The 56,387-nt window shown below is 74.7% G+C and carries 51 protein-coding genes (1 of these 51 only partly in view); 35 read left to right on the top strand and 16 right to left on the bottom strand.

All coding sequences use genetic code 11. The annotated features are described in order from the left end of the window. Positions 1-800, bottom strand: partial view of an ABC transporter permease gene (locus ACZ7RU_RS10610; RefSeq protein ID WP_470340505.1) — the start only. The gene continues 2,545 nt to the left of window position 1, outside the view; 800 of the gene's 3,345 nt are visible here — the first part of the coding sequence; it begins with the start codon at positions 798-800; the stop codon falls past the left edge of the window. A 417-nt stretch (positions 801-1,217) separates the two neighbouring features. Between ACZ7RU_RS10610 and ACZ7RU_RS10605 the strand changes: the two genes are divergently transcribed. Beyond that, positions 1,218-1,946: an ABC transporter ATP-binding protein gene (locus tag ACZ7RU_RS10605; protein ID WP_470340504.1), complete on the top strand. Its 729-nt coding sequence runs from the start codon at positions 1,218-1,220 to the stop codon at positions 1,944-1,946. Between the two features lie 328 nt (positions 1,947-2,274). On the opposite strand, the gene ACZ7RU_RS10600 is transcribed toward ACZ7RU_RS10605, so the two are convergent. Then, on the bottom strand, positions 2,275-3,894 hold the full coding sequence (locus ACZ7RU_RS10600) for an alpha/beta hydrolase (RefSeq protein WP_470340503.1): 1,620 nt from the start codon (positions 3,892-3,894) through the stop codon (positions 2,275-2,277). A gap of 245 nt (positions 3,895-4,139) precedes the next feature. Next, the gene (locus ACZ7RU_RS10595) at positions 4,140-4,472 is read right to left on the bottom strand and encodes a hypothetical protein (protein WP_470340502.1); all 333 of its coding nucleotides are present in this window, start codon (positions 4,470-4,472) and stop codon (positions 4,140-4,142) included. Between the two features lie 130 nt (positions 4,473-4,602). Here ACZ7RU_RS10595 and ACZ7RU_RS10590 point away from each other — a divergent pair, with 130 nt between their 5' ends. Beyond that, positions 4,603-5,277 (top strand): TetR/AcrR family transcriptional regulator C-terminal domain-containing protein, encoded by a 675-nt coding sequence (locus ACZ7RU_RS10590; protein ID WP_470340501.1) that lies wholly within the window; start codon positions 4,603-4,605, stop codon positions 5,275-5,277. Positions 5,278-5,334: 57 nt separating this feature from the next. On the opposite strand, the gene ACZ7RU_RS10585 is transcribed toward ACZ7RU_RS10590, so the two are convergent. Next, complete coding sequence (locus tag ACZ7RU_RS10585; RefSeq protein ID WP_470340500.1) at positions 5,335-5,940, bottom strand: TetR/AcrR family transcriptional regulator; 606 nt, start codon at positions 5,938-5,940, stop codon at positions 5,335-5,337. A gap of 236 nt (positions 5,941-6,176) precedes the next feature. Here ACZ7RU_RS10585 and ACZ7RU_RS10580 point away from each other — a divergent pair, with 236 nt between their 5' ends. The 12 genes from ACZ7RU_RS10580 (at position 6,177) to ACZ7RU_RS10525 (ending at position 22,630) form a co-directional block, all read left to right on the top strand. Further along, positions 6,177-7,358 carry an FAD-dependent monooxygenase gene (locus tag ACZ7RU_RS10580; RefSeq protein ID WP_470340499.1) on the top strand — a complete coding sequence of 394 codons (1,182 nt, stop codon included), beginning with the start codon at positions 6,177-6,179 and terminating at the stop codon, positions 7,356-7,358. Between the two features lie 59 nt (positions 7,359-7,417). Next, positions 7,418-7,939, top strand: coding sequence for a MarR family winged helix-turn-helix transcriptional regulator (locus ACZ7RU_RS10575; protein WP_470340498.1), 522 nt, complete (start codon positions 7,418-7,420; stop codon positions 7,937-7,939). A gap of 114 nt (positions 7,940-8,053) precedes the next feature. Then, positions 8,054-8,542 (top strand): hypothetical protein, encoded by a 489-nt coding sequence (locus ACZ7RU_RS10570; protein ID WP_470340497.1) that lies wholly within the window; start codon positions 8,054-8,056, stop codon positions 8,540-8,542. Then, positions 8,539-9,402 (top strand): NmrA family NAD(P)-binding protein, encoded by an 864-nt coding sequence (locus tag ACZ7RU_RS10565; protein ID WP_470340496.1) that lies wholly within the window; start codon positions 8,539-8,541, stop codon positions 9,400-9,402. Before ACZ7RU_RS10570 ends, ACZ7RU_RS10565 begins: the two co-directional genes overlap by 4 nt. 381 nt (positions 9,403-9,783) lie before the next feature. Beyond that, positions 9,784-13,734: a Pls/PosA family non-ribosomal peptide synthetase gene (locus tag ACZ7RU_RS10560; protein ID WP_470340495.1), complete on the top strand. Its 3,951-nt coding sequence runs from the start codon at positions 9,784-9,786 to the stop codon at positions 13,732-13,734. A gap of 59 nt (positions 13,735-13,793) precedes the next feature. Continuing rightward, positions 13,794-15,119: a M1 family metallopeptidase gene (locus ACZ7RU_RS10555; protein WP_470340494.1), complete on the top strand. Its 1,326-nt coding sequence runs from the start codon at positions 13,794-13,796 to the stop codon at positions 15,117-15,119. Positions 15,120-15,199: 80 nt separating this feature from the next. Then, a complete protein-coding gene (locus ACZ7RU_RS10550; protein ID WP_470340493.1) occupies positions 15,200-16,579 on the top strand; it encodes a serine hydrolase domain-containing protein in 1,380 nt (459 codons plus the stop codon). Positions 16,580-16,947: 368 nt separating this feature from the next. Beyond that, positions 16,948-17,787 (top strand): GNAT family N-acetyltransferase, encoded by an 840-nt coding sequence (locus tag ACZ7RU_RS10545; RefSeq protein WP_470340492.1) that lies wholly within the window; start codon positions 16,948-16,950, stop codon positions 17,785-17,787. Next, positions 17,784-18,605: a lysophospholipid acyltransferase family protein gene (locus ACZ7RU_RS10540; RefSeq protein WP_470340491.1), complete on the top strand. Its 822-nt coding sequence runs from the start codon at positions 17,784-17,786 to the stop codon at positions 18,603-18,605. The genes ACZ7RU_RS10545 and ACZ7RU_RS10540 overlap by 4 nt, the downstream gene beginning before the upstream one ends. Before the next feature lie 88 nt (positions 18,606-18,693). Further along, positions 18,694-19,656, top strand: a complete 963-nt coding sequence (gene pip, locus ACZ7RU_RS10535; RefSeq protein ID WP_470340490.1) for a prolyl aminopeptidase — start codon at positions 18,694-18,696, stop codon at positions 19,654-19,656. A gap of 121 nt (positions 19,657-19,777) precedes the next feature. Next, a complete protein-coding gene (locus ACZ7RU_RS10530; protein WP_470340489.1) occupies positions 19,778-20,776 on the top strand; it encodes a YdcF family protein in 999 nt (332 codons plus the stop codon). A 366-nt stretch (positions 20,777-21,142) separates the two neighbouring features. After that, positions 21,143-22,630 (top strand): extracellular catalytic domain type 1 short-chain-length polyhydroxyalkanoate depolymerase, encoded by a 1,488-nt coding sequence (locus ACZ7RU_RS10525; RefSeq protein WP_470340488.1) that lies wholly within the window; start codon positions 21,143-21,145, stop codon positions 22,628-22,630. 68 nt (positions 22,631-22,698) lie between these two features. Here ACZ7RU_RS10525 and mca read toward each other — a convergent pair whose 3' ends face one another. Both mca and ACZ7RU_RS10515 read right to left on the bottom strand, forming a co-directional pair. Continuing rightward, a complete protein-coding gene (gene mca / locus ACZ7RU_RS10520; RefSeq protein WP_470340487.1) occupies positions 22,699-23,628 on the bottom strand; it encodes a mycothiol conjugate amidase Mca in 930 nt (309 codons plus the stop codon). 41 nt (positions 23,629-23,669) lie between these two features. Further along, entirely contained in the window at positions 23,670-25,115 is a 1,446-nt protein-coding gene (locus ACZ7RU_RS10515) for an MDR family MFS transporter (RefSeq protein WP_470340486.1), read from the bottom strand. A gap of 196 nt (positions 25,116-25,311) precedes the next feature. Here ACZ7RU_RS10515 and ACZ7RU_RS10510 point away from each other — a divergent pair, with 196 nt between their 5' ends. Both ACZ7RU_RS10510 and ACZ7RU_RS10505 read left to right on the top strand, forming a co-directional pair. Then, complete coding sequence (locus ACZ7RU_RS10510; protein ID WP_470340485.1) at positions 25,312-25,959, top strand: TetR/AcrR family transcriptional regulator; 648 nt, start codon at positions 25,312-25,314, stop codon at positions 25,957-25,959. Positions 25,960-26,089: 130 nt separating this feature from the next. Further along, a complete protein-coding gene (locus tag ACZ7RU_RS10505) occupies positions 26,090-26,770 on the top strand; it encodes a DUF6445 family protein (RefSeq protein WP_470340484.1) in 681 nt (226 codons plus the stop codon). Positions 26,771-26,869: 99 nt separating this feature from the next. Here the strand turns inward: ACZ7RU_RS10505 and ACZ7RU_RS10500 are convergent, their stop codons facing one another. Then, the gene (locus ACZ7RU_RS10500) at positions 26,870-27,487 is read right to left on the bottom strand and encodes an endonuclease (protein ID WP_470340483.1); all 618 of its coding nucleotides are present in this window, start codon (positions 27,485-27,487) and stop codon (positions 26,870-26,872) included. Positions 27,488-27,647: 160 nt separating this feature from the next. Here ACZ7RU_RS10500 and murQ point away from each other — a divergent pair, with 160 nt between their 5' ends. Then, on the top strand, positions 27,648-28,559 hold the full coding sequence (gene murQ / locus ACZ7RU_RS10495; RefSeq protein ID WP_470340482.1) for an N-acetylmuramic acid 6-phosphate etherase: 912 nt from the start codon (positions 27,648-27,650) through the stop codon (positions 28,557-28,559). Between the two features lie 58 nt (positions 28,560-28,617). Here the strand turns inward: murQ and ACZ7RU_RS10490 are convergent, their stop codons facing one another. Beyond that, a complete protein-coding gene (locus ACZ7RU_RS10490) occupies positions 28,618-29,265 on the bottom strand; it encodes a TetR/AcrR family transcriptional regulator C-terminal domain-containing protein (protein ID WP_470340481.1) in 648 nt (215 codons plus the stop codon). Positions 29,266-29,392: 127 nt separating this feature from the next. Here ACZ7RU_RS10490 and ACZ7RU_RS10485 point away from each other — a divergent pair, with 127 nt between their 5' ends. Then, positions 29,393-30,688 carry an MFS transporter gene (locus ACZ7RU_RS10485; protein ID WP_470340480.1) on the top strand — a complete coding sequence of 432 codons (1,296 nt, stop codon included), beginning with the start codon at positions 29,393-29,395 and terminating at the stop codon, positions 30,686-30,688. A 287-nt stretch (positions 30,689-30,975) separates the two neighbouring features. Further along, positions 30,976-32,472 (top strand): TolB family protein, encoded by a 1,497-nt coding sequence (locus ACZ7RU_RS10480; RefSeq protein WP_470340479.1) that lies wholly within the window; start codon positions 30,976-30,978, stop codon positions 32,470-32,472. A gap of 94 nt (positions 32,473-32,566) precedes the next feature. Here ACZ7RU_RS10480 and ACZ7RU_RS10475 read toward each other — a convergent pair whose 3' ends face one another. Beyond that, positions 32,567-34,132, bottom strand: a complete 1,566-nt coding sequence (locus ACZ7RU_RS10475) for a glutamate synthase subunit beta (RefSeq protein ID WP_470340478.1) — start codon at positions 34,130-34,132, stop codon at positions 32,567-32,569. A gap of 191 nt (positions 34,133-34,323) precedes the next feature. Here ACZ7RU_RS10475 and ACZ7RU_RS10470 point away from each other — a divergent pair, with 191 nt between their 5' ends. Continuing rightward, positions 34,324-35,004, top strand: coding sequence for a response regulator transcription factor (locus ACZ7RU_RS10470; protein WP_470340477.1), 681 nt, complete (start codon positions 34,324-34,326; stop codon positions 35,002-35,004). Then, on the top strand, positions 35,001-36,386 hold the full coding sequence (locus tag ACZ7RU_RS10465) for a sensor histidine kinase (RefSeq protein ID WP_470340476.1): 1,386 nt from the start codon (positions 35,001-35,003) through the stop codon (positions 36,384-36,386). The genes ACZ7RU_RS10470 and ACZ7RU_RS10465 overlap by 4 nt, the downstream gene beginning before the upstream one ends. Positions 36,387-36,471: 85 nt before the next feature. Here ACZ7RU_RS10465 and ACZ7RU_RS10460 read toward each other — a convergent pair whose 3' ends face one another. Continuing rightward, positions 36,472-36,798 (bottom strand): hypothetical protein, encoded by a 327-nt coding sequence (locus ACZ7RU_RS10460; RefSeq protein ID WP_470340475.1) that lies wholly within the window; start codon positions 36,796-36,798, stop codon positions 36,472-36,474. A 408-nt stretch (positions 36,799-37,206) separates the two neighbouring features. On the opposite strand from ACZ7RU_RS10460, the gene qcrB reads away from it, so the two are divergent. Then, positions 37,207-38,829: a cytochrome bc1 complex cytochrome b subunit gene (qcrB, locus tag ACZ7RU_RS10455; RefSeq protein WP_470340592.1), complete on the top strand. Its 1,623-nt coding sequence runs from the start codon at positions 37,207-37,209 to the stop codon at positions 38,827-38,829. A gap of 134 nt (positions 38,830-38,963) precedes the next feature. Here the strand turns inward: qcrB and ACZ7RU_RS10450 are convergent, their stop codons facing one another. Continuing rightward, positions 38,964-39,365, bottom strand: coding sequence for a cytochrome C oxidase subunit I (locus tag ACZ7RU_RS10450; RefSeq protein WP_470340474.1), 402 nt, complete (start codon positions 39,363-39,365; stop codon positions 38,964-38,966). A gap of 203 nt (positions 39,366-39,568) precedes the next feature. Here ACZ7RU_RS10450 and ACZ7RU_RS10445 point away from each other — a divergent pair, with 203 nt between their 5' ends. The 3 genes from ACZ7RU_RS10445 (at position 39,569) to ACZ7RU_RS10435 (ending at position 42,308) form a co-directional block, all read left to right on the top strand. Beyond that, complete coding sequence (locus ACZ7RU_RS10445; protein WP_470340473.1) at positions 39,569-40,183, top strand: acyl-CoA-like ligand-binding transcription factor; 615 nt, start codon at positions 39,569-39,571, stop codon at positions 40,181-40,183. 27 nt (positions 40,184-40,210) lie between these two features. Beyond that, positions 40,211-41,773: an FAD-dependent monooxygenase gene (locus ACZ7RU_RS10440; protein ID WP_470340472.1), complete on the top strand. Its 1,563-nt coding sequence runs from the start codon at positions 40,211-40,213 to the stop codon at positions 41,771-41,773. A 103-nt stretch (positions 41,774-41,876) separates the two neighbouring features. Next, the gene (locus ACZ7RU_RS10435) at positions 41,877-42,308 is read left to right on the top strand and encodes a YchJ family protein (RefSeq protein WP_470340471.1); all 432 of its coding nucleotides are present in this window, start codon (positions 41,877-41,879) and stop codon (positions 42,306-42,308) included. 73 nt (positions 42,309-42,381) lie between these two features. On the opposite strand, the gene ACZ7RU_RS10430 is transcribed toward ACZ7RU_RS10435, so the two are convergent. Next, the gene (locus ACZ7RU_RS10430; RefSeq protein ID WP_470340470.1) at positions 42,382-43,377 is read right to left on the bottom strand and encodes a polysaccharide deacetylase family protein; all 996 of its coding nucleotides are present in this window, start codon (positions 43,375-43,377) and stop codon (positions 42,382-42,384) included. Positions 43,378-43,698: 321 nt separating this feature from the next. Between ACZ7RU_RS10430 and ACZ7RU_RS10425 the strand changes: the two genes are divergently transcribed. Beyond that, positions 43,699-44,238, top strand: coding sequence for a GNAT family N-acetyltransferase (locus ACZ7RU_RS10425; protein ID WP_470340469.1), 540 nt, complete (start codon positions 43,699-43,701; stop codon positions 44,236-44,238). A gap of 7 nt (positions 44,239-44,245) precedes the next feature. Here ACZ7RU_RS10425 and ACZ7RU_RS10420 read toward each other — a convergent pair whose 3' ends face one another. Then, positions 44,246-45,166 (bottom strand): carbohydrate kinase family protein, encoded by a 921-nt coding sequence (locus ACZ7RU_RS10420; RefSeq protein ID WP_470340468.1) that lies wholly within the window; start codon positions 45,164-45,166, stop codon positions 44,246-44,248. A gap of 336 nt (positions 45,167-45,502) precedes the next feature. On the opposite strand from ACZ7RU_RS10420, the gene ACZ7RU_RS10415 reads away from it, so the two are divergent. The 3 genes from ACZ7RU_RS10415 (at position 45,503) to ACZ7RU_RS10405 (ending at position 48,117) form a co-directional block, all read left to right on the top strand. Continuing rightward, positions 45,503-47,047 (top strand): M1 family metallopeptidase, encoded by a 1,545-nt coding sequence (locus ACZ7RU_RS10415; protein ID WP_470340467.1) that lies wholly within the window; start codon positions 45,503-45,505, stop codon positions 47,045-47,047. Positions 47,048-47,328: 281 nt separating this feature from the next. Further along, positions 47,329-47,802, top strand: a complete 474-nt coding sequence (locus ACZ7RU_RS10410; protein WP_470340466.1) for a nuclear transport factor 2 family protein — start codon at positions 47,329-47,331, stop codon at positions 47,800-47,802. A gap of 78 nt (positions 47,803-47,880) precedes the next feature. Further along, the gene (locus tag ACZ7RU_RS10405) at positions 47,881-48,117 is read left to right on the top strand and encodes a hypothetical protein (RefSeq protein WP_470340465.1); all 237 of its coding nucleotides are present in this window, start codon (positions 47,881-47,883) and stop codon (positions 48,115-48,117) included. Positions 48,118-48,196: 79 nt separating this feature from the next. On the opposite strand, the gene ACZ7RU_RS10400 is transcribed toward ACZ7RU_RS10405, so the two are convergent. From ACZ7RU_RS10400 to ACZ7RU_RS10390, 3 genes are all read right to left on the bottom strand, one after another. Next, positions 48,197-49,792 carry a sigma-70 family RNA polymerase sigma factor gene (locus ACZ7RU_RS10400; protein ID WP_470340464.1) on the bottom strand — a complete coding sequence of 532 codons (1,596 nt, stop codon included), beginning with the start codon at positions 49,790-49,792 and terminating at the stop codon, positions 48,197-48,199. 185 nt (positions 49,793-49,977) lie between these two features. Continuing rightward, positions 49,978-50,973: a CAP domain-containing protein gene (locus tag ACZ7RU_RS10395; protein ID WP_470340463.1), complete on the bottom strand. Its 996-nt coding sequence runs from the start codon at positions 50,971-50,973 to the stop codon at positions 49,978-49,980. A 115-nt stretch (positions 50,974-51,088) separates the two neighbouring features. Then, a complete protein-coding gene (locus tag ACZ7RU_RS10390; RefSeq protein ID WP_387755152.1) occupies positions 51,089-51,568 on the bottom strand; it encodes a GNAT family N-acetyltransferase in 480 nt (159 codons plus the stop codon). Between the two features lie 219 nt (positions 51,569-51,787). Between ACZ7RU_RS10390 and ACZ7RU_RS10385 the strand changes: the two genes are divergently transcribed. From ACZ7RU_RS10385 to ACZ7RU_RS10360, 6 genes are all read left to right on the top strand, one after another. Continuing rightward, complete coding sequence (locus tag ACZ7RU_RS10385; RefSeq protein WP_470340462.1) at positions 51,788-52,009, top strand: hypothetical protein; 222 nt, start codon at positions 51,788-51,790, stop codon at positions 52,007-52,009. A gap of 198 nt (positions 52,010-52,207) precedes the next feature. Then, a complete protein-coding gene (locus tag ACZ7RU_RS10380; RefSeq protein WP_470340461.1) occupies positions 52,208-53,752 on the top strand; it encodes an ATP-dependent DNA ligase in 1,545 nt (514 codons plus the stop codon). Positions 53,753-54,013: 261 nt separating this feature from the next. After that, positions 54,014-54,229, top strand: a complete 216-nt coding sequence (locus tag ACZ7RU_RS10375) for a ferredoxin (protein ID WP_470340460.1) — start codon at positions 54,014-54,016, stop codon at positions 54,227-54,229. A gap of 84 nt (positions 54,230-54,313) precedes the next feature. After that, on the top strand, positions 54,314-55,528 hold the full coding sequence (locus tag ACZ7RU_RS10370; protein WP_470340459.1) for a cytochrome P450: 1,215 nt from the start codon (positions 54,314-54,316) through the stop codon (positions 55,526-55,528). Positions 55,529-55,678: 150 nt separating this feature from the next. Beyond that, positions 55,679-55,843, top strand: coding sequence for a hypothetical protein (locus ACZ7RU_RS10365; protein WP_470340458.1), 165 nt, complete (start codon positions 55,679-55,681; stop codon positions 55,841-55,843). A gap of 103 nt (positions 55,844-55,946) precedes the next feature. Continuing rightward, the gene (locus ACZ7RU_RS10360; RefSeq protein ID WP_470340457.1) at positions 55,947-56,285 is read left to right on the top strand and encodes a hypothetical protein; all 339 of its coding nucleotides are present in this window, start codon (positions 55,947-55,949) and stop codon (positions 56,283-56,285) included. Positions 56,286-56,387: the final 102 nt, after the last annotated feature.

Raw genomic sequence — 56,387 nt, 5'->3', positions numbered from 1 at the left:
CTGAGGCCGCTCTGGACCAGGCCGGCCGTGGTGAAGGCGCTCCGGTCGACCATCATCGGGCCGAAGGTGGTGAAGCCGCCGACCTCGATCTCGTGGCCGCCGACCGGGTCGATCCGCCAGTACGGGGCGGTCGGGTCGGTGGCCCGGTAGACGCCGGTGATCCGGACGGTCAGCGGCTTGCCGTCGTTCCGGTCGACGATCCGGACCTCGGCGGGCAGGGCCTGCTCGGTCAGGCCGAGCCGGCGCAGCAGGCTCTGCGGGACGGCGGCCTCCGGGGCGGCGGACTGCACCGGCCCGGTGGCGGCGGACGGCCAGGCGCCGGCCAGCAGTTGGACCCGGCCGCGGTCGAGGTCGGCGAGGACCGTGAGGTCGAGCGGGGCACCGGCGGCCCGGCCCGCGGGGGCGCCGCCTGTCGCGGTGCCGTTGGCGGGTGTGCCGTTCGCGGTGCCGCCGTTGGCGGGTGTGCCGTCCGCGGCGGTGCCGGAGACCGGCAGGCCGTAGGAGCGGCTGCGCGTCAGACTGTCGGTGCGGACGGGCAGGTCGCCGAAGAGCTTCTGCCGGTAGGCGGCGACGGCCGCCTCGTCCTTGGTCCGCTGGTCGAGTCCGTGCTCACCGGTCACCGCCACCGTGGTCCGGGCGTGACCGGACCCTTGGAGCGCCTGTCGCAGGCCGGCCTCGCCGACACCGCTGTTGAAGGCCACCAAGGCGGTCAGCACGGACGTGGTGATCAGCACCGCCGCCAGGACGGCGGCAGCCAGCGGCACTCGCCCGCGCAGTCGGCGCACGACGAAGCCGAGCATCAAGTTCCTCCCCCGGATTTACGGTCCCCGGCTGCATCCCGGGCCCCGCTCGTCGGTCCGATCCGAGGACGACTCGGCCACAGACGGACACATCGCGAGCACACCGGCGCATTGAACACCGGCAATCGGTCGCCGGATAGCGGACGATGCTGTCAGATTCGATCCAGGAACGGAAGGGACTTGCGCGAATCAAGTAAGCAGTGAGCAAATTCCTTTCCTTGGTAGCATCCGGGCCGGGGATGCCCCCGCTTGAATGCCATGAACACCTCACAACTCCGGCTTCAGCGCACCCTTTTGTCCCGGGAACCGCCTTCTCGGATTCCCGCCCGGGAACGTGAACCGCCGGAGCAGTCATATCCGTAGAACGGACGGGACCCGGATGGAACCGGGCCGCCACGCCCTCAGGGGGGACGCCGCATGACGCAGCATCAGGCCGCCACTGTCGACACCACCACCCGGCCGATGGTGGCCGTGACCGACCTCCGCCGGAGCTTCGGCACCGGCGAGCGGGCCGTGCACGCCCTTCGCGGCGTCTCGTTCACCGTCGGTCGCGGCGAACTCGCCGCGCTCAAGGGCCGGTCCGGCTCGGGCAAGACCACCCTGCTCAACCTGGTCGGCGGCCTGGACACACCGACCGGCGGCAGCATCGCGCTGGACGGCGTCGACCTCGCCGGACTGGACGAGGACGGCCGGCTCGCCCTTCGGCGGGAACGGATCGGCTTCGTCTTCCAGTCCTTCGGGCTGATCCCGATGCTCACCGCGGCCGAGAACGTCGGCGTTCCCATGCGGCTGCGCAAGGCCCCGGCCGCCGAGCGCGAGGAGCGCGCCCACGCCCTGCTCGCCCTGGTCGGCCTGGCCGACCACGCCAACCAGCGCCCCGGCGAGCTCTCCGGCGGGCAGCAGCAGCGCGTCGCCATCGCCCGCGCGCTGGCCAACGAGCCCAGCCTGATCATCGCCGACGAGCCGACCGGCCAGCTGGACTCCGAGACCGGCCGCTCGATCATGGAGCTGCTGCGCGCGGTGGTGCGCAGCGAGGGCGTCACGGTGCTGGTCGCCACCCACGACCCGACGCTGATGGGGCTCGCCGACCGGGTGATCGAGGTCCGGGACGGACGGATCCTCGAGGCGGCGGAACAGGCCGCCTAGCGCAGCGGGCAGGCAGGCTTTCCGGGTTCCGGAGAAACCGGCGGCCCGGAATCGGTTGATCAACAGTGTGACATCGCGTCGTTTTCGGTGGATCACCCCGCGGTGAGCTCCGGCGTCGCACCGGGACCCCATTGTCAGCGGCATGGGCTACGGTCGCCGACAACTCGCCGGATTCCACTCCACCGGAGGTTCGACGACGATCCACCGTCGCGTTCTCCGGGCCTTTCCGATCTTCGGGGACCCGCCCGGAAAACACGGTCGTGGTGGCCGGCGGAAGCCGACCACCACGACCGTCATGCCCTCCCCCGGGTCATCGGGGGCCGTTCCGTCAGACCGCCGGGAAGATCTCCGCGTCCGGCTTCAGCAGCTGGCCGGGGGCCGGCGCGGTGCCGTCCACCAGGTAGCGGGTGACCAGCTGGTTCAGCGCCGCGCTGCGGCCCACGGCGCAGTGCTCGATCGAGTCGACGCTGACCAGCACCGCGTTGCCCAGCTGCTGCTGCATCCGCTCGGCGAACTTGTACTGGGTGGCCGGGTCGTAGAGGTTCCCGATCACCATCACGGTGTTGGAGGTCTTCTTGTTCCACGGGCCGGAGAAGCGCTCGGCGTCCCGGGCCGGGGCCGGCCAGCTCGCACACGCGGGCGCGTCGAAGGCCTGGTAGCGGCCGAAGGTCGGCATGTCCTTCTCCCACGCCTTGGCCGCGTTCGCGAACACCCGGTCGTTGGAGGGGTACGGCTTGTCCTGGCAGTTGACGGCCAGGTAGGAGTCGTCCGCGGTGTACTCGGAGTCCACCGGGGCCTCCCGCAGCGCCGCCCGCGGGACGTCCACCGAGAGCAGGTTGGCGTCCTCGTCCGAGACGTTCGCCTGCGGGGCGAGCAGCGCGGTCGCGGCCGGCTTCTGGAACACCTGGTAGGTGGCCTGGAGCGACTTGGCCAGCGGGGCCAGCTTGGCCTGCGAGTACAGGGCGCTGGCGACCTCGCCGGTGAAGCTGCTCAGGGTCACCTTGGAGCCGTTCGGCAGCGTGATCGGGCTGGTCCGCAGGTGGTCGCGGAGCTGGTCGAACTTGGCCCGGGTGTCGCCCTCGCCGAAGGCGCAGCGCGGGGCTCCGGCGGCCTGGCAGCGCTTGAGGAACTCGTCCAGGGCCAGCTCGAAGCCGTTCGCCCGCTGGCGGTCGTACTCCAGGCCGTTGTGCAGGCGCAGGTTCGGGTCGACGTTGCCGTCGACGATGATCGCGCGGACCTTGTTCGGGTACATGTTGGCGTACGTCGAACCGATCAGCGTGCCGTAGGAGAACCCGGCGAAGGAAAGCTGGGAGTCACCGACGGCGCGGCGCATCCGGTCGAGGTCGCGCACCACGTTGATGGTCGACATGTGCTCGATCAGCGGGCCGGCGTTCTTGCTGCACGCGTCGGTGTAGTCCTGGTCGGCGTCCAGCGTCTCGTTGATCTCGGCCTTGGTGACCGGCACGCCGACCATGCGGTTGGTGACCGCGTCGGCGTCCTCCTGGGTCTTGAAGCACTTGAGCGGGTTGCTCCGGGCCACGCCGCGCGGGTCGAAGCCGACCAGGTCGAACTTGGACTGCACCTCCGCGCCGAAGCGGCTGGTCGTCGCCCACAGGTAACCGCTGCCGCCCGGGCCGCCGGGGTTGAGGAACAGCGAGCCGATCCGCTTCGACGGGTCGCTCGCCCGCCGCCGCATCATGGCGATGCCGATCTTCTCACCCGACGGGTTGTCGTAGTCCAGCGGCACGGGGTACACGGCGCAGTCGTAGATACCGGGGTCCGGCTTGGTCGGGTCCGGGTTGCACGGCGTCCAGGCGACGGGGTCGACCTTCGCCTCGAGCAGGCCCGGGGCCTGGTCGACGGGCGCCGCCGACGCGGCGACGGCGGTGCCGGTGACAAGTGCGAGAGCGCAGGTGACCGCTCCGGCCAGCGTGGATATGCGGGACAAGGAACCTCCTCCGTACTGAAAAGGGCGGCCCCAGCCTGTCAGTCGGAGATCTCCGTGGGAAGACCTGGGAGGATCGTAAATCATCCTCCCGACACGGAACCCGTCAGGAAATATTCTGTGAATGAACCAACTTGACGGTTGATTGACCTGATGCCGTGTCATCCCGAATCGCGGATCGGCCGGCGGCCGTCCGGGTCGGCAGGGGGTGCGGAAATCCCCGCGCGTCCGCACCCCGAGGGCGTCCGCTATCGCGCGATCGGCCGCGACAGGTCGTCCTCGGCGACGACCTGGTAGACGGCGTTCAGGGTCGGCGGGCCGACCAGGTCCTTGATCCGCTCGAAGCGGCGCGCCTCGACCGGGGCCACCCGCTCCGTCCAGGCCTCGATGGACTCCGGGCCGTGGTCGCCCTCGATCAGCGCGATGGTGACGATCTCCCGCGAGTCCTCCAGCGCGGTGGCGCTGATCACCCGGGTGCGCGGGTCGTCCGGGAAGACCTCGTCCGGGATCCACGCCTTGCGGAACTCCCCGTACTCCACACCCTCGTTGAGCTTGCGCACCATCACGGCGACGAGCTGCACGACATCCTCCCCAGAGTTTTTCTTGCAGTGCAAGAAGTTGACGACGGGTATTGTTTTCTTGCACTGCAAGACTTGTCAAGGCCCGAGCCGCACAGCCCCGGTGGAGCACACCGGGACGGAGGAGGAACTGATGCCGAACCGGCGCACCCGCCCGCGGACGGGACTGACCCGCGAGAAGGTCATCGACGCCGCGCTCGCCTACGTGGACGAGCACGGGCTCGCCGCGCTCTCCAACCGCAAGCTCGGTGCGGCGCTCGGCGTCGAGGGCATGACGCTCTACTACTACGTCCCCAGCAAGGCCGCCCTGCTGGACGGCATGGTGGAGCGCCTGCTGGAGCTGTCGGCCGGGAGCCTGTTCACCGAACCCGACGGCCCGTGGACGGATGTGGTCGGGGAGTTCGCCGTCGAGCTGCGCCGGCTGCTGCTCGACCACCCCGCCATGCTCACCGTGCTGGCCACCCGCCCGGCCGCCACGCCGGCCTCCCTCGCCCTGCTGGAACGCGGCATCGCGGTGCTCCGCGAGGACGGCGTCCCGCTCGGCGACGCGCTCGACGTGCTCAACTCCGTCGTCCGGTGGACCATCGGCCACACCCTGGGCGAGGTCGGCGAGACGCCCCACCACGAGGGCACCGAGCCCCAACCGGAACAGTTCGCCGCGCTGGACCGGGAGGCCTACCCCCACCTGGCGCGGGCCTTCGCCACCGGCGAGGGCCTCGACTCCGAGCAGTGCTTCCAGCGCACGCTGCGCATCCTGCTGGCCGGCTACGCCGCCGAACTGGAGCACGCACGGCGGCGCGAGGCCTGATCGGACCATTCGGGTCCGGCCGGACGGGCCCCACGAGCCTGTCCGGCCAGGCCCGCATCAGCCCGCGACCGCCTCCCGCAGGGCGGCCGCCACCAGCCCCTGGACCGCGTCGGCCCCGGGCTCGCCGCCGCCCACCAGGTGCTCGAAGACCAGGCCGTCGATGCAGGCCAGCAACGTGGTGGTCCGCCCGTCGGGGTCGGCCACGCCCTGGTCGGCGAGGAACCTGCGGACGGCGGCGCGCCCGGCGTTCTCCCGTGGGACGAGGATCTCGCGCAGCTCGGGGTCGCGTACGCTCTCCACCGCGCAGGCGTACCGGGCGAGCGAGCGCCGCCGCCCGTCGCCGGACAGCCGCCGCCGCATCAACTCGCCGATCCCCTCGGCCAGTTCCGCCGCCGAACGGACCGGCACCCGCTCCCCCATGGCGTGCAGCTCACTCTGGTCCAGCTCCACCAGCCGCCGCACCAGCGCGGTGAGCAGCGCCTGCCTGGTCCGCAGGTAGGCCGAGGTGGTCCCGACCGGCAGCCCGGCCGCCGCGTCGACCGCCCGGTGGGTCAGTCCGCGCACGCCGAGGTCCGCCAGCACCCCGATCGCGGCGTCCGCCAACACCGTCCGCCGGTCCCGCCGTCCCGCATCGTCCCGCTTCTGGTCCTCGTGTCGCCGCATCCCCCCTTTCTACCGGGGCCGGGCCGCCCGTCGCGCATCCCCTCGGGCCGGACCGGCCGCCGAGCGCCGCCGCCATCGACCAACCGGCCGCCGTCCCAGGCCGTCCCAGGCCGCGGCCGGCCGCCGCCGCACCGCTCGGGCGCCCCGCGCCTACCCCCGTCCGCCCGCCGGCAGCCCCGTAGTACGCTCCTTCTACAGCTGTAGAAAGCAGCACGGCGACACGGGAAGGACCGGGCATGAGCGGCAACAGCGCGGTGGTGGTCGGGGGCGGTATCGGCGGACTGGCCGCCGCGATCGGGCTCCGGCTGGCGGGGTGGGACGTGACCGTGGTCGAGCGGGCGGCCGTCCTGGACGATGCGGGTGCCGGCATCTCGCTGGCCGCCAACGGGATGCGCGCGCTCGCCGCCCTGGGGGTCGGCGAGGCCGTCGAGGCGGCCGCCCGCCGCCAGTACACCGGCGGCACCCGGACACCGGACGGCCGCCGGCTCGCCGCGATGGACGGCGCGGCCCTGGAACGCGAGCTGGGCGCCCCGATCGTCGGCATCCCCCGCGCGGCCCTGCACCGCATCCTGCGCGAGGCGCTGCCCGCCGAGTCCCTCGTCATCGGCACCGAGGTGGCCGAGGTGGACACCACCCACCCGTTCCGGGTCCGGGTCGGCGCCGGCGGCACCACCCTGGAGGCCGACCTCCTGGTGGCGGCCGACGGCATCAACAGCCGTCTGCGGCGCCGCCTCTTCCCCGACCACCCCGGGCCGGTGTACAGCGGCTCGACGGTGCTGCGGGCGATCACCGAGCGCCCCATCGACGGACTGAAGGCCGACTTCGAGCTGACCTGGGGCCACGGCGCGGAGTTCGGCCACATCGCCTTCCCGGACGGCACCGCCGAGTGGCACGCGGTCCTGAACGCCCCGGCCGGCGTCCGCTACCGGGACCCGCTGACCGAGATCCGCCGCCGCTTCGGGCGCTGGCACGAGCCGATCCCCTCGCTGCTGGCCGCGACCCGGCCGGAGGCGGTGCTGCACCACGACGTCAACGCGCTGGCCACCCCGCTGCCGTCCTACGTCTCGGGCCGGATCGCCCTGCTCGGCGACGCGGCGCACGCCATGACGCCGCACCTCGGCCAGGGCGCCTGCCAGGCCCTGGAGGACGCGGTGACCCTGGCCGCGGCGCTCGCCGACGCCCGGACGGTCGAGGGCGGGCTCGCCCACTACGACGCGGCCCGCCGCCCGCGCAGCCAGACCGTGGCCCGCGACGCCCGCCGGGCCGGCCGGATGGGCCAGCAGCTCGCCCACCCGCTCGCGGTCGGCCTGCGCAACGCCGCGATCCGGCTCACCCCGCCCGGCGCGATGGTCCGGTCCGTGCTGCGGCACGCCGACTGGACGCCGCCCCGGATCGCCCCGCACACCACCCCGGCCTGAGGGTGTGCGGCCGCGGCCCCACTTGACCGGGAATCAGGTTAGGCACCATATTACTTCTCGTGACCCAGCAGCCCGAGAGCGGCCCCGCCGCCCCCAGCCTCGACCAGGCCCGCCGCCAGATCGCCCGCTACGGCCTCACGGCCGATCCGCAGGCGATCCTGGTCGCGACCCGGCTGATGGCGGCGGGCGCCCGGATCGGCCAGGCCGGCGAGGTGCACTTCGGCCGCTTCGGCCTCTCCACCGGCCGCTACCGGCTGCTGGCGGACCTGGAGGACCACGGCGGCGAGAAGTCGCCCTCCCAGCTCGCGGCGAGCCTCGGCGTCTCCCGGGCGACGGTGACCGGCCTGGTCGACGGCCTGGAACGGGAGGGCCTGGTGGCCCGCCGGCCGTCCACCGAGGACGGCCGCGGCAACGTGGTGATCCTCACCGCCCGGGGCGCCGACAGGCTCCGGGAGCTGGCACCCGAGCACTTCGCCCGGATGCAGGCGCTGGTCGGCGGCCTCTCCGTCGAGGAGCGCGCCACCTTCCTGGAGCTGCTGGCCCGGGTGGTCGCGGGCATGGACGCGCTCACCGAGGACTGATCCACACCCGGGGCGGGCCGCCGGACGGCGACCCGCCTCCCTTCAGCCCTAATAGTTAGGTACCTAAGCATAAATGCTTAGGCGCCTTACCACCTACGAGAGGAAGTCCGACCGATGAGCAAGAAGGCCCCCGGCGCTCCCCCGCCCTTCGTCCTGTGGCGCGAGGTCCTGGTCGCCTACGTCATGCCCGCCGCCACCGCCGGGACCGGCGGAGCCCTCAGCGGCCAGCCGCAGCTGGTGACCGCCGCACTCACCACCATCGGCGGCACCTCCGCCCTGGTGGCCGCCGCACTGGGCGCCGTGCTGCGCCGCCGACCCGTCCGCACCCGGCCCGCCCGGACCCCGCGCGCACTCGCGGCCGCCGCCCTCGGCCTGTTCGCGGCGGCACTCGCCCTGGCCGTCGGCCTCGCCGCCGCCCGCTGGCTGCCGCAGCTCCCGGCCCTCGCCGACAGCCCGTGGCCGCGCCGGCTCCCGCTCGACCTGGCGGTCTCCTCGGCGATCGCCGCCACCATCACCACCTGGCGCTGGCGCGGCAGCCGCTCCGCCCGTACGGCGCAGCACCGACTCCCCGCCGCCTCCCGACCCGAAAGGCAGACGTCATGATCGTCATCATGGGCGCCGGTGGCGCCACCGGCGGCGCCACCCTGCGCACCCTCGCCGCCCTCGGCGTGCCGACCCGCGCCCTCAGCCGTGACCCGGCCCGACTGGCCGCCGCACTGGACGGACGCACGCTCGCCCGGACCACCACCGCCCCGGCCCACGCCGCCGACCCGGCCTCCCTGCGCACGGCGTTCCGCGGCGCGCACCAACTCCTCCTCACCATGGCCAACGGCCCGCAACAGGTCCGGTACGAGCTGAACGCGATCGAGGCGGCGGTCGACTGCGGCGTGCGGCACATCGTCAAGGTCTCCGCGCCCGCCGCAGAGCCGGACTCCCCCGTGGCCGTCTCCCGCGGCCACCACCTGATCGAGGAGCGGCTGCGGTCCTCCGGGGTCACCGCCACCGTCCTGCGGCCGTACGCGTTCATGCAGAAGCTGCTGCTCCTGGCCCCCGGTATCGCCGCCGGGGTGGTGCACGGCGCGCTGGGGCAGGCGCGGTGCAACTACGTGGACGTCCGGGACATCGGGGACGCCGCGGCCGAGGTGCTCACCCGCCCCGAACTGGCCGGTGGCAGCTACCCGCTCACCGGCGGACGGGCCTACAGCCACCCCGAGCTCACCGCGCTGCTGGGCGAGCTGCTCGGCCGGCCGGTCCGCTACCTCGACCTGAGCCCGTCCGAGCTGCACGCCCACCTGGTCGGCCGGGCCGGGATGCCGGCCTGGCTGGCCACCCATGTGGTGGAGATCCAGCGGCTCGCGGTGGTCCGCGAGGAGACGCCGGACGACACCTTCCACCGCCTCACCGGACGCGCCCCGCGCACCCTGGAGGCCTTCCTCCGCGAGAACCTGCACCGCTTCAGCTGACCGCCGGGCAGCACGGCGGGCCGGGCCCGGACCGGACGGTCCGGGCCCGGGAAGCCCGGCCCGCCACCCGAAGGGAGCAGCATTCCCTGTGGCGTGGATCACGGCCGAGAAATCGACCTGACGGACCGTCAATTCCACTGACGCCTCGTCACATCGACGAAACCGAGCCCCAGTTGTTGACTGACACATCGTCAGATTCGGCCATTCCGAAGCCAGTTGGGCCGAGCGTCCGTTCCTGCCGGGCCGCCGGCCCGGGGCTACCATCGGTCGGGTTGTCCGCTCCGGCCCCGGAGTGGGGGCACCCGACCAGGCGGTGCTCCCACCGCCCCAGGGGCCGGGCATCGGTCGGAACGGGGCGAGGACGAGGAGCGCACGGCTGCCATGACAGCTGAACCGAGCCACCCGGAGCAGTACGCCGCGCCACCGCAGGAGCCGACGCCGCAGCAGCCGACGCCGCAGGCCGCGCCGAAGCAGCCGGAGCAGCGGCAGCCGCCGGAGCAGGCACTCGCCCTGTTCCCCGGCCGCCCCGCCGCCGCCCCGCGCACCCTGGTCGACGTCCTGGACGCCACCGTGCGCGCCCACCCCGAAGAGCCCGCCCTGGACGACGGCCGCACCGTGCTCAGCTACCGCGCGCTGGCCGCCGAGGTCGAGCAGCTGCGCCGCCGGCTGGCCGCCGCCGGGATCGGCCCGGGCGACCGGGTCGGCGTCCGCGTCCCCTCCGGCACCAACGACCTCTACGTCTCGATCCTCGCGGTGCTCGCCGCCGGGGCCGCCTACGTCCCGGTGGACGCCGAGGACCCGGACGAGCGCGCCGAGCTGGTCTTCGGCGAGGCCGCCGTCGCCGCCGTGCTCGGCGCCGGGCGCGGCCTGGCGACGACGGCCGAGCGCGCGCCCGCCCTGGCGCGCCGCCCCACCCCGGCCGACGACGCCTGGATCATCTTCACCTCCGGATCGACCGGCAGGCCCAAGGGCGTGGCCGTCACCCACCGCAACGCCGCCGCCTTCGTGGACGCCGAGGCCGCGCTCTTCCTCCAGGAGGAGCCGATCGGCCCCGGCGACCGGGTGATGGCCGGCCTCTCGGTGGCCTTCGACGCCTCCTGCGAGGAGATGTGGCTGGCCTGGCGGCACGGCGCCTGCCTGGTGCCGGTCCCCCGCTCCCAGGTGCGCAGCGGCGCCGACCTCGGCCCCTGGCTGGCCGAGCAGGAGATCACCGTGGTCTCCACCGTCCCGACGCTGGCCGCGCTGTGGCCGGCCGAGGCGCTCGACGAGGTGCGGCTGCTGATCTTCGGCGGCGAGGCCTGCCCGCCCGAGCTGGTGCAGCGCCTGGTCACCGAGGGCCGCGAGGTCTGGAACACCTACGGCCCCACCGAGGCCACCGTGGTCGCCTGCGCCGCCCTGCTGACCGGCGACGGCCCGGTGCGGATCGGCCTGCCGCTGGACGGCTGGGACCTCGCCGTGGTGGACGAGGCCGGCCGGCCGGTCGCGCCCGGCGGCACCGGGCAGCTGGTGATCGGCGGGGTCGGCCTGGCCCGCTACCTCGATCCGGAGAAGGACGCCGAGAAGTACGCGCCGCTGCCCTCGCTGGGCTGGGAGCGCGCCTACCGCAGCGGCGACCTGGTCCAGGCCGACCCGGCCGGCCTGCTGTTCCTCGGCCGCACCGACGAGCAGATCAAGCTGGGCGGCCGCCGGATCGAGCTCGGCGAGGTCGACGCGGCCCTCCAGGCCCTGCCCGGGGTGGCGGGCGCGGCCGCCGCGGTACGGACCGCGCGCGGCGGCAACCAGCTGCTGGTCGGCTACCTGGTGGTCCAGGCCGGCTTCGACCGCGAGCGGGCCGTCGAGCGGCTGCGCGCCGAGCTGCCCGCCGCCCTGGTGCCGCTGCTGGCGACCGTCGAGGCCCTGCCCACCCGGACCTCCGGCAAGGTCGACCGCGACGCCCTGCCCTGGCCGCTGCCCGAGCTGGAGACCGCCGGCCCGGGCGAGCAGCTGTACGGCACCGAGGCCTGGCTGGCCGAGCAGTGGTCGGAGATCCTCGGCGTCCGGGTCGGCGGCCCGCGCGACGACTTCTTCGCCATCGGCGGCGGCAGTCTGGCCGCCGCCCGGCTGACCACCCTGCTGCGCACCCGCTACCCGAGCGCGGCCGTGCTGGACGTCTACCAGCACCCGACGCTGCGCAAGCTCGCCCGGCACCTGGAGCGCAGCGCCGGCGAGAGCACCGAGGCCCGCCCCGTCACCCTGGTGCCGACCCGGGCCAAGCTCCTCCAACTGCTCCTGCTGGTCCCGCTGTTCACCGTCGTCGGGCTGCGCTGGACGGTGGCCCTGCTGGCCGCCGGGAACCTGCTCAGCCACCTCGGCGACTACCCGTGGGCGCCCACCGCCTCCTGGTGGTGGGTCGGCGCGGGCGCGCTCGCGCTGTTCACCCCGCCGGGCCGGCTGGCCGTCGCGGCGGGCGGCGCCCGGCTGCTGCTGCGCGGCGTGCGCCCCGGCAGCCACCCGCGCGGCGGCTCCGTCCACCTGCGGCTGTGGACCGCCGAGCGGCTCGCCGAGCTGACCGGCGCGGACTCGCTGTCCGGCGCCTGGCTGGTGCGCTACGCCCGGGCGCTGGGTGCCAAGGTCGCGCCCGAGGTGGACCTTCACTCGCTGCCGCCGGTGACCGGGCTGCTGAAGCTGGGCCGCGGCTGCGCGGTCGAGGCCGAGGTGGACCTGTGCGGCTACTGGCTGGACGGCGACCGGCTTTTGATCGGCCAGGTCAAGATCGGCTCCGGCGCCGTGGTCGGCACCCGCTCGACGCTGCTGCCCGGCGCCCGGGTCGGCAAGCGCGCCCAGGTGGCGGCCGGCTCCAGCGTCACCGGCCAGGTGCCGACCGGCCAGCGCTGGGGCGGCGCGCCCGCCGTCAAGCTGGGCCGCGCCGAGCGCGACTGGCCCGAGGAGCGTCCGGTCCGCCGGGCCCGCTGGGCCTCGCTGTACGGCGCCAGCGGTGCCGTGCTCGGCCTGCTCCCGGTGCCGCCCGCGCTCGCCGCGCTGGCCGTGCTGTCCCGGTTCGTCGACCAGGGCGCGGCCCTCGGCCCGGCGCTCGGCGGCGCGCTGCTCGGCCTGCTGCCCGCGACGTTGGCGTTCGGCGCGGTGTACGCGGCGCAGCTGATGGTACTGGTCCGGCTGCTGAGCATCGGTCTGGTGCCCGGGACACACCCGCTGCACGGCCGGGTGGGCTGGCAGGCGTGGACCGTCACCCAGCTGATGGACCGGGCCCGCGAGGTGCTGTTCCCGCTCTACGCCGGGCTGGTCACACCGCTGTGGCTGCGCGCCCTCGGGATGCGGGTCGGCCGGGGCGCGGAGGTGTCCACGGTGCTGGCGCTGCCCAGCCTGACCACGGTCGGCGACGGCGCGTTCCTGGCCGACGACACCCTGATCGCCCCGTACGAGCTGGGCGGCGGCTGGGTGCGGCTCGGCGAGGCGAAGGTCGGCGAGCGCGCGTTCCTCGGGAACTCGGGGATGACCGCGCCGGGCCGTTCGGTGCCCAAGCGCGGCCTGGTGGGCGTGCTGTCGGCGACCCCGGCGAAGGCGAAGAAGGGCGGCTCGTACCTGGGCATGCCGCCGATGCGGCTACCGCGCTCGGCGGACCGGGCCGACCGGAGCCTGACCTACGAGCCGCCGGCCCGGCTGCTGTGGGCGCGCGGGCTGGTCGAGCTGGGCCGGCTGGTGCCGGTGCTGGCCTCGGGGGCGCTGGGCCTGCTGACCGTGGCGGCGCTGTCCCGGCTGGCGGCCGGCTCGCCGCTGACCGCCGCGCTGCTGTCGGGCCTGGTGCTGCTGGCGGCCGGCGCGGTGGCCTGCCTGGTCGCGGTGGCGGCGAAGTGGCTGCTGGTCGGACGGTTCCGGGCGGTGGAGCACCCGCTGTGGAGCGGCTTCGTGTGGCGCAACGAGCTGGCGGACACCTTCGTGGAGATGCTGGCGGTGCCGTGGCTGGTCGGCGCGGTGCCGGGCACCCCGGTGCTGAACCTGTGGCTGCGCTCGCTCGGCGCGCACGTCGGACACGGCGTCTGGTGCGAGAGCTACTGGCTGCCGGAGGCGGACCTGGTCACCCTCGGCGACGGGGTCACGATCAACCGGGGCTGCGTGGTGCAGACGCACCTCTTCCACGACCGGATCATGCGGATGGATACTGTGGTCCTCCGCGAGGGCGCCACGCTGGGCCCGGGCGGCATCGTGCTGCCCGGCAGCACGGTGGGCGCGCGCAGCACGCTGGGCCCGGCCTCGCTGGTGATGCGCGCCGAGTCCGTCCCCGCCGACACGCGGTGGCTGGGCAACCCGATCGAGGCGTGGCAGACCACGTCGTGACCGCGTCCCCGTCCCGCCGTCCCGTCTCCCGTCCCGGCCCGCAGGAAGCGCACGTCCCCGTGAAGCCCAAGCACGTCCCGGCGGCCGCCGGCGCCCCGGACCCGTACTTCCCGAACAGCGGCGACCACCGCTACCGGGTGCACCGCTACGAGCTGGCGCTGGACTACCGGCCCGGGCCCAACCGGCTGGCCGGCTCGGCCCGGCTGAGCGCGGTGGCGGACGCGGCGCTGGCGGAGTTCGCGCTCGACCTGGCCCAGTTCCGGATCGGACGGGTGCTGGTCGACGGCCGGGCCGCCCGCTACACCCACCGCGCGGGCAAGCTGCGGATCCGCCCGGCCAAGGCGCTCGCGCCGGGCGCGGCGTTCACCGTCGAGGTGCACTACACCGGCAACCCGCGCCCGGTGCGCAGCCCGTGGGGCGGCCTGGGCTGGGAGGAGCTGACCGAGGGCGCGCTGGTGGCGAGCCAGCCGGTCGGCGCGCCGTCCTGGTTCCCGTGCAACGACCGGCCCGCCGACAAGGCCACCTACCAGCTGGCGGTCACCACGCCGTCCCCGTTCACGGTGGTGGCCGGCGGCCGGCTGCTGACCCGCACCACCAGGGCGTCCAGCACCACCTGGGTGTACGAGCAGAGCGCGCCCACCCCGACCTACCTGGTGACGGTGTCGATCGGGAACTACCGGCCGGTGCCGCTGGCGGTGCGCCCGGCGGTGCCGCAGACCGGCTACGTGCCGGAGCGACTGGCCGCCGCGTTCGCCCGGGACTTCGCCCGGCAGCCGGAGATGGCGGCGTACTTCGGCGAGGTCTTCGGCCCGTACCCGTTCGGCGAGTACGCGGTGGTGGTCGCGGACGAGGAGCTGGACGTCCCGGTGGAGGCGCAGGGCGTCGCCACCTTCGGCACCAACCACCTCGGCGGCGGCTGGGAGCGCGAGCGGCTGATCGCCCACGAGCTGGCCCACCAGTGGTTCGGCAACAGCGTCACGATCGCCGACTGGCGCCACATCTGGCTCAACGAGGGCTTCGCCAAGTACGCGGAGTGGCTCTGGTCCGAGCACGCCGGCGGCCCCGGCGCGGCCGTGCACGCCGCCGCCGCGCACCGGCTGCTGGCCGGGCTGCCGCAGGACCTGCGGCTCGGCGACCCGGGCCGGAAGCTGATGTTCGACGACCGGCTGTACCAGCGCGGCGGACTGCTGGTGCACGCGCTGCGGCGGGCGCTCGGCGAGGACGCGTTCTTCGCGATGCTGCGGGACTGGACCGGCGCCAACCGGCACGGCGTGGTCGCCACCGCCGACCTGCGCGCGCACGCCGCCCGGTACACCGCCGCCCCGCTCGGCTCGCTCTTCGAGGCCTGGCTGGAGCGGCCGGAGCTGCCGGCGCTGCCGGACTGAGCGCTCCGCCCTTATTCGGTCGGCCCCGGGGCCGGGCTGGGCTACTGTCCGTGCACATGTCGATGAGTCCAGAAACCCACATGACCGATCTGCCCCGCGAGCTGCTGCCCACCACCCGCCGCGCCCTGCTGCACCGGCTCGCCGTCGCCCAGTCCGAGGGACGCACGCCCTCGATGGTCGCCGGGGTGCTGCGCGACGGGCAGCCGGTGTGGAGCGGCGCCCGCAGCATGATCGACGGGCACGCGCCGACCCCGGACGTCCAGTACCGGATCGGCTCGCTCACCAAGACCTTCGTCGCCGTCCTGGTGCTGCGGCTGCGCGACGAGGGACTGCTCGACCTCGCCGACCCGCTCTCCCGCCACCTGCCCGGCACCCCCGCCGACGACGCGACCGTCGTCCAACTGCTCTCGCACTCCTCCGGCCTGACCGCCGAGACCCCCGGCCCGTGGTGGGAGCGGACCGAGGGCTCGCTGCGGCCCGAGCTCGGTGACGTCCTGGAGGCCGAGCGGCCGCTGAAGCACCCGGCCGGGCGGGTGCACCACTACTCCAACCCGGGCTACGCGCTGCTCGGCGCCCTGGTGGCGAAGCTGCGCGGCGAGCCCTGGGAGGAGGTGCTGCGCCGCGAGGTGCTCGCCCCGCTCGGCATGGACCGCACCACGCCGCTGCCCGAGTACCCGCACGCCGGGGGCTTCGCCGTCCACCCGTGGGCCGACGTCATGCTGCCCGAGCCGCTCACCGACACCGGTCTGATGGGCCCGGCCGGCCAACTCTGGTCCACCGTCGCCGACCTGGCCCGCTGGGCAGCCTTCCTGATGGCGGGCGACGACAAGGTGCTGTCCGCCGACACCCTCGCCGAGATGCGCCGCCCCGCCGTCGCCCCGGACGACACCGAGTGGGCCGGCGGCTACGGCCTCGGCCTGCAACTGCGCCGCCACGAGGGCCGGTTGCTGTACGGGCACACCGGCTCGATGCCCGGCTTCACGGCGGGCCTGTGGATCAGCGAGACCGACGGCCTGGCCGCGTACGCCCTCTCCAACGCCACCAGCGGCGCCAGCGCCGCGTCGCTGGCCGCCCGGTTGATCACGCTCACCGCCGAGCTCGAGCCCCGGCTGCCCGAACCGTGGCGCCCGCTGGCCGAGGTGGACGCGGAGCTACTGGAGCTCACCGGCCCCTGGTACTGGGGCGCCGCGCCGGCCGCCCTGCGGCTGCGGCCCGGGCGGGTACTGGAGCTCACCCCGCTCACCGGCACCGGCCGGGGCTCGCGCTTCCGGCCCGAGCCGGACGGCACCTGGACCGGCGCGGAGAACTACTACGCCGGCGAGACCCTGCGGGTGGTCCGCCACCCCGACGGCACGGTCAGCCACCTCGACGTCGGCTCCTTCGTCTACACCCGCGAACCGTACGGACCGGCGGGCGCCGTCCCCGGCGGGGTCGACCCGGAGGGCTGGCGGGCCTTCTGAGCCGCGCGCCGCGATCGGAAGCCCCCACAGCCGCGTGACGGCAGCGGCGTGACGACGGGGATGTGACCGCGGGGACGTGACGACGGGGAGGCGGCAACGGGGGTGTGCGGTACGGCCGTACGCCCCCGTGGCCTGTGCCGTCCACCCCCGGCGGACGAGCGCCCGGTGCCGGGCCGGTGACCGCCGGGCCACGGGTGGTCCCATTCAACAGGTGCACATCTGGGATCCCCCGGGCCGCAACGTGGACGCCAACCCGCTCGGAGAGACATACGGGGACCGGTTCGCGTCCATGCCCAACCGCCTGCGGACCGGGACGGTGCCCTGGTGATCCACGGCACCGCCGATCGTGCTGCCCTGGAGGGTCCGCCATGACCACCGTCCCCACGTACGCTCCGTCCGCAGTCGCCACCCCCCACGACGCCCCGGCGGTCCCCGCGCCCCGCCGTCGGCCCGCCGCCCCGGCCCCGGCCGCGTACACCGTCTCCCTCGCCCGCGACGAGGACGACGTGCGCGCCGCCCAGCGGCTGCGCCACCAGGTCTTCGGAGCCGAACTGGGCGCCGTACTGCGCAGCCCGGTCGCCGGTCTGGACGTCGACCCGTTCGACGAGTACTGCGACCACCTGCTGGTCCGCGAGGGCGAGCAGGGCACCGTCGTCGGCACCTACCGGCTGCTGCGCCCCGAGGCCGCGCGCCGGGCCGGCCGGCTGTACTCCGACGGCGAGTTCGACCTCTCCGCGCTCGCGCCGCTCCGCCCCGGCCTGGTCGAGCTCGGGCGCTCCTGCATCCACCCGGACCACCGGGGCAACGGCGCCGTCATCAACCTGATGTGGGGCGGCATCGCGCGCTACCTGGCCGACACCGGCAACACCTGGGTCGGCGGCTGCTGCTCGATCGAGCTGGCGGACGGCGGCGCCACCGCGGCCCGGGTCTGGGACGCCGTCAGCGCCAAGCACCTGGCGCCCGAGGAGTACCGGGTCACCCCGCACCGCCGCTGGGACGCCACCGGGGTGGCCCGGGCCGAGCGGGGCGGGCTGCCGGCCCTGCTCCGCGGCTACCTGCGGCTCGGCGCCTGGGTCTGCGGCGAGCCCGCGTACGACCCGGACTTCGACTGCGCCGACCTGTACGTGCTGCTGTCGCTGGAGCGCACCGACCCCCGGTACCTGCGGCACTTCCTGTCCGGCGGACCCGCCTCGGGCGCCTCGTCATGAGCGTCTGGCTGCCCACGGCGACCTGCCGGCCCGAGACCTGCCTGGCCGAAGCCTCACCGGAGGTGTCCCACCCCCGGCGGGCGCTGCGGCTGACGGCCTGTCTGGCCGCCGTGCTGACGGGGGTCGTGCTCAGCCTGCCGGTCCGGCTGTTCCCGGACCGCGCCCGGAACCGGCTGGTCCGGCTCTGGGCACGGGTGGTGCTGCGCACCCTCGGGGTGACCGTGCACCTCACCGGGCCCGACGGGCCGGGTCCCGGCGCGGGCGGAGGGGTGCTCGTGGTGGCCAACCACGTCTCCTGGCTGGACATACCGCTGCTCGCCGCCGGGCGGCCGGGCCGGTCGCTGGCCAAGACCGAGGTCCGGCGGTGGCCGGTGCTCGGCCCGCTGGTCGCCTGGGGCGGCACCGTGTTCCTGGACCGCGACCGGCTGCGGACCCTGCCGGACACCGTGGCGGCGGTGGCCGAGGTGCTGCGCTCCGGGCACCCGGTGATCGTCTTCCCGGAGGGGTCGACCTGGTGCGGGCGGGAGAGCGGCCGGTTCCGGCCCGCGCTGTTCCAGGCCGCGGTGGAGGCCGGTGCCGACGTCCAGCCGGTGACGATCCGCTACCGGCTGGCGGACGGGCGGCCGACCAGCGTGCCCGCCTTCATCGGGGACGACGGGCTGCTCACCTCGCTCGCCCGGGTGGTCGCCGCCCGCGGACTGGTCGCCGATGTGACCTTCCTGCCGCCGATACCGCCGCCGGGCCCGCGGCCCGGCCGGGCCGGTGCCCGGCGCCAGCTGGCCCGCACGGCGCAGGCGGCCATCGAGGGCGTCCGCTGACGGGCCGCCGGTACGGCGGGCGGCTGCCGGGATCCGACACCGGGGTAGGCTCCCCGGGTCCGCTCGTACGATCCCGGAGGAGTCACTGATGCCCGAGCCGTACCCCCTCTACGAACCGTACGCGCAAGGCCTGTTGGACGTCGGCGACGGACAGCGGATGCACTGGAACGCCTCCGGCGATCCGGCCGGAACGCCCGCCGTGGTGGTGCACGGCGGGCCCGGCTCCGGCCACAGCCCGGGCTCCCGGCGGTACTTCGACCCGGAGCGCTACCACCTCGTCCAGTTCGACCAGCGCGGCTGCGGGCTCAGCCTGCCGTCGGCCGCCGACCCGTCGACCAGACTGGAACACAACACCACCGCCCACCTGATCGCCGACATGGAGCGGCTGCGCGAACACCTCGGCATCGACAAGTGGCTGCTGTACGGCGGCTCCTGGGGCTCCACGCTGATCCTCGCGTACGCGCAGGCCCACCCCGATCGGGTCTCCGCGATCGTGATCTGCGGGGTCACCATGACCCGCCCCGAGGAGACCGACTGGCTCTACCGGGGCGTGGGCCGCTTCCTGCCCGGCGCCTGGGAGCAGTTCCGGGACTTCCTTCCGCCCGCCGACCGGGACGGGGACACCTCCGAACTGCTCGCCGCGTACAGCCGGCTGCTCAACAGCACCGACGAGTCGGTGCGGCGGGCCGCCGCCAACGCCTGGGCCACCTGGGAGGACGCGGTCATCTCGCACGAGTCCCTGGGCAAGCCGAACGCGTACACCGACCGCCCCTCCGACGCCCTGATGGCCTTCACCCGGATCACCGCGCACTACTTCTCTCACCAGGCCTTCCTGTCGGACGGCCAACTGCTGCGCGACGCCGGACGGCTGGCCGGAATCCCCGGCGAACTGATCCACGGGCGGCTGGACCTCGGTGGACCGGTCGACACCGCCTGGCAGCTGGCCAAGGCCTGGCCGGACGCCCGACTGACGGTCATCGACGAGGCCGGGCACACCGGGAGCCCGCGGATGAGGGAGGCGGTCCTGGCCGCGATCGAACGCTTCGCCTGATCCGCCTGATCCGCCTGATCCGCCCGATCGGCCATGAGCCCCGGGGCGGTTGGGCCCGGTCGGGACCGGTCGGGCCCTTCGTACGAATGGTCCAGACCGAGGAAGGCCTACGATACGACGCATGATCGCCTATGCCCCGGCCGCCCTGTTCTTCGTGTTGTTCGGAATCGGGGTACTACGTGACCGCCGCCAGTTCAGCAACGCCGTCCTGCTCGGCATCGCCGTCTCCCTCCTCGCCCTCGCCCTGCTCGCCGAACTGCGCAAGGCACCCGGCGTGGTGGTCACGCTCGTGGCGGCCCTCATCGTCCTCCTCCCGGCCTTCGGCACGGCGGCCCTGGTCTGGTTCCTGCTCGCCAACGGCCTGACCATGATCCGCAAGGAGGGCAGGCGACCGGCCAACCTGCTGTCGCTGCTCGCCGGGCTGGGCATCCTGGGGGTGATCGGGCTGCTGGTCGCGGCCCTCGTCCTCCACTCCCGGCAGCTGGCCGCCCTGGCTGGCACCGCGGTGCTGGTGGTCGGCTACGTCTCCTTCCTGTTCACCTGCTTCGTCGGCTACGCCTTCCTGTACGGCCGCCACCGGCCGCGCCAGGACGTGGACTTCGTGGTGGTGCTCGGCTCCGGGCTGATCGGCGGCGAGCGCGTCCCGCCGCTGCTCGCCAGCCGACTGAACCGGGGCCACGAGGTGTACGAGAAGCAGGCCGCCCGCGGCAACCCGCCGGTGCTGATCACCTCGGGCGGCCAGGGGCCGGACGAGAAGCTGCCGGAGTCCCACGCGATGGCCGACTACCTGGTCGGACGCGGCTTCCCCGAGGAGCACCTGGAGCGGGAGGACCGCTCCCGCACCACCGAGGAGAACCTGCTCTTCAGCAAGGCCATCATGGAGCAGGCCAAGCCCGGCTACCGGTGTGTCGTGGTCACCAACAACTTCCACGCCTTCCGGGCCGCCCTGCTCGCCCGTCAGACCGGCGTCAACGGCCATGTCTTCGGCTCGCCCACCGCCCGGTACTACTGGCCGAGCGCGACCATCCGCGAGTTCGCCGCGATCTTCCTCTCGCACAAGCTGGTCAACTTCGGGATCTGCGGTTTCATCGCCCTCTGCGGCGTGCTCGTGGCCCTCTGATCCATCCCGGACCACCCGGCTCCGCTCGCCTCGGCGGTCGCCGGACCGAGGGCTCCGGGCTCCAAGCTCCGGGATCCGGGATCCGGGATCCGGGATCCGGGATCCGGGATCCGGGATCCGCCCGGCGATCTGCTCCAGCAGCACCTCCTCTCCGCCCAGGTGGGCGTACCCGGTGATCGGCGAGCCGGGCGTCAGGTGCCGGTCCGGGTGCGCCGCCCGGGCGGCGCGGACGCCCGGGGCGGCGGAACCATGGCGGCCCGCGCCATGCCCGGACGGCGGACCTCGGGTGACCGCCACATGGCACCGGGACGCAGGGCGCGCCACGCTGCACGGGACCGGCCCCCACTCCTCCACCCAGGAGCCCCCATGCCACTGCGCCCCACCGCCGCGGCACTGCTCACCGCCGCCACCCTCGCGCTCGGCACCGCCGCACCCGGCGCGGCCGTCGCCTCCCCCGCCACGGCCTCCCCCGCCACGCCCTCCGCCGCCAGGGCCATGGCCACGAGCGGCAGCTTCCAGCAGGTCACCGGGTTCGGCACCAACCCGGGCAACCTCGCGATGTACACCTACACCCCCGCCGGACTGCCCGCCGGCGCTCCCCTGGTGGTGGCTCTGCACGGCTGTGTCCAGAGCGCCACCGACTACTACCGCAACTCCGGCTGGACCAAGTTCGCCGACCAGTACGGCTTCGCGGTGGTGTTCCCGCAGACCAGCAGCGCCAACAACAGCCTCTCCTGTTTCAGCTGGTTCGACGCGAACAAGGCCGCCCGGGGCGTCGGCGAGGCCAAGTCGGTGGTCGAGATGGTCACCAAGGCCGAGTCGCTGTACGGCTCGGACGCCCACCGGGTGTTCGTCACCGGGCTCTCGGCGGGTGGCGGGATGGCCGCCGACCTGCTGGCCGACTACCCCGACGTGTTCGCCGGCGGGGCGATCGACTCCGGGCTGCCCGCCCACTGCGCCACCACCCAGGCCGCCGCCTCCGGGTGTCAGAACTCCGACCAGGGGCTCACCCCGGCCCAGTGGGGCGACAAGGTCCGGGCCTCGTACCCGGGGCACCCCGGACCGTGGCCCAGGGTCGCGATCTGGCAAGGCACCGCCGACACCGTGGTCAGGCCGGTGAACTCGACCGAACTGCGGGACCAGTGGACCGACGTCCACGGTGTCGGCCGTCAGCCGACCGGCAGCCGGAGCCTCCCCGGCGGCACCACCCAGGAGCTCTACGCCGACGCGAGCGGCAAGCCCGCCGTGGCCCTGTTCACGATCAGCGGGATGGGGCACGGCCTGGCCGTGGACCCGGGCTCCGGGGCCGACCAGTGCGGGGCGACCGGCGCCTACTTCCTCGACACGATCTGCTCCGGCTACTACACCGTGCAGTTCTGGGGGCTGGACGGCGGCTCCGGCCCCGCCGACCCGGGGCTGCCGGCCCCGACCGGGCTGACCGCGACCGCGGCCTCCGGTTCGATCGCCCTCGGCTGGCAGGCCGTCAGCGGCGCCGCCTCGTACCAGGTCTTCCGCAACGGCGGCCAGGTCGGCAGTGCGAGCGGCACGGCGTTCACCGACACCGGGCTCGCGGCCGGCACCACGTACAGCTATACCGTGGCGGCGGTCGACGGATCCGGCGCGGTCGGCAGCCAGTCGGCGGCGGTGACGGCGACCACCCCGGGCGGGGACACCCCCCAGTGCTACACCGCCAGCAACTACGCGCACGTGCTGGCCGGCCGTGCCACCCAGAGCGGCGGCCTCGCCTACACCCTCGGCTCGGGCCAGAGCATGGGGCTCTGGAACACCTTCGTGACCCACACCCTGAAGCAGACCGGCCCGGGCTACTACGTGCTCGCCGACGGCCAGTGCTGAGCGGACGACAGCCGGCACGCGGCCGAGCTTCGCCGCGGCGGCCCTCACCGCCGCACCCACCGTGAGGCTCATCCCGCTCCCGCTCCCGCCCGGAGCCCGGCGAACAGGTCGGTCTCGACCTCGCCCGCCCCGGCCGCGCCCCCTGGCGCCGCGTCGGGCCCCGCGCCGGGCCCCGGCACGAGGCTCCGGGCCAGGTGGTAGTCCTCGGTCGGCCAGACCGCGCGCTCGATGTCCCGCGGGTGGGCCATGAAGGCCACACCCGGCTGGACCTGGGTGGCGTGCGCCAGCATCGCCGCGTCCCGTACGGCGAACTGCTCGGCGCACGCTATCCGGGTGGTGGTGGCCAGGGCGGGCGGGGTGTCGGGCCAGCCGGCGAGCAGCTCGCCCATCTCCGAGCGGAGGCCCCGTTCCGTCACGGCGTCGTGCAGGGCCTGGAACCAGGCCCGGGAGAGTGCCAGGTGGTAGTAGAGCTTGGACACCTGCCAGGGCCCGCCCAGCCCGGGGTGGCGTTCCGGGTCAGCGGCGGCTTCGAGGGCCGCCGCGGTGACCCGGTGGGTCATCACGTGGTCCGGGTGCGGATAGCCACCGGTCTCGTCGTAGGTGATCACCACCTGCGGGCGGAACTCCCGGATCAGCGCGACCAGCGGCTCCGCCGCCAGTTCCACCGGCTGGGCGGCGAAGCAGCCCTCCGGGAGCGGCTCGCCCGCCCCGGGCATCCCGGAGTCGACGAAGCCGAGGAACTGCTGGCGCACGCCGAGGATCTCCCGGGCCGCGGCCATCTCCTCGCGCCGGACCCGGGCGATGTCGGCGCGGACCTCGGGCCGGTCCATGGCCGGGTTGAGCACCGAGCCGCGCTCGCCCCCGGTGCAGGTGGCGACCAGGACGTCGACGCCCTCGGCGGCGTACCGGGCGAGGGTGGCCGCGCCCTTGCTGGACTCGTCGTCGGGGTGCGCGTGCACGCTGAGCAGCCGAAGGCCGTCGGGGTGACGGGTGAACACGGGGTACCTCCATGCCTGGGTGGTCGGGAACCGACCGGCGGTCAGCCGGACTTGCGGGTGTTCGGGTAGAGCAGCGCCGGAGCGATGGCGAGCGCGGACAGCGCCAGCACCCACCAGAAGGTCTCGCCGAAGGCCGCACCCGGGTGGCTCGGGTGCCCGTCCTGCGCCCGCTGGAGTGCCAGCGTGAGCACCGCCGTGCCGAGCGCTCCGCCCACCCGGTTCAGCACGTTGACCGCACCCGCCGCCGTCGGCACCTGGTCCTTCTCGACGCTCCCGTACACCGCCGCCAGGCCGGGTATCGCGATCATCCCCATGCCCGCGCCGCGCAGTGCCAGCGAGGCGGCGATCAGCCAGCCGGCGGGTTCGGAGCCACTGCCCAGTCGGGTGAACGCGATCGTGCCGACCAGGGAGCAGGCGATGCCGATCAGGATCAGCGGACGCGGCGCGATGCGGTCGGTCATCCGGGCGGCCAGCATGGCGGTGACCGCCGTGCCGAGGGCCTGCGGAGCCAGCAGCAGACCGGCCTCCACCGCGCTGGCGTGCCGCACCTGCTGGTAGTACAGCGGCACCAGGAACATCGAGCTGTAGAGCGCGGCGCCCTGCAGGAAGCTGTTCGCCGTCGCCACGCTGAAGCCGCGCCGGGCGAACAGCCGCAGGTCGATCAGCGGCGTGCGGACGCCCCCGCGGCCCACCCGCAGCGCGTGCCGGCCGTAGAGCGCCACCAGCACAGTGCCGACCCCCAGAGCGGCCCAGCCGGCCGTCGCACCGTCACCGATCGTCGAGAACCCGTAGACCAGCCCGGTCAGGCCGGGCGAGAGCAGCACCAGGCCGGTCACGTCCAGCCGGGGCTTCGGCGCCTCCGACGGTTCGTCAGCCGGGAGCCAGCGGGCGGCGAGCAGCAGGATCACCAATCCGACCGGCACGTTCAGCAGGAACATCCAGCGCCAGTCGAAGTGCTCCAGCACCAGCCCGCCGAGGATGGGGCCGAGCACCGGGGCCAGGCTGATCGGAAGCATCAGCGTGCCCATCACCCGCCCGACCCTGGACGGCCCGGCCGCTTGTATGATGATCGCTTGGCCAAGCGGTTGGATCATCCCGCCGCCGATCCCCTGCAGCACCCGGAAGGCGATCAGACTGCCCGTCGACCAGGCCAGGCCGCACAGCGCCGATCCGAGCACGAACAGGACGACCGAGGCGAGCCACGCCCGCCGCCCACCGAACCGGGCCGCGGCCCAGCCCGAGAGCGGCATCGTCAGCGAGATCGCCAGCAGGTACCCGGTGGCCACCCACTGCACCGCCCCGATCGAGCTGTGCAGATCGCGGCCCACCGGGTCGATGCCGACGTTGACGATCGTGCTGTCCAACAGCGCGAGCACCGGACCCAGCGCGAGCACCCCGCCCATCTTCCACAGGCCCGGCGGAATCGGCTCCGACTGCCCCTCCCGGACTCCTTCCGGTCGGTCCTTCGCCGTGACGGATGTGGTCATGCGCCCTCCCCTGGTCGCCTCCGGGCGAGCCGCTCCCCGAAGCCGCGCGCGGTCATTCCGACCCGCGCCCGGCACACTCGCGGACGCTCACCCGGGCGGCCGGTCCGACCGCCCGGAAGAAACTTAGGACGGACCAAGCTTCTGGGTCAAACCTAATTACTGTGCTCGACCCATCGACCTGCGCTACGCTCCCGCCATGACCGAGACCGGGACCACGCCGAACCTGCGCGAGCTCAACAAGCGCCGCACCCGCGAGGCGATCTCGCACGCCGCGACCAGGCTCTTCATCGAGCGGGGCTTCGACCGCACGACCATCGCCGAGGTCGCGGCGGCCGCGGGCGTCGCCAAGATGACCGTCACCAACCACTTCCCGCGCAAGGAGGACCTCTTCTTCGACCTGCACGAGGAGCTCGCCGGCCGGCTCGCCGGAACCGTCGCCGAACGCGCGCCGGGCGAGTCCGCGCTCGCCGCGCTGCGCCGCGACTGCCTGGCCGGTCTCGACCGGCACGACGCCCGGCTCGGCTTCTCCGGCCAGGCCTTCGCCCGCACCGTCTTCGACAGTCCCGCGCTGGGCGCCCGGCTGCGCGAGCTGCACGAGCAGAGCGAGACGGCACTCGCCGAGGCGCTGGCCGAGGCCGTGCACGAGAGACCCGTCGGCTTCGAGTGCCGGGTCGCCGCCGCGCTGCTCGCCGCCGTCGACCGGGCGGTGTTCGCCGAGGTGTTCCGGCGCACCCTGGCGGGCGAGGAACAGGCGGCGATCGCCACCGCGGTCCGCCCCTCGGCGGTCCGGGCCTACGACCGCCTGGAGGGCGCCCTGGGGAGCTTCGCCGTACGGGAGGACTAGAGCACCGGAGCACCGGACCACCGGCCCCGCGCCCGGCGCCCCGGGAATCGGACCAGGTCAGGGCAGCCTTGACGAAAGGTTGACCTGCTCACGGCAGAACGTTGACGATCACCGCCCCTATCGTCGGCCCATGCCCCCACAGCCCATCAGGCCCACCGCCCTGCCGGTCCTGCCCTACCGCAAACCCACCCGGGGCCGGGACTACTGGGTCCTGGACAACGTGCTGCCCGACCCGGACGCCGTCCGGGAACGCTGCCTGGCCCGAGGGGACTGGACGGAGGGCTACCCGCACCGCCCCGAGACATGGCCCGGACTGCGCACCATGCCGGGCCTGGAACCCGACGAGCTGGCGCGGGTCGAGGCGCTGGTCCGCAAGGCCACCGGCGCCTCCCGGCTCTGGGTGCAGAGCACCCCGGGCGGCGGCACGCTCAACCACAACTGCGTCCAGGTCGTCGGCGCCGGGGAGTCCGAGTCCCGCCCCCACACCGACTCCCGCGCGCTCTGCCGCTACGCCGCCGTCCTCTACCTCAGCCCCGGCGCCCCCAAGGACGCCGGCACCAGCTTCTACCGCCAGCAGTTCCCCGGCGGCCGCCTCGGCGGCAACCTGGTCAACGCCCCTCACAACAACCTGGTCGAGGCGCTCGGCACCCGCCACGTCCCGGCCGACCACTTCACGGAGGACGTCCGCGTCCCCAACCGCTACAACCAACTGCTCCTCTACCACGCCAACCTGATCCACAGCGCCACCGGCTACTACGGCACCGAGCTGGCCGAGCGGCGGATGACGGCGGTCTTCTTCTGGATGGCCTGACCCGCCCGGGCGCTCGGAACCACCGGGACCTCTGGACCACCTGGACCTGGGACCGCCGGGACCTCGGGACTCCGAGCCGGCCCCCGAACGGCCCGCACGTCACCCCGCCCCCACGTGTGCCAGGCTCGCCCTGGTCAGCGCCGCCGCCAACCGGGCCAGGTCCCCCGGCCCGACCAGCGCCGCCAGTCCTTCCGGTTCACCCGGCAGCCCGAGCGTCCGGGCCTCCTCCAGCACCCGGTCGTCGAAGTACGGCCGCAGCGAGGGCCAGACCGCCTGCGCCTCGCGCCGGAAGATCCCGGCACCGACCGGCCCGATCCGGGGGAACTCCCGGAGCAACTCACCGATCCGCTCCGACTCGCCCCCGGCCTCCTCCCGCAGCCGCCGCAGGTCGCCGTGCCAGCGGTCGAGCAGCAGCTCGGCCCCCTGCCCGAGCGCAGTGGCGGTGCTCTCGTCGTAGCGCACGTAGTGGGCCCGGCCCAGGGCGTCGATGAGCGTCCCGCGCCGGGCGTCGGCCATCGCACGCGGGGTCCGCAGCCCGGCGGCCGACAGTTCGCGGGCCGCCGCGGTGGCGGTGCCGGCGCTGATCCGCACCGAGCACAGTACGGTCAGGACGAGCAGCCGGTACAGCGGCGAGGGCTTGTCCCGCAGCGTGATCCCGGCCTCCTCCGCGTAGGTGCGGCCGAACCGGTCCAACAGTTCGGCAACGGTCGGTTCCACGGCCACCACCTCCTTCCCTCCACGCTTGCCCGGATTCGGGCACCTCGCACCGGGGGAGGCTGGCCGTATGAGCGAGCGCAGCATGGGGGTCCCCCCGGCCGAGGCCGGGGAGAGTCATGAAGAGGTGCGCATGCGCGAACGAAGCGAGCGAGGCGGGCGCATGAGCCGCAGCCGTGACGCCGTTCCCGCCACCGAGACCGTCCGCCCCGAGTGGGCCGCGATCGACCAGTTGCCCACGGTCGAGCTACTTCGCCTGATGAACGCCGAGGACCGCACGGTGCCCGCGGTGGTCGCCGGGGAGCTGGACCGGATCGCCGCCGTGGTCGACGCCGTGGCCGCCCGGATGGCGCGTGGTGGCCGACTGGTCTACGCCGGCGCGGGGACGGCCGGGCGGCTCGGTGTGCTGGACGCCGTCGAGTGCCCGCCGACCTTCGGCACCGATCCGGCGCTGGTCGTCGGCCTGATCGCGGGCGGGCGCTCGGCCGTCACGGCGGCCGCCGAGGGCGCCGAGGACCGCACCGACCTCGCCGAGGCCGACGTCGCCGCACTCGCCCTCTCCCCCGCCGACACCCTGGTCGGCGTCTCCGCCTCCGGCCGCACGCCCTACCCGCTGGCCGCCGTCCGCGCCGCCCGGGCAGCCGGGGCGCTGACCGTCGGGCTGGCGTGCAACCGGGGCTCGGCGCTCGCGGCCGCGGCCGAGCTGGGTGTCGAGGTGGAGGTCGGACCGGAGATCCTGGCCGGATCGACCCGGCTCAAGGCGGGCACGGCGCAGAAGCTGGTGCTCAACCTGCTGTCCACGGCCGTGATGGTCCGCCTCGGACGGACGTACGGAAATCTGATGGTCGACCTGCGCGCCACCAACGACAAGCTGCGCGGCCGCGCCCGACGGATCGTCGCCGAGGCGACCGGCGCCGACGAGGCCGCGGTCGACCGCGCCCTGGCCGCGACCGGCGGCCGGGCCAAGGACGCGGTCCTGTCCCTGCTCGCGGACGTGGACGCCCCCACCGCCGCCCGCCTGCTCGCGGCCTCCAACGGCCGACTGCGCGAAGCCCTCCGCCTGGCCCGCTCCTGAAGCCCGCATCCTCGGGGCCGCCGAAATCCAGGAGCCGGCCCTGACGGCCCTGACGGCCCTAACGCCCCTCTCCCGCCTCCCCCGCCTCCCGCGCGATCTCCGCGCGGAACCCCTCGACCAGCACCCGCAGCCCGTACTCGAAGTCGGCGTCGTGGTCCGTCATCCGCAGCACGTCGACCGCCTCGCGCAGCAGCGGCAGTTCGCTCAGCGCCTCGTCCGGGAACGGCGGCCGGTCGCGGTCCGCGGCGTCCTGCCGCCAGGCCTGCTCCTCGGTGACCCAGCCCATGATGTAGCGGTCGACGGTCAGCAGCAGCCGCAGCGCCGTGCGCGGGCGCAGCCCGGCCCCGCAGAGGGCACTCAACTGGGCCTCGACCGCTGGGAGTTCGCTCTCTGTGGGCAGGGTTCCGGCGTGCACCCGGGCGCCGTCGCGGTAGGCGAGCAGGGCGTTCCGCTTGGCGCGGGCGTCGGCGGCGATCCACTCGGGCCAGTGCGCCGGGTCCGGCTCGCGGTCGGGCGGGAGGGCCTCGGCGAGCATCGCCTCGGCCATCAGGTCGAGCAGTTCCCGCTTGCTCTTGAAGTGCCAGTACAACGCCGGTGACTGGACGCCGAGTTCACGGGCGAGCCGGCGGGTGGTCAGCCCGTCGATGCCCTCCTCGTCGAGCAGGCGCAGTGCCGTGCGCACCACCTCGTCGCGCCGCAGCGCCATCCGATCGACCTCCCGGGTTAATCGCTTGCCAGACCCACCTTATCGCCGATAAGTTCCCGAGCTGGAATTTATCAGCGATAAGGAGAGCCGTCGCCACGCCGACGGCCGCGAAGGGATCCCGCCCCTCATGACCTCCGGACCGGACACGACCTCCGGAAGGGACCGTTTCCGGTCCCGACTGCTGCCCGACACCGCGCCCTGGCGGTCCTCCCGGGACTTCCGGCTGACCTGGACCTCCGGCACGGTCACCCTGCTCGGCTCGATCTTCACCATGACGGCGATCCCGCTCCAGATCGCCGACCTCACCGGCTCACCGCTGGCCGTGGGCGCGGTCGGCGCGGTGGAACTCGTGCCCACCGTCCTGTTCGGCCTCTACGGCGGCGTCCTCGCCGACCGGGCCGACCGCCGCACCGTCGCCCTGGTCACCGAGGTCGCACTGGCCGCCCTCAGCGCCCTGCTGCTGGCCAACGCGCTGCTCGGCACGCCCTCCGTCTGGCCGCTCTACGCCGCCGCCGGGGTGGCCGCGGCACTCCAGGGCATCCAGCAGCCCTCGGTCGAGGCGATGGTCCCCCGGCTGGTTCCCCAGGACCAGTTGGTGGCGGCGGGCGCCCTGCTCTCGCTGCGCTGGAGCGTCGGTGGCGTGGCCGGCCCGGCGGCGGCCGGCCTGCTGATCGCCACCGCCGGCGTCCCGGCGGCCTACCTGGTCGACCTCGGCACCTTCCTGATCTCGATCGCCCTGCTCGCCCGGGTCCGGCCGGTCCCCTCCGCGCGGGACGCCGAGGCGCCGCAGCTCACCGAGTTCCTCGACGGCGCCCGGTACGCGGCCCGGCGGCCCGACCTGATCGGCACCTACCTGGCCGACCTCGCCGCCACCGTCTTCGCCCTGCCCACCGCGCTCTTCCCGTTCCTGGCCGCGGACCTGGACGCCACCTGGGCGCTCGGCCTGCTCTACTCGGCCAGTGCGGCCGGCAGCCTGCTCGCCGCCGCGACCGGCGGGTGGGCGGGACGGGTGCACCGGCACGGCCGGCTGGTCCTGCTCTCCGCCGCCCTGGTCGGCGCGGCGACGGCCGCGGCCGCGTTCGCCCCGGGACTGTGGACGGTGCTGCTCTGCCTGGCCGTCGCGGGCGGCGCGCACTGGATCGGCGACACCTTCCGCAGCGCCATCTGGAACCAGTCCATTCCCGACGAACTCCGGGTCCGCGCCGCCGGGTTGGAGACGCTGATCGGCTCCGCCGGACCGGCCCTGGGCGACCTCCGGGCCGGCGGGCTCGCCTCCCGACAGGGCATCCGGGCGGCCCTGCGCACCGGTGGCCTGCTCTGCCTCGGCAGCTCGGCCGCGCTGTCCGCCGCGATCCCCGCGCTCTGGCGCTACGACCAGCGGGCCCACCGCACCGAGCCGGCCACCGCGGAGCCCACCCCGTGACGGACCTCACCCAAGGGCCACCCCCCGCGCCCCACAACGCACTCCCACGCCCTCACCCTCCGCCCCCTGTACGCCGATCTCCTGACACCCCTGTCGCCGGATCGCCGCAACGGCCGTACGTACCCGACTCGGTCGCGTCCGCGGACTCCCGGCACGGATGCGCCGCTCCCGGCGCACAACCGTTGACCGACCGCCCCGCCCGGCGGTTGGCTCACCCCGAGCCGGCCGCCGGGGAGTTCGGCGTCCACCGCCGACGCGGCACGGCCGATCCCAGGGGAGGGAACCAGATGATCCGCATCCGCCGCCCGCTGCGCACGGCCTGCGCCGTCGCGGCCGCCGCACTGGCCGCCGCCGTCGCCGCACCGGCCCAGGCCGCTCCGGCCGAAGCGGGCCCGGCCGGCTGGCCGGGTTCCCGCACGGAACGCGTCTCCGTCGGCCTCGGACAGGCCCAGGCCACCGGAGCCTCGCAGGCCGAGGGCCTGAGCGCCGACGGCCGCTTCGCCGTCTTCACCTCGGAGGCCGCCGACCTGGTGCCCGGCGACACCAACGGCACGTCCGACGTCTTCGTCCGCGACCTGTGGACCGGCCACACCGAACGGGTCGACACGGGCCCGGGCGGCGCCCAGGCCGACGGCGCCTCCTACCAGGCCGCCATCAGCGGCGACGGCCGCTACGTGGCGTTCAGTTCCACCGCCACCAACCTCGCCCCCGACGCCAACCGCGGCTCCGAGGACGTCTACGTCCACGACCGCCGGACCGGCGAGACCCGGCTGATCAGCGTCGGCAGGACGGGAGCGCCGCAGACCGGCAAGCTCTCCGGCGTCCCCTCGATCAGCTGGGACGGCCGCTACGTCGCCTACCAGTCCAACCGCGGTGACCTCGCCCCCGGCACGGTCACCTGGTTCGGCGGCAACATCTACGTCACCGACCGCTGGACGGGCGACACCCGCCTGGTCAGCATCGGCGCGGACGGCAGGGAGGCGGACGCCTCCTCCTCCGCGCCGGAGATCAGCGCCGACGGCAACACGGTCGTCTTCATCTCCAAGGCGACCAACCTCCTGGACCCGGGCCGGGCCGGCGCCCTCTCCCCGGACGCGGTCGCCGAGCTCAAGGCCGGCTCCGACCAGGAGTTCACCGCCGACTCGTTCCGCCCCCACTCCCGCGCCGACGCCCTCCCCGACGCCCTCCCCGATTCCCGACCCGACACCCGCGCGGAGATCCGCAAGCCGCGCACCTACCCGCTGTACGCCCGCGACCTGCGTACCGGGCGGACGAGCCTGGCCAGCCCGGACGCCGACGGCGGATACAAGGGCGTGGTCAACCCCTCGATCAGCCCCGACGGCCGCTACGCCGTCTACTCCTCCTGGGTCCTGCACGGCGACTCCCAGTGGGACCGCCACTTCGAGGTCTACGTCCGCGACCTCGAGCAGGGCACCGAGACCCTGGTCAGCGCCGGCCTGCCCGGCACGACGACCACCCTGAGCTCCTACGACGGCCGGATCACCGCGGACGACCGGTGGGTCCTCTTCAGCTCTGAGGCGGCGAACCTCGTCCCCGGCGACACCAACGGCGCCGAGGACGTGTTCCGGCACGACCTGTGGACCGGCCGCACCGAGCGGGTCAGCCTGGCGGGCGACGGTTCGCAGAGCACCGGCCCCTCGCACGCCCCCTTCCCCGGCGCCTTCGGCACCACCGTGGTGTTCACCTCGTCCGACGGCACTCTCGTCCCCGGGGACACCAACGGCGTCGAGGACGTGTTCCTCCGCCGCCTGCCGCTGTTCTGACACCCCGTCTGTTCTGGCACCCGCCTGTGCTGGCACCCGTCCGACGGGCCGCCGGACCCCGCAGCAGCCCTGCCCGGCGCGGGCGCTCCCGGACTCACACCGCGAGCGCGCGCGCCGAGGCCCGGATCGGCGCCGGCAGCTCCGTCCACCCCCGCAGGTACCGGTCGACCGCCGCCGCGACCGCCCGCCCCTCGGCGATCGCCCAGACGATCAGCGACTGCCCGCGCCCGGCGTCCCCCGCGACGAACACGCCCTCCGCCGCCGTGGCGAAGCCGTCGTCCCTCGCCAGGACACCCCCGGCCCCGGTGGCGAGGCCGAGTTGGGCGAACAGCCGCCGGTCCGGCTCCGGCCCGGTGAACCCCAGCGCGAGCAGCACCAGTTGCGCCGGCAGGCTGCGCTCGGTGCCGGCCCGCGGGCTGCGGTCGGCGGGTTCGGCCTCGGCGAAGCGGACGGCGGCCAGTCGGCCGTCCGGGCCAGGCTCGAAGCCCACGGTGGCCGCCGCGAACACCCGGGGCCCGGCCTCCGCGGCGCCGGCCTCCTGGTGCGAGGTGGTCTCCCGGTAGACCTTGGGGTGCACCGGCCAGGGCTGCCCGGCGTCCCGGCCCCGCGGCGGACGCTGGTTGACGTCCAACTGGGTGACCGACGCGGCACGCTGGCGCAGCGCCGTCCCCAGGCAGTCCGCCGCCGTGTCCCCGCCCCCGACGATCACCACGTCCCGTCCCTCGGCGGACACCGGCGAGACCGGGCGGTCGCCCTCGTCCACCCGGTTCGCCCAGGTCAGGTACTCGATCGCCTGGTGCACCCCGGACAGGTCCCGTCCCGGCACCGGCAGGTCCCGGCAGGCGGTCGCGCCCACCGCGACCACCACCGCGTCGTACCCGGCCCGCAGGTCCTCGCCCGGGACGTCCCGGCCGACCCACACCCCGGTGCGGAGGTCGACGCCCTCGGCCCGCAGCTGGTCCAGCCGACGCTCCAGCCGGTGCTTCTCCAACCGGAACGGCGGGATGCCGTACCGCAGCAGCCCGCCCGCGCGGTCGGCCCGCTCGTACACCGTGGTGGTGTGCCCGGCCCTGGTCAGCTGCTGGGCGGCGGCCAGCCCGGCCGGGCCCGAGCCGATCACCGCGATCCGCCGACCACCGGCCCGCTCCCGGCACTCGGGCGGCCGGGGCACGTCCCAGCCCGCCTCCCAGGCCCGGTCGGCGATCGCCAGTTCCACGTTCTTGATCGTCACCGCCGCGCCGTCGATCGCCAGCACGCAGGCGCTCTCACAGGGCGCCGGGCAGAGCCGCCCGGTGAACTCCGGGAAGTTGTTGGTCGCCAGCAGCCGCGCCGCGGCCGCCCGCCAGTCCGCTCCCCCGCCCCGCTCCTCCGCCCCCGACCCCGGATCCGACCCCGTCCCAGCCCCTGACCCCGTACCAGCCCCCGACCCCGGATCCGACTCCGCCACCAGCCGGTTCCACTCCGGCACCAGGTTCCCCAGCGGACAGGCACTGTGGCAGAACGGCAGCCCGCACTCCATGCACCGCCCCGCCTGCCCGCCCACCACCGGCAGCAGCGCCCCCGGCCGGTACACCTCCCGCCAGTCCCCCAGCCGCTCCCGCGCGTCCCGCCGCGCCCGCTCCGCGCGCGGAGTGGTGAAGAAGACCATCCGGTCTGCCATCGCGGCCTCCGGCAGGGCGTGCCGACACGGACCCGGCGACCCGCCCACCCGGCGGCGCGCCACCGTACGGCCACCGTACGCCCGCGAAGCACCGCGCGAAACCGGCGGCCGTCGCCGACCGCCCCGGGAGCGAGCCCAACACCCCGGCCCCGCCCGGAAACGCCGTGACCACGCCGGGGAGAATCTCCGCCATGACCCACACCGTGCTGATCGCCGAGGACGACCGGGCCATCCGCGACTCGCTCGCCCGCGCCCTGATGCTGGAGGGCTACCGGGTGCGGGTCGCGGCCGACGGCGCCCAGACCCTGGCCATCCTCGCCGAGCAGCGCCCGGACGTCCTGGTCCTCGACGTGATGATGCCCGAGCCGGACGGTCTGGAGGTCTGCCGCCGGCTGCGGGCGGCCGGCGACCGCACCCCGGTACTGATGCTCACCGCCCGGGTCGAGGTCCCGGACCGGATCGCCGGCCTCGACGCCGGCGCCGACGACTACCTGGTCAAGCCCTTCGACGTGGACGAGCTGTTCGCCCGGCTGCGCGCCCTGCTGCGCCGCCACCCGCCCGGGCCCGCCGCCGAGGTGCTGACCGTCGCCGACCTGCGGATCGAGCCGCCGGCCCGGCGAGCCTGGCGCTCCACCCGGGAGCTCGAACTCTCCCGCACCGAGTTCGACCTGCTGGAGCTGCTGGCCCGGCACGCCGGCGCCGTCCTCGACCAGGCCACCCTGTACGAGCGGATCTGGGGCTACGACTTCGGCCCCGGTTCGAAGAACCTCGCGGTGTTCATCGGCTACCTGCGCCGCAAGCTCGACCTCCCCGGCCTGGCCCCGCTGATCCACACCGTCCGCGGCGTCGGCTACACGCTGCGCGAGCCGTGAGCGGCCCGGCGGCGCGCCTCCGCCGGCTGCCGCGCCCGGGCCTGCGCACCACCCTCGCGCTGGCCTTCGCCGCGATCGCCGCGCTGGTCGCGGTGCTGATCGGCGCACTCGGCTACCACGCCGCGGCCCGGCTGATCCGGGACGACGAGACCGCCGACTTCACCGCCGCCGTCGACTCCGTCGACCGGCAGGTCGAGCGGCAGGTCCTCTTCCCGGGCGACTTCTCCGGGCCGAGCGGGCTGAGCGACGACCTGGTGCGCCCGATCCGGGTCACCACCCAGTCCCTCGACCCCGACGGCCGGATCGTCCCCGGCACCGCCCGCCTCGACCTGCCGCCGACGCCCGCCGACCACGAGCTGGCCCGCGCCGAGCAGCCCGGCCGCACCGCCACCGGGTTGCGGCACTGGCACGGCGGCGCCTACCGGATCGGCGTGGTCTCGCTCGGCGGTCGGCGCGGCGCGGTCCAGATCATCCAGCAGGTCGGTCCCACCGAGGAGCTGCTGACCGCCCTGCGGACCCGCACGGCGGCCCTGGTGGCGGTCGTCGCGGCGCTCGCCGGCGCGGCCGGCCGGCTGCTCGCCCGGGGAATCGCCGGACGGCTGGTCCGGCTCACCGAAGCGGCCGAACTGGTCGCCGCCAGTGGGCGGTTGGACGTCCCGGTGCCCGCCGCCGGAACGGACGAGGTGGGCCGGCTCGGCCGGGCCTTCGACCGGATGCTGGTCCGGCTGGCCACCGCCAAGGAGAACCAGCGCCGGCTGGTCCAGGACGCCGGGCACGAGCTGCGCACCCCGCTGACCAGCCTGCGCACCAACCTCTCGGTGCTCCCCAGCCTGGACCGGCTGCCGCCCGCCGAACGGGCCGCCCTGATGACCGACCTGGCCGACGAGGCCCGGGAGTTGACCCAGCTGGTGGAGAAGCTGGTGGCACTCGCGGCGGACCGCCGGGCGGACGAGCGGCCGACCGGGGTGGTGCTCGCCGACGTGGTCCGGCAGGCCGCCGCCCAGGCCCGGCGGCGCAGCGACCGGGAGATCACGGTGGACGCGGACGCAACCGTCGTCACCGCCCGGCCGGACGCCCTGGCCCGCGCGGTGGGCAACCTGCTGGACAACGCCGCCAAGTTCGACCCGGCCGGGACGAGTCCGATCGAGGTGGTGGTGCGCGGTCCGCGGGTGGAGGTGCGCGATCGCGGCCCGGGCATCGACGCGGCCGACCTCGAACGGGTCTTCGACCGCTTCTACCGGGCCACCGCGGCCCGCAGCCTGCCCGGCTCCGGCCTGGGCCTGGCCATCGTGCACGAGGTGGCCCGCTCGCACGGCGGGACGGCCTTCGCGGCCAACCGGGAGGGCGGCGGCGCGGTGATCGGCTTCACCCTCGGCTCCTGAAGACACGCCCTGAGCCGCCTCGGCACGAAGCGGGCGGGCCCCGGCTCACCGCCGCGGCCCGCCCCTGCTCGTCGGACGGCCCCGCTCACCCCCACCACTGCTCCGGCACCGGCTCCGGCTCCGGCGAGTCCGGGACCGTCACCGGTTCGGCGCAACGCACCAGCAGATCCCCCTCCTCCGTGCCGGCGACCAGGTAGCCGCACTCGCGCAGCACGACCGCGGCCGCGCCGCTCAGGGCCGCGACCGCCTCCCGGGAGGGCGGACCGCCCGGCTCCGCGCCCGGCGTCCAGCCGACCACCACGCCCTCGGGGTGACGGTCGATCCACAGCGGTGAGGGACCCGGGCCGGTGTCGAACCCTGCGCGGGCCAGGGCCTCGGAGACGTCCTCGAAGAGTTCACGGTGATCCGCCATTGGCGCAGCGTAGGCCCCGGAGCGGGCGACCCCCGGACACGGCGCGCGCCGAAACGCTTCAGCGGCACCCGACCGCAGCATCGGCACCCGTTGGGCCGAGCGGCGGCCAGCCGATCGGGCGTCAGGGCCCCCCGTCCGGCCCGACACGAGCGGCCGGACGGGCCGATGGACGTGCACAGTCGGCCCCCTGCCGACAGCATGACAGAGTAAGCGCTCCATCACCCTGAGCAACGGGTCCAGTGGAACACCTGGTCCGCGCGCCGGTCCGGCCGGCGGGCCCGTATCGAGAGGTCCCATGATCACAACACTTCGCCGGCCGGCGTTCCCGCCGGCGGGCCTCCAGCACGGTACGCCGAGGACGCCGGGGAGCCCGTCGTGAGAACCGACCAGCAGTCGCAGCCGGGACCGGTGACCAGCACGCGCGCCAACCCCGCCAACCCGGCCGAGGCCCTGGCCGACTGGACCGACGGCCGACTCGGCATCTACTCCCTGGCCAAGGCCAATCTGCGCAAGATCTTTCCCGACCACTGGTCCTTCATGCTGGGCGAGATCGCGCTCTACACCTTCGTCATCATCATCCTCACCGGCGTCTGGCTCACCATGTTCTTCACGCCGAGCATGGGCGAGGTCGTCTACGACGGGTCGTACGTGCCGCTCAAGGGCATCCCGATGTCCGAGGCCTACTCCTCGACGGTCCGGATCAGCTTCGACGTGCGCGGCGGCCTGCTGATGCGCCAGATCCACCACTGGGCCGCGATCGTCTTCGTCGCCTCGATGCTGACCCACATGATGCGCGTCTTCTTCACCGGCGCGTTCCGCAAGCCGCGCGAGATCAACTGGGTCTTCGGCGCGCTGCTGCTGATCCTGGGCATGTTCGACGGCTTCATGGGCTACTCGCTGCCGGACGACCTGCTCTCCGGCACCGGCATCCGCTTCATGGAGGGCGCCGTCCTGTCCATCCCGATCGTCGGGACGTACCTGCAGTTCTTCCTCTTCGGCGGCGAGTTCCCGGGCACCGACATCATCCCCCGGCTGTTCACCGTCCACGTCCTGCTGATCCCGGGCATCATGGTGGGCCTGCTCGCGGCGCACCTGATCCTGGTCTTCTACCACAAGCACACCCAGTTCGCCGGGCCCGGCCGGACCAACAGCAACGTGGTCGGCATGCCGCTGCTGCCGGTCTACACGGCCAAGGCGGGCGGCTTCTTCTTCCTGGTCTTCGGCGTGGTCGCGGTGATGTCGGCGATCGCCACGGTCAACCCGATCTGGGCGTACGGCCCGTACCGTCCGGACCAGGTGTCCACCGACGCCCAGCCGGACTGGTACATGGGCTTCTCCGAGGGCCTGATCCGGGTGATGCCCGGCTGGGAGATCAGCGTCTGGGGCGGCCACACCCTCAACCTCGGGGTGTTCATCCCGCTGATGGTCTTCCCGGCCGTGCTGCTGGTGATCTGGTGCTACCCCTTCCTGGAGGCCTGGATCACCGGGGACCGGGGCGAGCACCACATCGCCGACCGGCCGCGCAACGCCCCGGTCCGCACCGCCTTCGGCGCGGCCTGGATCGGCCTCTACCTGCTCCTGCTGGCCGGCGGCGGCAACGACCTGCTGGCCACCCACTTCCACCTCTCGATCAACGCGATCACCTACGCGGTGCGGGCCGGCTTCTTCACCGTGCCGGTGGTCGTCTTCGTGATCACCAAGCGGTGGTGCCTGGGGCTCCAGCGACGGGACCGGGAGAAGGTGCTGCACGGCCGGGAGACCGGCGTCATCAACCGGCTCCAGCACGGCGAGTTCGTCGAGGTGCACGCCCCGCTGCCGCAGGGCCGGCTCTACACCCTCACCTCGCACGACCAGCCCCAGCCCTCCGTGCTGCCGCCCGAGGTGGACGAGAACGGGGTGGCCCGCCGGACCGGGCTGTGGACCCGCGCGCGGGTGAAGCTCTCCCGCGGCTTCTACGGCGAGTACAGCCAGATCGCCAAGCCCACCGTGGAGGAGCACGAGGAGATCACCAGCGGCCACGGCCACCACTGATCCCCCGACTGCCCCGCCATCGGAAAGGGCCCGCTGTGCCGGAGACGGCACAGCGGGCCCTCGTCGTGCCCGGGACCGTCGACGACGGCCGGGCGCGCCCGGCCGCACAGGACGGTGCCGGCCGGAACGACGGTTCAGCCGCGCAGGACGGCCGGGACGACGGCGAACAGCGCCGCGGCCACCGTGACGGAGAGGCAGAGCGCCGCCCAGCGGGCGCAGATCCGGCGGCACTCGACGCGGTAGCGGGCCGCCAGCCGGCGGCAGCGCTCGACCGCGCGGTCGACGACCTCCTCGGCGTAGCGCAACCGGTCGGCCGCGTAGGCCTGTTCGATGGACTCGCGCTCCGGCACCGGCAGCCACGGGAACTGCGCGGCGAACGCACGGGCGTCCCGTTCGGCCGCCGCGACCTCCGCCTCCCAGGCCAGGAAGCCCTCGATGCGGGCGAACTCCGCCCGCGAGTTCGCCCTGGCACCGGCGCCGGCGGGCCTGCCCTGGCGAGGGGTCCGCGCTCTCGGCGGACGCTGTCTGCCACCCATGACCGCTCCTCAAGTCCTGTCGAGTCGTCCCGTCGGAAAGCCTGCGGGCACGGGCTCCCGGCGGGGATCGCTCCGCAACCAGGCAACTACTACCAGCGACAAACCGCAGGTGGCGGACGGCTCGCCAGAACCCGCGCACCCGGGAAAAACTTGCGTGCCACGCACTATTGCGCACCGCGCACCTTTGCTGGACAGTGGGACCCATGACGAACGGTCAGCCCGGGCTGCGGGAACGGAAGAAGGCCGCGACGCGGGAGGCCCTCAGCTGGGCGGCCCTGCGCCTGGCGGTCGAACGGGGGCTGGAGAACGTCCGGGTGGAGGACATCGCGGCCGCCGCCGGGGTCTCCCCCCGCACGTACAACAACTACTTCTCCAGCAAGGCCGAGGCGATCGTCTTCCGGCACCGCGACCGGATCCTCCAGGCCGCCGAGGCGCTGCGGGGCCGCCCGGCGGAGGAGCCGCTGTGGGAGGCGCTGACCCGGTCGCTGGTCGCGCCGTTCGACGACGCGGCCGAGGAGCCCGACCCGCGGTGGACGGCCGCCGTACGACTGCTGCTGCGCGAACCCGCGCTCCAGGCCGAACTGGTCCGCGGCGGTGCCGCGACCCGCGCCGACCTGGCGGCGGCGGTGGCCGCCCGCACCGGGACCGACCCCGACCGGGACCTCTACCCGAAGCTGGTCGCCTCGGCCGCGCTCTCCGCACTACAGGTCGCCAACGAGCACTACCTGACCGCCGACCCGGCGGTGCCGTTCCAGCCGCTGTTCGCCGAAGCGCTGCGACAGCTGGCGGCCGGGCTTCCCGATCCGCGGACCCGGTGAACCAGCCGTACCCAAGGGGGACTTGAGATGACCCACGATGTCGTCGTGGTCGGCGCCGGCCCGGTCGGGCTGTTCCTGGCCGGCGAACTGGCGCTGGCCGGAATCCGGCCGGTGGTGCTGGACCGACTGCCCGCGCGCTCGGGCGAGCAGAAGGCCAACGGGCTCGTCGGCCAGGTGCTCCGGCTGCTCGACCACCGCGGTCTCCACCAGCCGCTCAGCGGCCTCCCGGGCGCACCACAGCCCGTGCCGCGCTTCGCGTTCGGCGCCTTCCCGCTGGAACTGCACCGGCTCGACCGGAACCCGCTGCACGCCGCGCCCGTACCCCAGCACCGGATCGAGCAGGTCCTGGAGGAACGCGCCCACGAACTCGGCGTCACCGTGCGCCGCGACTGCGAGGTCACCGGCTTCAGCCAGGACCCGACCGGGGTGACCCTCGACGTCCACGGCCCCGACGGCGCCGGGCGGCTGCGCGCCCGGTACCTGGTCGGCGCGGACGGCGGCCACAGCACCGTCCGCAAACTCGCCGGCATCGGCTTCCCCGGTGTCACCTCACCCGACCCGGTCTCCCGCGTCGCGCACGTGCTGCCGCCCGAGGGGCTGCGCCTCATCGACGGCGGCGAGGTCCTGCTGCCGGGCTGCCCGACCCCGTTCCGCCCGTACACCCACACCCGCACCGACAACGGCGTCTTCGTCATCTCGCCGTTCAACCCGGACGCCGTCATGATCGCCACGATGGAGTGGGGCGGGCCGCCGGTCGACCGGCGGAACCCCCTCACCCTGGACGAGCTGCGCGCCAGCATCCACCGGGTGACCGGAGCCGACCTGGCGCTCGCCCCGGCCCGTACCGCCGGACCGTTCACCCCGCGCCGCACCGTCGGCCACAACACCCGGCTCGCCGAGAGCTACCGGCAGGGCCGAGTGCTGCTGGTCGGCGACGCCGCCCACGTGCACGCCGCGACCGGCGGTCCGGGCCTCAACCTCGGCCTCCAGGACGCCGCCAACCTCGGCTGGAAGCTCGCCGCCGAACTGCACGGCTGGGCCCCGCCCGGCCTGCTGGACAGCTACCAGAGCGAACGCCGCCCGGTCGGCGAGCGGGTGTTCATGCACTCCCAGGCACAGACGGCCCTGATGGCCCCCGGCCCCGGGACCACCGCGGTGCGCGCCCTGTTCGACGAGCTGCTGGCGCACCCGGACAACCTCGGCCGGATCGCCGCGCTGATGGCCGGCAGCGACGTCCGCTACGAGGTCGACTGCCCGCACCCGCTGGCCGGGCGGTTCGTGCCGGACGTCACCGCGACCACCCCGGACGGCCCCGTCCGGATCGCCGAACTGGCCCGCACCGGACGCCCGTTGCTCATCGACCTCACCGGTGGGGAGCTCGACCTCGCGGACCGGGTGGCGGGCTGGAAGGACCGGGTGGACCTCGTCACGGCCCACTGCCAGCAGCCGCCGGCCGGCGCACTGCTGCTGCGCCCGGACGGCTACGTCGCCTGGGCGACCGAACCCGACCGGGACGACCTGGACGACCGGGACGACCGGGACGGACTGGCCCGGGCGCTGCGCGCCTGGTTCGGCGCCGCCCGCTCCTGAGCAGGCCGGGTGCGGCAGCCGGGGACGGCCGGGGCCCGTGGCCGGGGCCGGCGGGGGCAGGGCCGCCGGGGAGCCGTCCGACGGGTGGGGGAGAATGGACGGCATGTCCCGACGTCGTTCCGAGCTCCGCGCCACCGCGCCCCGGCTGCTGCCCTCCTCCCCGTGCCCCTGCGGCCTGCCCGCCGCCTACGGCGACTGCTGCGGCCGGCTGCACCGGGGCCAGGCGAAGGCCACCACCGCCGAGTCCCTGATGCGCTCCCGGTTCAGCGCCTTCGCCGCGCAGGACGAGGCATACCTGCTGCGCACCTGGCACCCGGACACCCGGCCCGCGGAGGTCGACTTCGATCCGGGGCTGCGCTGGACCGGGCTGGAGGTGGTCGCCACCACCGAGGGCGGCGCGTTCCACGCCGAGGGCACGGTCGCCTTCCGGGCGCACTGGACCGAGGGCGGCGAGGCGGGCGTGCTCACCGAGAACAGCCGCTTCGTGCGGCACGAGGGCGCCTGGGTGTACCTCGACGCCCTCTCGCTCGGCTGAGCCGCCCGGCCCGCGGCCGCCGCGGGTGGCGGCTACGGGGGGGGCGGCTGCCGGGTGCGGCTGCGGGTGGCCGCTACAGGTAGTCGTCCAGCCGCGCCAGCGCGAAGCCCTGCGCGGTGACCTCGTCGACGACCTTGCGCAGCAGGTCCGGCATCGAGGCCTTCCAGATGTCGGTGCCCCGGAAGTGGGTCAGGATGATGTCGCCCGGATGCAGCTTCCGGTCGTCGTAGCGCCACTCCATGTGGTCCGGGAAGGCCTCCTCGTTCCACAGCGGCACCGCCTCGACCCCGCAGGAGGCCGCCGCGCGCAGGGTGTCGTCGTTGTACTCGCCGTACGGTGGCCGGAAGAGCCGGGGGCGGGTCCCGATCTGCTGCTCCAGCTGGTCCTGCTGGGTGCAGATCTCCTGGCGCTGGCTCTCGTAGTCCAGCACCTTCAGGTTGCGGTGGTTGATCGTGTGGTTGTTGATCTCCACGCCCTGGGCGTGGAGGTCGCGGAAGTAGCCGTAGTTCTCCCGGGCGAGGTAGTCGGAGACGTAGGCGCTGAGCGGGATGCCCAGTTCCTCGGCCATCCGGGAGAACTCGGGGTCCTTCTCGGCGCCGTCGTCGACGGTGAGGAAGACCACCTTGTCGTCGGTCGGCACCCGGTAGACGACGGGCGGGCGGCCGTCCGCGAGCTTGACTCCCTGCACCGGGGTGAGCGCGGCCCTGGCCGCCGGGCGCGGCGGGGCCTTCAACGGCGGACGCTCCAGGCCCCAGTGCTGGGCGGCCTCCAGCGCGGCGCGGGCGGCCGCCTCCTGACGGACCATGGCCTCGCTGCTGTTCTGCTCCTCCTTGCGGGCAAGGCCGGGCAGCAGCTGGGCCGCGGGCGGGGCGCCCGCGCGGTCGGCGCCCTCGGCGGCCGCGGCGGGGGCAGCGGCCGCGCCCGGAACGGCGACGGCCTCGGCGGCGGGCGCCGGGGTCGCCTTCGCGTCGGCGGCCGGGGCGGACTTCGGCCCGGCGGGAGCGGCCGGACCGGCGCAGCCGGCGAGGACGGCGGAGAGGCAGACGGTGGCCAGCAGGCCGGTCCTCACCCCGCTCCGGTGCTGCTGATTCCCCCTCAGACCCCCACTAATACGACAACCTGATGGTCTGTTCATAGGTGCACTGCTCCCCCGCCGCGCACCACCGCCAATCCCCTCGTCACCCGCGCGGGGCAACGACGCACCGGGGTCCTTGCCGTTCCTTTGCCCGGCGGCGGGCGGCCGGGTGACCAGGCGGCCGGGCCGGCCGGTTGGACGGGGAGGGGCCGGGTGGCCGGACCGGGCGGCTCCGGAGACCGGACGGGTCCGGCGACGGGCGGCGCACCGGGAAAACCGATTGCGGTGCCGGGCCGTGAAGTGGATCATGCGCCCATGACGAACACCGCGCCCGGCCGCTCAGGCCTCTGGACCGTCGCCACGGCCGACGTGACCACCCCCGAGGCCCTGGACCTGCTGCGCGAGTACTACTACGACGTGGCCAACCGCTACTACCGCCTGCACTTCGGCCGGGAGGGCACCCCCGAGGAGCTGGAGTCCGGCCTGGCCGACTCCCCCAGCGACGACCTCGCCGCCCCGGACGGCCTCTTCCTGATCGGCCGCCACGACGGCGTCGCCCACTCCTGCGCCGGCCTGCGCCGACTCGACGCCACCACCGCCGAGCTCACCCGCGTCTTCGTCCGCCCCGGCCTGCGCGGCACCGGGGGCGGCGCCGTCCTGCTGGCCGCCGTCGACCGGGCCGCCCGCTCTCTGGGCGCCGACCGGATCGTCCTCGACACCCGCCTCGACCTGGTCGAGGCCCGCACGCTGTACCTGCGCAACGGGTACCGGGAGATCCCCGCGTACAGCAGCGGGCCGTACGCCGAGATCTGGTACGGGAAGGACCTCACCGTCGCGGCGCAGCGGAGCAGTTGAGCCGGGCCTACCCGGCGGTCGCGCCGACGTGGGGCGGCTGCGGGCCGTCCGCCAGGGCGGCCGCGAGTTCGGCCGCCGAGGGCGGGTTGGCGCCGGGGCGGGCGACGGTCAGCGCCGCCGCCGTCACCGCGTGGGTGAGGCAGTCCGCGAGGTCGGCGCCCGTCGCCCGGGCGTGCAGGAAGGCGGCCGTGAAGGAGTCGCCGGCGCCGACGGTGTCCGCGACCGGCACCGGGAGGGCCGCGGCCGCGGCGCGTCCGCCGTCCGCGGTGCGGGCGAAGGCGCCCTGCGCGCCGAGGGTGACCGCGACGACGGCGGGGCCGAGGGCCAGCCAGCGCTCGGCCACCGCCTCGGGCGGCTCACCCGGGTAGAGCCAGGCGAGGTCCTCGTCGCTGGCCTTGACCAGGTCGCTCAGCGCCACCAGGCGCTCGACCCGGCGGACGGCCTCGGCCCGGTCCCCCATCAGGGCCGGGCGCACGTTCGGGTCGTAGCTGATCCGCGCCCGCCCGCGCCAGCGCTCCACCAGCGCCAGCACCGATGACGCGCCGGGCTCGGTGACCGCGGCGATCGAGCCGAGGTGGATCCCCGCGGGCGGCTCGGCGGGTTCGGTCGGCGGCAGCGTCCAGCCGATGTCGAAGGTGTAGCGGGCGTGCCCCCGGTCGTCCAGCTCGACCACCGCCGAGGGTGTCCGGGAGACCTCGACCGCCTCCACCCGCACGCCCGCCGACTCCAGGTGCCGCCGGATCAGCCGGCCGTTGGCATCCGGCCCCAGCTCGGTGAGCAGCGTGGCCGGACGGCCCAGCCGGGCCAGGCCGTAGGCGACGTTCGCGGGGCTGCCGCCGGGGTGCACCCGGTCCGGGGCCTCACCCGTGCGGACGATGTCGGCGACGCACTCACCGATCACCAGAACGGGCGAATCGGGACTGGTCACGGCGGCTCCTGGCATCCGGTACGCGGGCGTCGTCTCGACTGCCAGCCTACGGGGTGCCTCCGGGCGCGCGGCGCCAGAGCACGGAAGTACGGCCGCCGGACCTGGCCAGGTGTTCCGACGGCCGTGGCGCCGTCCGTCAGGGGACGATGCACTCCTGACGTTAGACCTCGCGCGGGCGCCCCGCCATCACCGTGGGCCGTCCGGGGGACCACGGTGCGTCGTCGAACCGGACCGATCGCGCCGCTGTCGGCCGGGCTGTCCACTAGCATCCGTGGCCGGGCTTTCCGTCCCGGCGGCCCCGCCTCCACTCCCGCTCCCGAAGTGTGGTGATCGCCCATGGTCAGGCCCCGCACCGGTCTCGTCCCGTCGCTCGCGCTCAGTGCGGTACTGCTGTCCGCGAGCGTGCCGACGGCCGGCGCCGCCGACGGGCTGGGCGATCCGGTCTTCCCCTCGCTCGGGAACACCGGGTACCAGGCGCTCGGGTACGACCTGGCCTTCGACTACCGGGCCGAGAGCCGGACGGTGGACGGCACCGCCGTGGTCACCGTACGGCCCGACCGCGCGCTGGCCCGGCTGGAGCTGGACGCGCTCGGACTGACCGTGCGCGCCGTCCGGGTCGACGGGCGTGCGGCGGGGTTCACGACCCACGACGAGAAGCTCACGGTCACCCCGGCCAGGCCGTTCCTCCCGGGCGGCGTCACCCGGCTGACCGTCGAGTACACCGCCGACCCGCGTGCCCCGCTGCCGCACACCGGTTGGGTCCCCACCCCGGACGGCTTCGCGGTGGCCGGCCAGCCGAACAGCGCACACACCGTCTTCCCCTGCAACGACCACCCGGGCGACAAGGCCCGGTTCACCATCGCGGTGACCGCCCCGGACGGCCTCCTCGGCGTCGCCAACGGGGAGTTGGCGGCCACCGAGCGGCGGGGCGACGGCCGTACCACCCGCCGGTACGTCTCCCGCGAGCCGATGGCCACCGAGCTGGTCCAGATCTCGGTCGGCGACTACACGGTGCGCGAGCGCACCGGCCCGCACGGCCTGCCGCTACGGGACGTGGTGCCGACCGCGCGCGCCGCCGAGCTGGAGCCCGCGCTCGCCCTCACCCCCGGCCAACTCGCCTGGGCCGAAGCGCACCTGGGGCCGTTCCCGTTCGAGACGTACGGGATCCTGCCGGTCAACACCGACGACCCGGCCGCGTTCGCCTTCACCGGCCTGGAGACCCAGACGCTCACCCTCTACAAGCCGAACTTCCTGCGGCAGGCGGAGCCGGCGATCGGCTCGCACATGATGCACGAGCTGGTCCACTCCTGGTTCGGCAACAGCGTCTCCCCCGCCCGGTGGTCCGACCTCTGGCTCAACGAGGGCCACGCCGACTTCTACGGCCTGGCGTACCGCTACGAGCGCGGCTGGCCGGACGCCTGGGGCTACACCACGCTGGTCGACCGGATGCGCTACCTCTACGGCCTGGGCGACCAGTGGCGGCACGACTCCGGGCCGGTGGCCTCGCCCACCGCCGCCGACCTCTTCGACAGCCAGCGCTACACGGGCGGCGCGCTGGTGCTGTTCGCGCTGCGGGAGAAGGTCGGGGCGGAGACCTTCGACCGGATCGAACGCACCTTCCTGGGCACGTACCGGTACCGGAACGCGACCACCGAGGACTACGTGCGGACGGCCTCGACGGTGTCCGGGCAGGACCTGCGGGGCTTCCTCGACGACTGGCTGTACGGGCTGCGGACGCCGCCGATGCCGGGGCATCCGGACTGGGTGGTGGGCCAGGTGGGCGCCGCTCCGGGGGTGTCGGCTCCCGGGGCGTCGGCCTGGGAGGGTGGGGCCGCCGTGGCGGGCGGGCCCGGGGTGGCGCGGGGCTCCGGAACGCTCTGACGGCGCGGCTGGGGCTGCTGGTGCACGCCCGGCGCGCCGCCGTGCGTCCGATCACGCCTCACACGCCCCTGACCGACAGGGGCCGGTGGGGCCATGGTGGTTCCCACGGCCCGCCCGCCGCCCGGCACAGTCCCGGTCGGCGCGCGGGCCGTCCAACGTTCCCGCGCGCCCCCGCGCCCCCGCGCCCCCGCAGGTGAGCCGGCGGCAGGTCTTCCCGGCCGGATTGTCAGTGCCTGGTGCTAGCGTCCCCAGCACGATCGATAACGAACGGGGGTTCGGTGATGGGTGTCGAGCTGGCTGGTGTCGCACCGACGGGCGTCAAGCTGACGGGTGGCGAGCTGCGGGAGGCCGGGGCCGCGGTCTACGACCGCTGGACGGCTCTGTGGAACGGTGAGTTGGGGCTGGCCGAGGAGATCATGGCGCCCGACTTCACCCTGCGGTACGCGCAGGCGGGTACGGAGGCGTTCGACGGTGTGCGGACGCCGGCCGGGCTGGCGGAGCTGATCGGGCGGTGGCGCGCCGGGCGGCCGGGGCTGCGGTTCGAGGCCGAGGGCGTCCCGGTGGTGGACGTGGAGTCGGTCGACGGCGTGCTGTCCGGCCTGGTGGCCCGGCCGTACCGGGCGAGCTTCCCGGACGGCGGGGGTGGTCTGACGGCGCGCAGCGGGACGGACACCCTGCGGCTCGGCGGCGGGCTCATAACCGAGGTGTGGTCGGTCTCCTCGGGTGCCGCCGGGCGGACGTTCTACCGGGCCTGACGATGCGGAGGGGCGCGGTGGGGCGTGCGGGAGCGCGGTGGGCCGTAACCCTTCCGGCGCAGCGTCGTTGGACCGGCCATGAAGAAGCGCAGCATGCTTGCCGTGGCCTCGCTCGCCGTCGGTGTCGTGGCCTCCCTCACCGCGCCGAGTGCGCACGCCAGTGCCGTGGGCGGGCAGGAGGGACTGCCCGGGCCGCTGAGCAGTGCCACGGACGTGGCGCCCGGGCAGGTCGGTGACGCGGGTGGCGTCCTCGGGGAGGCCACCGGCTATGTGACCGGGTCGGCGAACGGCCTGGTGGCGGCCACGCCCGCGTAGTCCCAGCGGTCCGTCGGCCGGTCACCGGCGGCCGTCACTGCTGCCTGGCCACTGCTGCCCGGTCACCGTCGGCCGGGGCTCAGGACAGCGGGGCTCCGAGGTCCTGGGTCCAGTAGGGGGTGCCGGCCGAGCTCGTGGCGAAGCCGACGCCGATGTCCTTGAATCCGCAGTCGAGCATGTTGGACTGGTGGATTCCGCCGTCCATCCAGCGGGCGAAGACGGCGGCCGGGGTGGTCGGGCCCCGGTCGAGGTTCTCGCCCCACTGGGACCAGCGGTAGCCGGCGGCGGTGATCCGGGCCTCGGTCCGGACGCCGTCCGGGTTGACGTGGTCGAAGAAGCCGCGGGTGGCCATGTCCTCCGCGTGCTTCTGGGCCGTGCCGTGCAGCCGGGGGTCGATCCGCAGCGGGGTGCAACCGGCCTTGGTGCGTTCGGCGTTGACCAGGTCCACCAGCTGGCGCTCCATGGTGGGCTGCGGTGTCGCGGTGGCGCTGCGGGTCGCGGTCGGCGTCGGGGCGGGCGTCGCCGTCGGCGTCGGGCTCTCCGCGGGTATCGGGGTCGGCGCCGGGGTGGCGGCGACGGGGGCGGCGGCAGCGGTCGGGGTGTCCTGGGCCGCGGCCGGGGCGGTGGGCTCCGGTGCCGTCGACTGCGGCGGCTCGCCCGCCTGCGGCCAGACCAGGGCGAGGGTGGTCACGGCGACGGCCGCGGCCGCGCCGCTCGCCAGGACGGCTTTGCGGGCAGCGGTGCCCGCCCAGCCGCCGTGCCCTCCCGTACCCGCGTGCGCACCGGAACCGGCGTGGGTTCCGCCGCCTGTGCCGGCACCCGCACCGGAGCCCGCTCCGGTGGCGGCCGTCGAGGACGCCGCGGCAGCCGCAGTGTGCTGGAAGTGCAGCAGCGCGGGCGCGTCCAGCGGGATCGGCACCAGGGCGAGGCCTGCCAGCAGCCCTTCGGCCGGGAACAGGTCCCGGCCGAGGCCGTCGCAGTCGGCGCAGTCGCGGATGTGGCGGGCGATGCGCTTGCGCCAGACCGAGTTCGGGGTGCCGTCGAAGCCCGCGGTGAGCTCGGTCAGCCCGGGGCAGCGGGGGTAGGCACCGAGCGCGCGGACGACGATGCGGCCCGCTTCGAGCTGCTTCTTCATCCGCTGCACGCGCACGGCGGTGTGCTGCGGGCTCAGGTCGAGTGCCTCGGCGAGTTCGCCGCGGGTCAGCTCGCCGGCGGCCTCCAGCCACCAGAGGGCGAGCAGCTCGCGGTCATCGGGGTCCAGCCAGCGGGTCGCCTCGGCCACCTCGCGGCGCTGGCCGGACAGGCCGAGGCGCAGGATGGTGAGGTCGGTGAAGTCTGCCCGAGGGTCGGCGACCTCCCAGGTCTCGTCCAGGCCGCCGACGGTCGGCTGCTGCTGACCGGCGGCGTGTCGGCGGCGCACCTGGTTCATGGTGATGGCGACCAGCCAGGACCGGAAGGACTCCGGCTCGCGGAGCCCGTCCAGGCCGTCCAGGGCCCGGATCATGGTCTCCTGCGCGACGTCGTCCACGTCGGCGTGGCCGCCGAGGGCGCGGCCGGCCACGTTGTAGACGAGCGGCAGCCAGGTGGCGACCAGCGCCTCCTGGGCCTGCCGGTCACCTGCCTGCGCCGCGAGCACCAGGGTGGTCCCGGTCCTGTTCTGCACATCAGCGTTCATGGTCCGCACTCCGTCTTGCCGTGTTTCCGTCCGCCGCTGCCTCCTCGGAGACCCGTGGGGAGTGATCAGATAACAACAATGTGCACGGAATCGGAAAATCGGCCCGGATCGATCGGCCCGGCCTGAGGGTCAGACCGGGCCGGGGCCCCGGGAACCGGAGCCGTCGGGTGTGAACCGCGGCCGGTTCACGCCGGGGCGGCGAACACCTGGGTCCACCACGGGCCGTTGGTGCCGGTCCGCACGCCCACGCCGAGCTGCTTGAACGAGCAGTTCAGGATGTTGGCCCGGTGGCCGGGGCTGTTCATCCAGGACTCCATCACCGCGGCCGGGTCCTTCTGGCCCCGGGCGATGTTCTCGCCCCAGGTGCTCCAGCTGTAGCCGGCCGCCTCGATCCGGTGGTCGGCGTGGTTGCCCTCGGGGCTGGCGTGGTCGAAGTAGCCGCGGTCGGCCATGTCGTCGCTGTGCGACTGGGCCGCGCTCGCGAGCCGGGGCTCGGCGCCGACCGGACCGCAGCCGGCCTTGGAGCGCTCGACGTTGACCAGGTCCACGACCTGCTGGGCGTACGACGGAGACGCGCCCCCGCCCGCCGGCGGGGCCGCGGTGGCCCGCTTCGGCGCGGGCTGGGCGGCGGTGGCGGAGCGGGTGGCGCTCGGGGTCGACTTGGCCGCGGAGGCCGTGGGGGTGGGGGCGGCGGTCGGGGTGGCGACGGCCGACGCCGTCGGGGAGACCGGAGCGGTCGCGGTCGGCGCGGCCGGCGCGCTCGGGACGGCCGCCGGGTCGGTGGCGGGGGCAGCGGGAGTGGCCGGCGGCGGGACGTCCGGGTTCGTCCCGCCGGTGCCGGGCACCTGGATGCCCTCGTGGGTGCCCAGCTCCGCGGAGATCAGCGAGTCGGCGGCCAGCGACTGGCCGGCCATGTCGCGGTCGGTCTGCTTGCCGCCGTACGCCGCGTAGCCCGCGCCGGCCAGCGCGGCGAACAGCCCGGTACCGGCCACGGCGGCGACGACCGCGGTGACCGGCACGATCCCGCCGCGCCGCCGCGCCCGCCGCCCCCGGCCGGTGTGCCGCTCGGCAGCCCGCCGCGCCGCCCGGCCGCCGGAGCGGCCACGGGCTCCACTCCCGCTGTCGTCGCCGGCGCCGCCTCCGCTCGCCGGGAGGATGGTCGTCCTGTCGTCGCTGTTCACGTGGCCACGCTTTCTGTTCCGGGTCGACTGGTCGGGTGCCGACACTGGGGAGACCTCCCGGCGGGGCGCCGATAACAGAAATTCCGAACGAATGTCCGGCGGTCGGGCCGCGACCTCAGCCGACCGGGGCCTCCGGAGCCATGTCGTAGGTGAGGAACCTGGTCCGGGTGGCGACCTGGTCGTACTTGCCGCGGGCCCGGTAATTGTCCTCGGAGGTGATCCAGCGGACGGTGTTCCACCCGCGTTCCGCCGCGATTTCCCGCAGGCGGCCCAACAGCGCGTCCACCGCCCCGCCGCCCCGGACCTCCGGCGCGACGAACAGATCGTCCAGGAAGCACCCGACGGCCCCGTGCAACGGTCGCGCGAACGGCCGGTAGTGGGCGAGCCCGACCGGCCCACCGTCCCCGTCCCGGACCAGCAGGCCCGCCAGCTCGTGCCCCGGGTCCATCAGCCAGGACCAGACCAGCTCGGCCTTCTCCTCCGGTATCGGCACCCGGTAGAACTCGCAGTACCCACGGAAGAGTTCACGCCAGGCGGCGTAGTCACCGGGCTCGGGCGCGCCGACGCTCCAGCGGGTCGTGGGGGTCTCACTCATCTCGGTCTCCATCGCTCAGCGGGCGTTACGAGCCCTCAGCATGCCGCCCCGTCCCCCCACCGCCGACCACCACCCCGGCCAAGACCACCCACCCCCTACGCCACCGCGGCACCTTGCCGAGGCCGCCCGGCCGGCACCGGCCGCCCGGGCGATGGGGGCCTCAGTTCGGCGCGGTAACCCGGTGGCCTTCATCCCCGCGACGTCCCCAGGGTCAGTGGAATGGCTGACAACACCGAGGACCCGGCGACGATCACGCCGGAAACGGCCGCTCGGATCCGCGCCTGGCGGGTCGACGAGGACTTCACCTGGCGCGGCGTGGCCCAGGCTGCGACCGACCGCTGGGGCTCCGAATGGGGCGGCAACCAGATCTACGGCCGAGACCTCTGCGTGGCCGCGGCGAAGCTGCTGGGTGAAGACCCCGAGCGGGAACCGTGGAACTGACCCAGGCGGTTCCGTCGGATCAGCGGACCGACCGGCAGGGGGAGTCGGCGATGCCGAGTCCGGCTCCGACGACCCGATGATCGGGACGAAACGCCCTGGCCCCGAGCGGCGTCGATGATGAGTCCACAGCCCCTCGGGGGTGGTGGTCGCCGTGCGGGGGGCCGGGTGGGGGCCGATGCTGAGGGGGGAGGTGGTGGTGTGGCGGGGTTGTCGCGGTTGGCGTCGGTGTCGCGGGAGGTGGCGGCGGAGGCCGGGCGGCGGGCGAAGACCGGGTTGCTGGCCGGGTGCCTGCGGGACCTGGGGCCGGTGGACGGGCCGGCGGCGGTGGCGTTGCTGTCCGGGGAGTCGCAGCGCCTGCGGACCGGGATCGGGCCGGCGGCGCTGCGCGGGCTGCCGGAGCCGGCGGTGGAGGCGTCGCTCGGGGTGCGGGAGGTGGAGCGGGAGCTGGAGCGGATCGCCGGCGTGCACGGGGCGGGGGCGCAGGCGGAGCGGCGGCGGCTGCTGCACGGGCTGTTCGCCCGGGCGACCGCGGTGGAGCAGGGGTTCCTGCGGGCGGTGCTGGTCGGGGACCTGCGGCAGGGGGCGCTGGACGCGGTGGTCGGGGACGCCGTGGCCCAGGCGGCCGGGGTGCCGGCGGCGAGTGTGCGGCGGGCGCTGATGTTCCGCGGGTCGGCCCGGGCGGTGGCGGAGGCGGCGCTGACCGGCGGGGAGGCGGCGCTGGCGGCGTTCCGGCTGGAGGTCGGACGGGCGGTGCGGCCGATGCTGGCCGCCGCCGCGCCGGACGTGGCCACGGCGCTGGAGCGCACCGGTCCCGCCGCGCTGGAATGGAAGCTGGACGGCATCCGGATGCAGGTGCACCGGGACGGCGGGGAGGTCGCGGTGTTCACCCGCGGCCTGGACGACATCACCGCGCGGGTACCCGAGGTGGTCGAGGCCGCGCTGGCGCTGCCGCTGCGCTCGGCGGTGCTGGACGGCGAGGCGGTCGCGCTCGGTCCGGACGGCCGGCCGCGCCCGTTCCAGGAGACCGCCGCGCGCACCGCCTCCCGGCGGGACCCGGACCGGCTGCGCGCCGAAGTCCCGCTCGACGCCTACTTCTTCGACCTGCTGCACCGGGACGGCGAGGACCTGGTGGACCGCCCCGGCCGGGAGCGCTGGGCGGCGCTGGAGGAGGCCGTGCCGGACGGCCTGCGGGTGGCCCGGGTCGAGACCGGCGACCGCGACCGGGCGCTGGCCTTCTTCCGCGAGACGCTGGCACTCGGCCACGAGGGTGTGCTGGTGAAGGACCCGGCGGTCCCGTACGCGGCCGGGCGGCGCGGCGCGGGCTGGATCAAGGTGAAGCCCCGGCACACCCTGGACCTGGTGGTGCTGGCCGCCGAGTGGGGCAGCGGGCGCCGGCACGGTTTCCTCAGCAACCTGCACCTGGGTGCCCGGGCGGCGGGCGAGCCGGGGTTGGGCCCGTGGGTGATGCTGGGCAAGACCTTCAAGGGCCTGACCGACGAGACGCTCGCCTGGCAGACCGCCGAACTGCTGGCCCGGGAGGCCGGGCGGGACGCCTGGACGGTGCGGGTCCGGCCGGAACTGGTCGTCGAGATCGCGTTCGACGGGGTGCAGCGCAGCTCCCGCTATCCGGCCGGGCTCGCCCTGCGGTTCGCCCGGGTGGTGCGCTACCGGCCGGACAAGGACGCCGCCGAGGCCGACACCGTCGCGACCGTACGGGAGATCGCCGCCGCCGAGGGGCTGTGAGCCGGGGCGGGGCCGAGGCGGGGCCGAGGCGGGACCGGTTGAGGGAAGCCCGGACGGGGGCGGCGGCACAAACGCCTGTCGGGGTGACGTCGATCCAAACCTGCCCCGCCGCCCGGCCGTTCCGGCGCGCACCGAATCGGCCATTCTCGACGATCCCGCCACCGCACCCTCCGTGGACGGATCAGCGGCGGTTAGGTTGGCATTGACAACGAGAGGCGGCCGCCGGGCAGCCGGCGGCGCACTGGCGAGAGGTGCCCGACCATGCGGGTGAGTGTCGACCGGGACCGCTGCTGCAGCTCCGGGATGTGCGTCACGAACGTTCCCGAGGTCTTCGACCAGGACGACGACGACAGTCTGGTGAGGCTCCGTCAGACCACCTTCCGGCCGGACCAGTTCGACGATCTCAGACTGGCCGCCCAGCTCTGCCCGGGCGGCGCGATCACCGTGGCCGAGGAGGAGCCGGCAGCGGCCGAATAGGCCGGGGCGCACGCCCACCTGACGGGCCGTCCGGTCACCGCACACCCCCACCGGAGAACCATCGCGACGCAAGGAGACCCCGCCTTGACGAGCACACCCACCGTCCCCGCCGTCCCGCTCCCCGCCCCGCACTCCGCAAGCTGCCCGTTCGGCCCGCCGCCCGCGTACACCGAGGCCGCCGCCACCGCCCGGCTGACCCGCGCCGAGCTGCCCGGGGGCGAGTCCTGCTGGCTGGCCACCGGCTACGCCGAGGTCCGCACCATCCTCTCCGACCGCCGGTTCAGCGCCGACGTGCGCCACCCGTCCTTCCCGCTGCTGGTCGCCGGCAGCCGCGAGCGGATCGCCGAGAACCCGACCTTCCTGCGGCTCGACGACCCCGAACACGCCCGGCTGCGCCGGATGGTCACCGGGGACTTCCTGGTCAAGCGGGTCGAGGCGATGCGCCCGGACATCCAGCGGATCGTGGACGAGGCGCTGGACGGGATGACCGAGGGCCGCACCGAGGCCGACCTCGTCGCCGACTTCGCGCTGCCCGTCCCCTCGCTGGTGATCTGCCTGCTGCTCGGCGTCCCGTACGAGGACCGCGAGTTCTTCCAGAGCGTCAGCCGGACGCTGCTCAGCAACACCAGCACGCTCGAACGGCTGCTGGAGGCCCAGGACGAGCTGCTGGAGTACCTGGAGGGGCTGACGGCCCGCAAGCGGGCGGAGCCGCGGGACGACATCCTCAGCCGGCTCGCCGCCCGGGACGACCTCACCCCGCGCGAGGCCGCCGCCACCGGCATCCTGCTGCTGATCGCCGGGCACGAGACCACCGCGAACATGATCGCGCTCTCCACCGCCCTGCTGCTGGACCGGCCCGAGCAGGTCGCCAGGCTGGCCGACCCGGCCGCGCTGCCCGGCGCGGTGGAGGAGCTGCTGCGCCACCTCACCATCGTCCACACCGGGGTGCCCCGGGTGGCGCTGGAGGACGTGGAGCTGGGCGGCGTCACCGTCCGGGCCGGGGAGGGCGTGATGGCGATGCTCTCCACCGCCAACCGGGACGAGGAGGTGTTCGGCGGCGCCGGCCGGCTGCCGGTCGACGAGCTGGACCTCGACCGGGACGCCCGGCGGCACCTGGCCTTCGGCTTCGGCGTGCACCAGTGCCTCGGCCAGCCGCTGGCCCGCGCCGAGCTCCAGATCGCCCTGGAGACGCTGTTCCGCCGGCTGCCCGGGCTGCGGCTGACGGTGCCGCGCGCCGAGCTGGCGTTCCGCACCGACTCGTTCATCTACGGCATGCGGTCACTGCCCGTCACCTGGTGACGCCGGGCGGGGTCGGCGGACGCTTCGCGGGTCACCCGGCTGGCCCCCGCGCCGGGGCGGAGGCAGGCTGGAGGGGCGAAGAGACACCACCGGCCCCGCCGCGCCTCCGGCCCGGCGTGCCCCGGGTCGGCCGAGGAGACGGAGCCCGCGATGACCGACATGAGCGACCGGTCCAAGGTGAGCACCGAGGACGACGAGGACATCCGCGCCGCGGACCCCGAGGAGGGCGTTCCCTCGATGCAGAACCTGCACGCGCAGGACACCTCCCAGGCGGAGGGCGGCCCCATCCTGGAGGAACCCGGCCGGCCCGGCTGACCGTCCGCCGTACCGACTCGACCGCCCGGTGGGACCGGGCGGTCGCCGCGACCGCAGGTGCCGCCGCTCCGGCGGTGGAGCACCCGCGGGGGAGGAGAGGCGCATGACCGAACACGACCGAGGCGACCGCCAGGCCCGGCCGCCCGCGGACCCGCGCACGTCGTGGGCGACCTGGACCACCCAATCGATCATCAGCGGCCCCGGCGGGGTGACCACCACCGAGATCGGCCCGATCTCCGGGGACCTCACCGTGCACACCACGTGGGTGGACGGCGAGGCGAGGCTGACCGTCCAGTACACCGGCGCGCTGGACTGGTACACGGTCGCCGGCAGCCCGGTGCCGGCGGACGACGAGATCACCGCGCGGGCGGTCCACCAGGCGATGGTGAACGGCGTCAAGGCCGGCCGGGGCGCGACTGCCCCGGCGCCGCCGGAGCCGTAGGAACTCCGGGAACAGTACGGCGGGGCCCGGGACGGGGGGCAGGTCCCGGTGCGCCGTGCCTCCGTTTTTCCCCCCCCCCCGAGCAGGGTCGCCCTCTCGGGG

This window comes from Kitasatospora sp. NPDC114501 (assembly GCF_055633695.1).
This window is presented reverse-complemented; position numbering and strand designations above follow the sequence as displayed.

Coding starts and splice junctions, on each gene's coding strand:
- ACZ7RU_RS10605 (WP_470340504.1), top strand. CDS start 1,218: ATGACGCAGCATCAGGCCGCCACTGTCGACACCACCACCCGGCCGATG.
- ACZ7RU_RS10590 (WP_470340501.1), top strand. CDS start 4,603: ATGCCGAACCGGCGCACCCGCCCGCGGACGGGACTGACCCGCGAGAAG.
- ACZ7RU_RS10585 (WP_470340500.1), bottom strand. CDS start 5,940: ATGCGGCGACACGAGGACCAGAAGCGGGACGATGCGGGACGGCGGGAC.
- ACZ7RU_RS10580 (WP_470340499.1), top strand. CDS start 6,177: ATGAGCGGCAACAGCGCGGTGGTGGTCGGGGGCGGTATCGGCGGACTG.
- ACZ7RU_RS10570 (WP_470340497.1), top strand. CDS start 8,054: ATGAGCAAGAAGGCCCCCGGCGCTCCCCCGCCCTTCGTCCTGTGGCGC.
- ACZ7RU_RS10565 (WP_470340496.1), top strand. CDS start 8,539: ATGATCGTCATCATGGGCGCCGGTGGCGCCACCGGCGGCGCCACCCTG.
- ACZ7RU_RS10560 (WP_470340495.1), top strand. CDS start 9,784: ATGACAGCTGAACCGAGCCACCCGGAGCAGTACGCCGCGCCACCGCAG.
- ACZ7RU_RS10550 (WP_470340493.1), top strand. CDS start 15,200: ATGACCGATCTGCCCCGCGAGCTGCTGCCCACCACCCGCCGCGCCCTG.
- ACZ7RU_RS10545 (WP_470340492.1), top strand. CDS start 16,948: ATGACCACCGTCCCCACGTACGCTCCGTCCGCAGTCGCCACCCCCCAC.
- ACZ7RU_RS10540 (WP_470340491.1), top strand. CDS start 17,784: ATGAGCGTCTGGCTGCCCACGGCGACCTGCCGGCCCGAGACCTGCCTG.
- pip (WP_470340490.1), top strand. CDS start 18,694: ATGCCCGAGCCGTACCCCCTCTACGAACCGTACGCGCAAGGCCTGTTG.
- ACZ7RU_RS10530 (WP_470340489.1), top strand. CDS start 19,778: ATGATCGCCTATGCCCCGGCCGCCCTGTTCTTCGTGTTGTTCGGAATC.
- ACZ7RU_RS10525 (WP_470340488.1), top strand. CDS start 21,143: ATGCCACTGCGCCCCACCGCCGCGGCACTGCTCACCGCCGCCACCCTC.
- ACZ7RU_RS10515 (WP_470340486.1), bottom strand. CDS start 25,115: ATGACCACATCCGTCACGGCGAAGGACCGACCGGAAGGAGTCCGGGAG.
- ACZ7RU_RS10510 (WP_470340485.1), top strand. CDS start 25,312: ATGACCGAGACCGGGACCACGCCGAACCTGCGCGAGCTCAACAAGCGC.
- ACZ7RU_RS10505 (WP_470340484.1), top strand. CDS start 26,090: ATGCCCCCACAGCCCATCAGGCCCACCGCCCTGCCGGTCCTGCCCTAC.
- murQ (WP_470340482.1), top strand. CDS start 27,648: ATGAGCCGCAGCCGTGACGCCGTTCCCGCCACCGAGACCGTCCGCCCC.
- ACZ7RU_RS10490 (WP_470340481.1), bottom strand. CDS start 29,265: ATGGCGCTGCGGCGCGACGAGGTGGTGCGCACGGCACTGCGCCTGCTC.
- ACZ7RU_RS10485 (WP_470340480.1), top strand. CDS start 29,393: ATGACCTCCGGACCGGACACGACCTCCGGAAGGGACCGTTTCCGGTCC.
- ACZ7RU_RS10480 (WP_470340479.1), top strand. CDS start 30,976: ATGATCCGCATCCGCCGCCCGCTGCGCACGGCCTGCGCCGTCGCGGCC.
- ACZ7RU_RS10475 (WP_470340478.1), bottom strand. CDS start 34,132: ATGGCAGACCGGATGGTCTTCTTCACCACTCCGCGCGCGGAGCGGGCG.
- ACZ7RU_RS10470 (WP_470340477.1), top strand. CDS start 34,324: ATGACCCACACCGTGCTGATCGCCGAGGACGACCGGGCCATCCGCGAC.
- ACZ7RU_RS10460 (WP_470340475.1), bottom strand. CDS start 36,798: ATGGCGGATCACCGTGAACTCTTCGAGGACGTCTCCGAGGCCCTGGCC.
- ACZ7RU_RS10450 (WP_470340474.1), bottom strand. CDS start 39,365: ATGGGTGGCAGACAGCGTCCGCCGAGAGCGCGGACCCCTCGCCAGGGC.
- ACZ7RU_RS10445 (WP_470340473.1), top strand. CDS start 39,569: ATGACGAACGGTCAGCCCGGGCTGCGGGAACGGAAGAAGGCCGCGACG.
- ACZ7RU_RS10440 (WP_470340472.1), top strand. CDS start 40,211: ATGACCCACGATGTCGTCGTGGTCGGCGCCGGCCCGGTCGGGCTGTTC.
- ACZ7RU_RS10435 (WP_470340471.1), top strand. CDS start 41,877: ATGTCCCGACGTCGTTCCGAGCTCCGCGCCACCGCGCCCCGGCTGCTG.
- ACZ7RU_RS10425 (WP_470340469.1), top strand. CDS start 43,699: ATGACGAACACCGCGCCCGGCCGCTCAGGCCTCTGGACCGTCGCCACG.
- ACZ7RU_RS10415 (WP_470340467.1), top strand. CDS start 45,503: ATGGTCAGGCCCCGCACCGGTCTCGTCCCGTCGCTCGCGCTCAGTGCG.
- ACZ7RU_RS10410 (WP_470340466.1), top strand. CDS start 47,329: ATGGGTGTCGAGCTGGCTGGTGTCGCACCGACGGGCGTCAAGCTGACG.
- ACZ7RU_RS10405 (WP_470340465.1), top strand. CDS start 47,881: ATGAAGAAGCGCAGCATGCTTGCCGTGGCCTCGCTCGCCGTCGGTGTC.
- ACZ7RU_RS10400 (WP_470340464.1), bottom strand. CDS start 49,792: ATGAACGCTGATGTGCAGAACAGGACCGGGACCACCCTGGTGCTCGCG.
- ACZ7RU_RS10390 (WP_387755152.1), bottom strand. CDS start 51,568: ATGAGTGAGACCCCCACGACCCGCTGGAGCGTCGGCGCGCCCGAGCCC.
- ACZ7RU_RS10385 (WP_470340462.1), top strand. CDS start 51,788: ATGGCTGACAACACCGAGGACCCGGCGACGATCACGCCGGAAACGGCC.
- ACZ7RU_RS10375 (WP_470340460.1), top strand. CDS start 54,014: ATGCGGGTGAGTGTCGACCGGGACCGCTGCTGCAGCTCCGGGATGTGC.
- ACZ7RU_RS10365 (WP_470340458.1), top strand. CDS start 55,679: ATGACCGACATGAGCGACCGGTCCAAGGTGAGCACCGAGGACGACGAG.
- ACZ7RU_RS10360 (WP_470340457.1), top strand. CDS start 55,947: ATGACCGAACACGACCGAGGCGACCGCCAGGCCCGGCCGCCCGCGGAC.